This is a genomic window from Nocardia sp. CA-129566 (assembly GCF_050956075.1).
Taxonomy (GTDB): domain Bacteria; phylum Actinomycetota; class Actinomycetes; order Mycobacteriales; family Mycobacteriaceae; genus Nocardia.
Genome location: NZ_CP192085.1, coordinates 7,287,108 through 7,344,778, shown reverse-complemented (window position 1 = coordinate 7,344,778; position 57,671 = coordinate 7,287,108). Strand labels below are relative to the sequence as shown.

Here is a 57,671-nt window from a genome sequence, read left to right as displayed (position 1 = left end):
GGCTGGCCAACACCAGTTGGGTGCAGCTGAGCAGTCACGGCCCGAGCATTGATCAGCCCGGTTGGCGCCTGGATGTGTGGAACGCAGCGGCGAAGGTGGCCCCGGATGTCCTCTGAAGAACCGATCCGGCAGGTACCGGACGAATTGTTCCGTCGGGTTTCGGCGAAGCCCGAACGGGCGATTCCGGATGCGCTATTCGGACCTCCTCCGGTGAAGCAGGTCGAACCGGAAGTGTTGGCCGAGTCGGCGACGTCCGAATCCGAAGGTGATGAACCGGTTGCCGCCGAATCCGGTGAGGACAACGACGAGCCCGCCGCGCCTGCGGCCGAGTCCGGAAGCGGAGCCGAGCCGGCTGAACCAGCGGGCGAACCGCCCGAAGGTGTTGCGGCAGTATCCGATGCGACCGAGTCCGCGACTCTCACCGTCGATGCTGCCGCATCGACCGCCGAGTCCGTGGCCGATGCTGTGGCGACGACCCCGGCGGACGAGTTTGTTTCCGCCACAGCGGATGCCGCGGCGCCCGAAGCCGTCGGCGTCGGATCCGCGCTCGGTCCGGCCGATTCCGATGAATCGGTTGTCGATGACGAGGTTTCGGCCGCCGCGGTGGCCTCGACCGATGAGCCGCAGCCGACGGATCGGCCGGTGCTGCTGGTGATCGCGGATTCACTGTCCTACTTCGGTCCGAAGGGCGGCCTACCCGCGGACCATCCGAGGATCTGGCCCAATCTGGTTGGCGCCGAACTCGATTGGGATGTCGAGTTGATCGGCCGGATCGGCTGGACCTGTCGCGACGCGTACTGGGCCCTGATCGGTGATCCCCGGGTGTGGGCCGCGGTGCCGCGCGCCGGCGCGGTGGTTTTCGCGGTCGGCGGGATGGATACGTTGCCCTCGCCGCTGCCGACCGCGCTGCGCGAGCTGATCCGGTATGTGCGCCCGCCCGTGCTGCGCCGCGGAGTCCGCGCGACCTACAACTGGCTGCAGCCGAAACTGTCGAAACTCGGTCGCCCCGTGGCCCTGCCGCCGAAGGTGAGCGTGGACTACCTGGAGCAGTCGCGGGAGGCGCTGGCACAGCTGCGTCCCGATCTGCCCGTGGTCGCGGTGCTGCCGTCGGTGCACGACTGCGCCGCCTACGGACGTGTGCACAGCGGCCGCGATCGTGCGGTGCAGGCGCTGCGCGCCTGGTCGGCGCGGACCTCGGTGCCGCTGGTCGATCTCGCGGAAGCGGTGCGCGACAATATCTTCTCCGGCGAGGCGAATCCGGATGGCATCCACTGGGGCTGGGACGGGCATACCGCGGTCGCGAATTCGATGGTGAAGACCCTGCAGGAGGTTCGGTAGTCCCGTGGCCGTCGTGGTCGTCACCGATTCGTCCGCCAGCCTTCCCGCCGAACTCGTCGATGAGTTGGGCATTGCCGTTGTCCCGCTGCATGTTCTGGTCGGCGACCGCACCATTCGCGAAGGCGTCGACGCCATTGATATCGACTACGGCTCCGATACCGTGACGACCTCGGCGGCCTCGCCCGGTGAGCTGCGCGCGGTCTACGAGCAGGCACTCGCCCGCAGCAACGGGGATGGTGTTGTCGCGGTACATCTTTCGCGCCAGCTCTCCGGCACCTGGGAGGCCGGTCGCCAGGCGGTGCGCGATATGGATGCCGCCGATCGGGTCCGGCTGGTCGATTCGCTCGGCGCGGGCCTGGCCACCGGGCTGCCGGTGCTCGCGGCCGCCCGCCGGGCGCACAGCGGCGCGGCATTGGACGACGTTTACCGGACCGCTGTCGGCGCGGCGAGCCGATCGCGCACATTCATCCTGGTCAATCGCACCGAACAATTGCGCCGCGGCGGCCGATTGAGCAGCGCCGCCGCCTTTTTCGGCAGCGAACTGGTGAGCAAACCGCTGCTGCAGATCGTCGAGGGCCGCCTGGAACTGCGCGAGAAGGTCCGCACCCGGTCCAAGGCCTACGCCAAACTGGTCGCGGCGGCGGTGGATGCGGCGGGTAGTGACGGTGCCGCCGTCGCCGTCCAGCATCTCGGTGCCGAGGACGCTGCGCATACGGTTGCCGCTCAGCTGCGCGTGCTGGTTCCCGGCATCGGTGAAATGATCATCGCCGAATTCGGCCCCGCCCTCGGCGTGCACTTGGGTGTTGGTGCCGTCGGCGTGCTGGTCGTCCCCGGCGGCTGCGCCTGATTTTGCCCTTCGAGTAGATGCGGCTACGGTCCAGCATGCGTGCGTGTGTCGTATCTTCCGGTCGAGTGGCCTGGTAGGCGTAATAATTTCTGGCTGATCGCAACCCCTTTGGTCAGCAGCCGAGGTGACTAACGTCGCGGCATGACCCGTTCCGCAACTCCGATCAATCTTTCGCTGACCGTCGCATCGCTCGAATGGGAGCATCAGGACGCGGCGGTCCGGCGCTGAACCCATCGCCGATGCCACGAACCACGATGTGTGGCGGGGCCGCGCGGCGGCCGCGCTCGACCCGACCGCATCAGCGAGATATCACCAAGTGCCGCAGGGGCTCTCGGCGATGTCGAGTCAGGTGGTCGACCTTCGATATCGAGGCGGTGCGCGACTATGGTGACAGGGTGGGGAGCGATTGCCCGATCTGCGATAAGCATCGGGGGATCGGCGCGCTGGTCGGCCCGGTGATCTACGCGGACGACCTGGTACTGGTGACACACCGACCGCTCACCGAAGGGACGCCGGTACCCGGCTATCTCTTCGTGGAGACGCGGCGACACGCGCCGACATTGTCGACCCTGACCGATGCCGAGGCACGGGCGGTGGGCTGGGCCGCCCACCGCGCCGCGCACGCGTTACATGCCGAGCTGGCACCGGAATTCGTCTTCTCCGCGATTACCGGGCTCAGCGTCGCGCACTTCCATCAGCACGTCTTCGCGCGCCCGCACGGCACCCCGGAGTCGGTGCCGTGGACCAATGCCGATGCGTGGCCGGACGCACCAATCGATGCCAGCGCACTCGGCGAGCTCTGTGATCGGCTGGCGATCCACTTCGTCACCGAGCATTGACGACGCGGATCGACCGGACGCGATTCGGAACTCGGCCGGGCGGATGCGATCCGGCTGGCCTCACTCCGGACTCGACCACAGGTCGGTGCTGTGTGCGTCGATGAGTTCGGTTACGGAGGAAAGGAATTCGTCGACGGGTAGCGGTTCGAGGCGACGTCCGTCCCGAAGGCGCACCGCGACACGGTCATTGGCGAGCTCCTTCGGACCGATGACGACCTGGTACGGGACCAATCGGGCCTGGCGGATGCGCGCGCCGAGACTGCCGAGTTCGGGATCGGCGATCTCGGCGCGCAGCCCCAGCTCGAGACAGCGTCGGACCAGTGCCTCGGCGTGCGCGACCTCGGCCGCCGAGACCGGCAGCATTACCAGCTGGGTCGGGGCCAGCCAGGCCGGGAATGCACCGCCGTGCTCCTCGATCAGATGCGCGACGGCGCGCTCGATGCTGCCGATGATGCTGCGGTGCACCATGACCGGGCGGTGTTCGGCACCGTCGGCGCCGACGTAGTGCAGGTCGAACTGCTCCGGTTGGTGGAAGTCGACCTGCACGGTGGACAGGGTGAATTCGCGACCGGCATTGTCGGTGAACTGGATATCGATCTTGGGACCGTAGAACGCGGCTTCATCCTCGGCGGGATCGTAGGGCAGACCGGAGCGCTCGAGGACCTCGGTCAGCATGGCGCACGAACGCCGCCAAAGCTCCGGGGCCGCAACATATTTCCCACCCGGTCCGGGCAATGAGAGCCGGTAGCGGGTCGGCATTATGCCCAGCGCCGCATGGGCCCGCCGGATCAGCTCCAGTGCGCCCGCGACCTCGTCGGCGACCTGGTCCACGGTGCAGAAGATATGCGCGTCATTGAGCTGGATCGCGCGGACCCTGGTGAGTCCGCCGAGTACACCGGAGAGCTCGCAGCGGTACATGCCACCCAATTCGGCCATGCGCAAAGGTAATTCGCGGTAGCTGTGCGAGCGGGCGCGGAACATCACCGCATGGTGCGGGCACAGGCTCGGCCGCAGCACCACCTGCTCGCCGCCCAGCTCCATCGGCGGGAACATGTCATCGCGGTAATGCGACCAGTGCCCGGATATTTCGTAGAGCTCCCGCTTCCCGAGCAGCGGTGAGTACACGTGCCGGTATCCGGCCCGCCGTTCCGCGCCGCGGATGTATTCCTCCAGGGTGTGGCGCAGGGTGGCGCCGTCGGGCAGCCAATACGGCAGCCCGGATCCGATCAGTGGGTCGGTATCGAACAGGCCGAGCTCGCGGCCGAGTTTGCGATGGTCGTACATGGATCTCCTCGCGGACAGCGGGCGAGTGACCACAAGACGAAGCCCCGGGGCACTCGCCCCGGGGCTTCGATCAGACAACAGTCAGCGCGCCGGGACAATCTCCGGCGTCGTCGTCACAGCAGCGCGCTTCATGGTCGCCACCGTAGCAGATTCGCGGTGGCGTCGGCTCGCCGATTGTCCTGTGCGCTGCCGTGCCCGAGGTCGGCTAGCCGCAATGCCGCTCACATAGGCCGGTTGGGCTGTCGTCAACCGCTGTTGATCGTGATGTTGATCGTGATCTTGTAGCTGTTTCGGTCGATGTTGCCTTTGGCGCGGTGTTTGGAGATTGCGCGTTTGACGATGCGGGGGCATGTTCGCTGGCGGCGGGCGGGCAGGAGGTGGTCGAGCACAGCGTGGCCGATCGTGCCGATGAGGTCGATGGTGGTGCCTGCGATGATTCCGGCTGCGAGTATGAGCTGGTCGCGGGCGGTGTTGAGAGCGATGCTGAAGCTGGCTCGGTCGGCGGTGGTGCCGGTGGTGACGGTGGCATCGGTGATGGCGATGCGCAGGGCTTGGTAGGTGACGAGCAGGGCGTAGATCTCTTGGGCGATGCCGTCGGGAGTGCGGGCTCGCAGTACTCGTCCACCGAGGATGGTGGATTTCAGTTCCAGGTAGGAGGTTTCGATCTCCCATCGCTGGTGATACAAAGACACCAATTCGGGTGCGGGGTAACGCTTGTGGTCGGTCAACGTGGTGATCAGCAGGTAGCGTTCTGTGCGGGCAGGGCCGCCGGATTGGTGGACGAGGATGGTCGCCGCGATCACGCGGACGGTGGTGGTGCCGATCCGCGTGAGCCACGAGTTGTCGCCGCAGCGGCCGGTCACGGGGAGTTTCCGGTTGTTGCGGCAGCGGAACAGCAGATCGGCTCCGGTGCCCGCGACGGCGCCGATGAGGTCCGCGGCGGCGAAGTTGCGGTCGGCCAGTAGCAGCATGTCGTTGCCCAGGCAGCCCAGCAGGGGTGGTGCGTAGGTGATCTCGCCGACGCTGGGCGTCCCGAACACGGCGTCGATCACGGTGCGGGTGCCGCAGGCGACCACGGCCAGCAGCCGCAGCATCGGATACCCGGACGGGCCGTTGCCGCCGCCGGCGTGACCGTAGGCGGCCACGTTGGCCGGGCTGTCGGGGGTGAACATCGAGGTGCCGTCGATCGCGCACACCAGCAGGCCCCGCCACCGGGCCGCACCCGCTGCGGGGCCCTTGATCAGGTCGAACAACGCACGCAGCGGTGCGATGCCGATCCGGCGGCGGGCTTGGGACAACGCCGAGGACACTGGATCGGCGACCGGCACACCGGCCAGGCCCGCGGTCATCCGCGCCCACACCTGCTCGTAGCCGAGCTCGGCGAACAACACTGCGGCCAGCAGCAGATACACCACCACCCGCGACGGCAGTGCCCGGACCCTGGCCTGCACCGCCCGGGTCGACTCCAGCACCGCGTCGACCATCTCGAACGGGATGATCCGGGTCAGTTCTCCCAGGTGACCGGGTGCGAAAGCCCCTGTGGCTACCACTGATTCACGTTTGATGACACACTGAGCAGACAGCGGAACTCCAGCTTGAAGGATTGTCTTGGCCGACGAACCTTCTCTACTAGAGTTCCGCTGTTTTCATCTCACGACACCCAGCACCGCAACCGAATTCGCACCCCCTGCTCACTCACCACCACGACTTGACAGCCAGGTCACCGGCCTATGTGAGCGGCATTGCGGCTAGCCGACCTGCTGCGCGAGGAAGTTCTCCCAGGTGAGCTTGCCGACCGTCGCACCGTCGATGGTCAGATTCTCCTTGGCCCGGTACGCGCGTCCGACCTTGCCCGGCACCCGAACCGGCAGGAAAATCCGCCGCTTCCCCTCGGCCTGCAGATAGCCGCGGATCAGCTCGGCCATCGAGTACACCGTCGGCCCGACCAGATCGGGCACCCGCCCCGCCGGTGCGCCGCGCGTCAGTTCCACCAGCCGGGCCGCGACCTCCCGCGAATCGACCGGCTGCCAGTCGATGCCGCCGGGAGCCGGGACGATCGGGCTCTTCGCCATGGCCCGCGCGGTCTTCAGCGCGAGGTCGTGGAACTGGGCCGCGCGCAGGATGGTGAACGGTACGCCCGATTCGATAATGGCCTGTTCGGCGGCGAGTTTGGCCTTGAAATAGCCGATCGGCAGCTTGTCGGCGCCGATCACGCCGATGTAGACAAGGTGTCGCACCCCCGCCTTTGCCGCGGCGTCGACCAGGTGCTGGGTCGCCACATCATCGTCCTTGGGGCCGCCCGCCAGGTGCACGATGACCTCCACGCCGTCGACCGCCGCCTCGACGCCCGTGCCCTGCAGCAGGTCACCGGTCACGTATTCGATGCCGTCGGTCGATTCGTGGGCGGTGCGGCTGAGCAACCGAATCTTGAAACCGGCATCGACCAGCAGCGGGGTGACGTGGCGGCCCAGTGTGCCGGTACCGCCGGTCAACAGGATGGTCGTCATGGTTCCTCCAAGCTCGGTAGTGCGGACCCGTCGGTAGGTCTTCGTAGGTATGACGATGTCCAGGGGCATGGTGTGACAGAACCGGAGAACACGCAGGTACCAGCCGGTGTGCGTGCACGAATTGTCCGTGCTTACCTCTACGATTCCCCGGGTGACCGGATACGACGACCTCGATGCCTTCGAGCACCTCGACACTTCGACACTGCCGCCGCGCCAGCAGCGGATTCTCGCCACGATTCGGGACTGGGTGGTGCGCTACGGGTACGCGCCGAACACCCGGGAAATCGGCGACGCCGTCGGGCTGCGCTCCTCGTCATCGGTCTCCAAACATCTGAAGTCCCTGGAGGACAGGGGATTTCTGCGGCGCAGCGAGACCATGTCGCGGCCGATCGACGTGCGCATGTTCCTGCGGGCGTCCGCGCCGCGGGAGCAGCGCGAGGATTCGGTGCCGGTGCCGGTCGTCGGCGATATCGCGGCGGGCACACCCATCCTCGCCGAGGAGCACGCCGACGATATGATGACGCTGCCGCGCGAACTCGTCGGGCGCGGAACGGTTTTCGGCCTGCGCGTGCGCGGCGATTCGATGATCGACGCCGCGATCTGTGACGGCGATCTGGTGGTGATCCGCAAACAACACGAGGCGCATTCGGGTGACATCGTCGCCGCGATGATCGATGGTGAGGCGACGGTCAAGGTGTATCGCCGCCGCAACGGGCACGTGTATCTGGAGCCGCGCAATCCGGCCTACGACGTCATCGATGGTGATGCGGCCGTGGTCCTGGGAAAGGTGGTCTCGGTGATGCGCCGGGTGTGAGCTCGGCGACGCGGTGTGCGGTGGCGGTGGCTCGAAAATCCGTTGTCCGAGCTAACGACCAGCTGTAGCGTCGCTTCGGTTTGTCCACCGATCAACCGAAGGAGTCGATGCCCTATGAAAGCCGTCACCGAACGCGACATCAGGTCGTCGTTCGTCAACTGTTCCAAGACGACCGCCAAGAAGTTACCCATGCCCAGGGAGTTGGACGCACAACCATGGGATGACCTGGACTTCCTCGGCTGGAGCGATCCCTCGCTGCCCGGCCGTGGCTATCTCGCTGTGCCGCAGGACGATCGCCTCATCGGGGTCGCGCTGCGCTACGAGACGGGCGGATCCGGCCGGACCCAGATGTGCGCGATCTGCCTGACCACGCACACCGGCCACGGCGTCTCGCTGATGACCGCGCACAAGGCGGGCGAATCCGGGCGTCGAGGCAATTCGATCGGTACCTATATGTGCACCGATCTCGCCTGCTCGCTCTACGCGCGCGGTAAGCGAACGCCCGCACTCGGCAACCGGTACCGGGAAGATCTCATTACCGAGGAGACGAAGATCGAGCGGGTCCGCGACAATATGACCGCCTTCGTCACCAGGCTCTTCAGCTAGTCCGTTCGCATCCGGACGCCTCGAGAAACGGAGGTAGATGCCATGCGCCGACACTCGACAACCCGCGCACTATCGCACCCCGAGTTCCGCGACACCGCACCAGAACTCGGGGTGCTCAGGATTGCGCTCCGGTTGAGACGGCCCGGACACCGGCCGGGCCACCTCATCCGGAGCGGAATCCCCGCTGCGTAGCCGATCCCGCGCCGCCGAACCCGCCAGACCAGTCGGTATTATCTGGCTAACTGTCAGCAGCGTTCCAGTTCGCGAGGGGATCGGCGATGGCGACGAGGCGGGTGTGACACGGCTGCCGCATTACGCGGCGATGCTGGCGATGGCAGGCGCCCTCCCCGGCGACGATGACCGATGGGCCTATGAGGTCAAGTTCGACGGCATTCGCGCCATCGGTTATATCGACGACGACCTGCGGCTGGTCTCGCGCAACGATAAGGACATCACCGCGGCCTGGCCCGAACTCGTGGACCTCGCACCGGCAAGTCCGAGATTCGTCGTCGACGGCGAGATCGTCGCTTTCACCGCCGACGGCCGGACCTCCTTCGAGGCGCTACAGCCACGGATGCATCAGCGCAATCCCGCCGCGATCCGCGCACTGCGGCGCACGATCCCCGCGACGTATCTGATCTTCGACCTGCTCCACATCGGCGACCGCTCCCTGATCGACCTGCCCTACCAGCAGCGCCGCCAACTGCTCGAACAACTCGGCCTGCGCGGCCCGCACTGGCAGGTTCCGCCGCGCTTGGACGGCGCCGGCGCCGATATCCTCGCCGAATCGAAACGCCTCGGGCTCGAAGGCATTCTGTGCAAACGCAGCGACAGCCCCTACCTCCCCGGTCGGCGCAGCCCACTGTGGACCAAGGTCAAGAATGTCCGCGACCAGGAAGTCGTCATCGTCGGCTGGCGCCCCGGAACCGGCAGGCGCGCGGGCAGTATCGGCTCACTCCTGATGGCGGTCAACGACAACACCGGAAATCTCGTCTATATCGGTAATGTCGGCACCGGCTTCACCCAAGCGACCCTCACCGACCTACAGTCGAAACTTCAACCGCTACAACGCAATACCCCCACGGTCTCCGCCGACATCAAGGACGCGATCTGGGTCACCCCCGAACTCGTCGGCGAAGTGACTTTCACCGAATGGACCGGCGACGGCCGCCTCCGCCACCCCTCCTGGCGCGGGCTGCGCCCGGACAAATCGCCGAACGAAGTCAAGGCGCCATTCGATTAGCGGGACGCGACCGCGACGTCATCGGCTTGCCGACAGCGCCGAGCCGCACCCATCCCGGCAATAAGAGACGCCCAGCTGACAGCGTCCATCTCGCCAGCACCTCTGCGGCACCGCACATCCTCCTGGAATGTCACATTCCGCGCCCCGCTCCTCCGGCGCGATCGGAACGGTCCGCTGGAAGGGGCGTCCTGGACCGGGCTGCCGATCGAATCACTCGGCTACGCCCGGTTTCATGCCCCTGCCGGGAGCATTACGGAACTCCGGGAGGACGACTACTTCCGCAACCGTGAGGTCGTCAGTCTGGGGGATGTTCGTCATCTCGAGTGAGGAGCGCCGATTGCGGCCGAGTTGTCCACAGGTCGGGAGTTATCAACAGACTTTTTATTTCGCCTGTTCAGCGCTGATTCCCGGCGCTGACCCGGGACTAGCGTCGCCGCCATGTCAGGACAACATGAGCGCGAGCGGATTCGGCGGCGACTGGGCGCGTTGACCGAGCGAGTCGGTGCCAGCCGAACGATCGGGGTCGGGGGTGCGGTCGATTCCGGCGGCGCCGAGTGTGCGCAGCCGCCTGGATCGGGACAGCGGTTGAGAGCCGAAAATCGGGGTGTGAAACCGGTATCGGGTTCGCGGCGCTCGGCGAACGCGGGGCGGTGGGATGACGAGAAGTTGCCCTCGTATGACCCCGAAGATGCCCGGACCGGGGACGACGGGGATGTGGTGGATGACGACGACTGGGTAGACGGGGTCGGCGAGGTGCGTACCCCGGGCTGGCTGGACGAGCCGAAGGGGCGCTACGCGTGGCGCGATCGCCTTGTGCCGCAACGACTTCGCGGGACGCGGCTGGACCCGGGCTGGCGGGGATCGGTGACGCTGGCCATGGTCGGGCTGGCGGCGGTGGTCGTCGCGTCGGTTGTCGTATTGCGTGAGCGACCGGTGGCGCAGGCGGTGCCGCCACTGTCCGCAGCGCGAACCAGCACCGCCGCGGTATCGGCAGGACTGTCGGGCCCCAGCATGGCCGCCGCGCCTGGCGCCGTATCGCCGGCCGCATCGGTAACAGCCACTTCCGCAGCGGAATTGGTGGTCAGTGTGGTCGGCCTCGTACACCGGGGCGGTCTCGTGCGCTTACCTGCGGGTTCGCGAGTCGCCGACGCACTCACCGCCGCGGGCGGTGCGAAGGACGGCGCCGACCTGAACGGCCTCAACCTGGCCCAGCGCCTCCAGGACGGTGACCAGGTACTCGTCGGTCCGAGTGGACCGAACGCGGCCCCGCCGCCGCTCGGCAGCGCAACGATCGGCGCGGGCGGACGAGCGCCGAGTGGTTCGGCATCGAATTCCGTCGCACCACGCTCATCGGCCAAAGTCGACCTCAATACCGCGACCGAAGCCGAACTCGATGCCCTGCCCGGCATCGGCCCCGTCACCGCCCACGCAATCATCGCCTGGCGCACCGCAAATGGACGATTCACCGATATCGCCCAGCTCGGTGAGGTCGACGGGATCGGCCCGGCCCGGCTGGCCCGCCTCCGCGATCAGGTGACGATATGACCGCACCCCGAGGTAGAGGTGTATCGAATCAACGCAGTCGCATAGACCGACCGGCTGGACGGCATGGCGATCGGCGGGCGATGGCGCAGGTTGATCGGCGGTCGGGTGCGGAGGTCGGTTCCACGACAGACGAGGTGGTACCGGCGCTCGATGCGCGGTTGCTGCCCGCGGCGCTGTGTTGTTGGGGAGCAACGATCGTCGCGCTGACAGCGGGGTGGGTGGCCGGTTTGGTACTGGCGTCGGCGCTGATATTGCTGGCGATCGCGCTGTGGGTGGTGCTCTTGCGTGCGCTGGCCCATCCCAGTGCGCGGTGGCGGGTCGTCGCCATTGCCACGCTGGCCGCGATGCTGCTCGGTGCCGGGTTCGCCGCGGCGGGGGCATGGCGTGCGCACCGGGTGGCGACGCATCCATTGCGGCACACCGCGGCCTCGGTGCGGGTGGTCGCGGTACCGACCGATGATCCGAAACCGGTGCGGTCCAGTGCATTCGGTGGTGAGCGGCAGTGGACGGTGCGGGCGCGACTGCGGGAGTATCAGCAGGGCGGGTCGACGGTGCGGGCCGGTGGTGCCGTGGTGATCCTCGCCTCCGGCGCGGAGTGGGGCGAGCTGCTGCCCGGCCGGGCCGTGGAGTTCCGCGCCGGACCGGAACGGCCGTGGCACCGCGATCTCACCGTCGCCACCCTGCGAGCCCAGGGACGGCCGGTCGCGGTCGGCGCGCTGCCCTGGTGGCAGCGGCTGGCCGGAGCCGTACGCACCGACCTTGCATCGGCGGCGCGGGTATTGCCCGAGCATCAGGCCGGATTGCTGCCCGCGCTGGTCGTCGGGGACACCTCCGCGCTGTCCGATGAGGTCCGCGAGGATTTCGAAACCGCTGGGCTGGAACACCTTTGCGTGGTCAGCGGCGCCAATTTCACGATTCTGCTCGCGGCGGTGCTCGGCGCGATGCGGCTGCTCACCCTCGGCCCGCGCATCGGAGCCGTGGTCGCGGCGGCGGCACTGGTGATGTTCATTGTCATCGCGCGCCCGGATCCCAGCGTGCTGCGGGCGGGCGCGATGGGTGCGATCACTCTGCTCGCGTTGATAACCGGACGCCGCAAACAAGCGTTGCCCGCACTCTGCGCGGCCGTCATCGGTCTGCTCGCAGTGTGGCCGGAATTGGCGGTGCGAGCCGGATTCGGACTGTCGGCACTCGCGACGGCCGGACTGATCCTGTTGGCGCCGAGTTGGGCGGACTGGTTGCGCGCTCGCGGCTGGTGGCGGGTCCCTGCCGAAATCGTCGCGGTATCGGCCGCCGCCTTCGTGGTGACGACACCGCTCGTGGTCGCGCTCACCGGACGGCTGAGCCTGGTCGCGATTCTCGCGAATATCCTTGTCGAACCGGTGATCGCGCCCGTCACGGTGCTCGGCGCGATCGGCACCGCGCTCGCCGCGGTCTGGCCATCGCTGGCCGAACTGGTGTTGCGCTGCGCCGAGCCGCCGCTGTGGTGGTTGCTGTTCGTCGCCGACCATGCGGCGAGGGTGCCGGGCGCGGAGATTTCGGTACCCGATGGTTCGACCGGCGGGCTGCTGGCCTGCGCGGCGGTCGTCCTCGTGCTGCTGGTATTGCGGTCCGCGCTGCTTCGGCGCTTGGCCGCCGCCGTACTGCTCGGTGTCGCGGCGGTGCTGATTCCGGTCCGGTTCTGGCATCCGGGCTGGCCACCTGGGGGTTGGGTGCTGGCCGTCTGCGATGTCGGACAGGGCGACGGGCTCGCATTGTCCGTCGGTGACCACACCGCGGTGGTCATTGACGTCGGCCCCGATCCGCGAACCATCGGCAGCTGTCTGGATCGCCTGCGTGTCAATCGGATAGCGCTGCTCGTACTGACCCATCCACACGCCGACCACATCGGCGGTCTCGCCGGTGCCGTACAGGGACGCACGGTCGATGCCCTGGCCGTCGGTCCGGGCGAACTACCGGAAGCGACGATTTCCGGACGTACCGGATCCGAACTCGCGGACGCCGGAAACCTTCCGATATCGAATACGCCGGGATCCGAGCTGGATTCGAGCAAGGCGACCCGCGAACCACCTGCCGCACGGGAGCGGCGCACGGAGGTCGGCGGGCCGGATCGAGTCGCCAGCATCGTGGCACAGGCACACATCCCGGTGCTCGAGCTGACCTCTGGATACGTATTGCGTTTCGGCGCTGTCGAATTGGACGTACTCGCACCCGCCCCACGTGAGCGTCGCCCGACGGGCACTCCCAGCGCCGACGATGCCAACGACCGCTCGATCGTCATCGCCGCCGCTACCCCCGCGGGCCGGATCCTGCTCACCGGCGATATCGAGGCCCCGGCACAACAGCGGCTGTTGCGCTCCGGTGCCGCCGTCCAAGCCGACATCCTGAAGGTTCCGCACCACGGATCTCGAACCACCACTCGGGAATTCCTAGCTGCCGTCCGGCCTCGTCTCGCACTGGTGAGCGTCGGCGCCCACAACACCTTCGGCCACCCGAATCCCGCGGTACTGGCTGAACTCGCCGACATCGGCACCCGCGTCATCCGCACCGACCGATCCGGTGACGCGGTGATCATCGGCTCCGGTCCGAACCTTCGCACCTTGACCGCACGATCGACCAAATCTTGACAGCAGGACCCCATCGATCCCCTCGGCGCGCGGTCGGGCCGGACTCCCTACCGGACTGGAGTGCGCTATCGCGGATCAGGCGGAGCGGTTGGACACCGACATCATCGCGGATCACAACCTGAACAATGGCTCGGGCCCTGGTCACGACCACCATGCGGAACGACTGCCGTGCACCACGCCGTCGACTACCGGGCATATCGCCGATGTGGTCCGGAGTGCGGGCACGAGTTGGCTGGTACGGCGGGGCACGCTGTGCGGCCTGGTGGTTGTGTCGGTCCGGGTACGTAGGATGCTCCCGTGAGCGAACGGACTGCGGCAGTGCACCTGGTGCTCGGTGATGAAGAGTTGCTGGTCGAGCGGGCCATCGCGGGGATTACCGCGCAGGTGCGGGCGGGTGCGCCGGATCCCGACGCGGTGCCCGTCGATCGGCTGCGGGCGGGTGACGCCAGTACCGCGGAACTGGCGGAGCTATTGAGTCCTTCGCTGTTCGCCGAGGATCGGGTGATCGTGCTCGAGTCGGCGGCGGATGCGGGCAAGGATGCGGTCGCGGTGATCACCGCCGCCGCCGGGGATCCGCCCGAGGGCGTGGTGCTGGTGGTGCTGCACTCCGGGGGCGGTCGGGCCAAGGCATTGGCGCCAGCGCTGCAGAAGTCGGGTGCCCAGGTGCACGATTGCGCCAAGTTGATCAAGGCGTCCGAACGGGTGGAGTTCGTGCGCGGCGAATTCCGGAATGCCGGGGTGCGGGTCTCCAGCGAGGTCGTGCAGGTGATGTTGGAGGCGGTCGGCTCGGATCTGCGGGAATTGTCCGCGGCCTGTTCGCAATTGGCTTCCGATACCGGTGGCAAGGTCGATATCGCCGCGGTGCGCCGCTACTACTCCGGCAAGGCCGAGATCTCCGGCTTCGATGTCGCGGAACTCGCGGTGGCGGGCGATCGGCCCGGCGCCATGGAGGCATTGCGCTGGGCCAACGATCGCGGCGTGCCGCATGTACTACTCGCCGACGCGCTCGCCGACTCGGTCCATACCATCGCCCGTGTCGGTTCCGCGGGCCGCGGCGACCCGTTCAAACTGGCCCAACAGTTGGGCATGCCGCCATGGAAGGTCAAAAAGGCGCAGGCCCAAGCGCGGGGTTGGAACCAGGCCAGCATCGGCACGGCCCTGCAGGTCGTCGCCACGCTGAATGCCGATGTCAAAGGCGGTGCCGCCGACGCCAATTACGCCTTGGAACACGCACTCACCCAGATCCTGGACCTGCACTCCGCAAGCTGATGCGATTCCGATCCGCCAGCGGTTCGGGAACCGGCTCCTGCGACTCCCGAAGATCGGCAACCACATCGACCAGCTGATGCGGTGGGTGTGAGTCGGGCTCGCACCCACCGCATGATGTGAAACTCAGTCGCGGCCTTCGACTTTCAGGTCGCCGAAGGTCACTCCGCGGGTCATCGGACGGGCCAGCATGTCGTGCGGGAAGCCCAGCTCGATCGCGCTGGCCGCTTGCAGTTGTTCCAACTGCGCCGCATCGAATTCGACCTCGAGCGCACCGAGGTTGTCCTCCAACTGCGCGGAGGTGCGCGCGCCGATGATCGGTGCGGTCACCCCGGGATTGCGCAGGGTCCAGGCGAGTGCCACCTGCGAGGGCGTCTTACCCAGTTGTGCCGCAACATCTTTCACCACATCGGCAATGGCGAGCCCGCGTTCGGTGAGCGAGCCGTTGGCGGCGGCCACATTCTTGCGGGTGCCCTCGGGCGAGCCCGCGGCGTCATGATCGAGATCGGCGCGGCTGTACTTGCCGGTGAGCACGCCGCTGGCCAGCGGCGACCACGGCACCACGCCGAGTCCGAGTTCGCGTGCCATCGGAATGAGTTCGCGTTCAACGGTCCGCTCGATCAGGCTGTATTCGATCTGCAGTGCGATCAGCGGCGACCAGCCGCGCAGATCGGCAATGGTCTGCATGCGCGCGATCTGCCAGGCCGGTGCGTCGGAGATGCCGACGTAGAGCACCTTGCCCGCGCGGACCAGATCGTCCATGGCGCGGAGGATCTCCTCGACCGGGGTCAGGAAGTCCCAGGCGTGCAGATACAGCAGATCGATGTAGTCGGTGTTCAGCCTGCGCAGGCTGGCCTCCACTGAGCCGACCATGCTCTTGCGGTGGTTACCGCCGGAGTTGGGATCGCCGGGCCGCCGCAGCATCGTGTATTTCGTTGCCAGCACCAGACTTTCGCGATTATCGGCGCTGAACTCACCGAGCAGCTGCTCCGAGGTGCCGTTGGTGTATTGGCTCGCGGTATCGATGAAGTTGCCGCCGCGCTCGACGTAGGTGTCGAAGATCTTGCGGGCCTCGTCCTTATCGGCGCCCCAACCCCAATCGGCGCCGAATGTCATGGTCCCCAAGGACAGCGGAGACACCCGAAGACCCGAACGGCCGAGCAGCCGGTAGGTATCGAGGGTGCGTGCTCCGGACATGTCATGCTCCTGTCATTCGTACTTCGTTTCCGTTGCGATCAAGTCTGGAGCGATTCGAGACCATGGGTAAGGGAAGGTTCATCCTGGGAAAGTCAGTCCTACCCAGCCGTAAGATCGAGGCGATGACCAGCACCGTGAAGGCGACACAGCGGGGCGAGCACAGGCCTGACGGCGGTGGCTCGCGTGACCATGCCGGGTCGGGCAGCGCCGAGAATTGGGCTCAGGCCCTCGCGGACTTTCTGCGCGCCCGGCGCGAGCGACTGAATCCGGGCGATCTCGGTCTGCCCGCACGCAAACACGCGCGGCGCACCCCGGGTTTGCGTCGCGAGGAGGTCGCCGAACTGGCGGGGGTGAGCACCGACTACATCGTTCGGTTGGAACAGGGGCGGGGCCTGCGCCCGTCCGCTGACGTCCTGGAGGCGCTCACCCGCGCCCTGCGCCTGGACACCGACGAGCGCGCCTATCTGTTCGATCTGGCCCAGCAGCGGCAGCCGAATGCAGGGAAACCGAGCACCGTCCCCGCGCCCGCACTGGCGATGCTGGTGCGCGATCTGTCGCCGCTGCCCGCGATGCTGGTCAACCACCGCTACGACATCCTGGCGTGGAATCCGGAGATGGCCGGCCTGATCGTCGACTTCGGCGCCCTGCCACCGCGGCAGCGCAACACCATGTGGCTATGCCTGATGGATCCCGCGCTGCGCGACTTCTATGGTGAGCGCGATCGCGTCATTCGCGAGGGCATCGCCGACTTGCGCGCCGCGTGGGCGGCCCACCCCGACGATCAGGAACTGGCCGATCTGGTCGCCGAGTTCACCGCCCGCAGCGAGGAGTTCGCGCAGGCCTGGGCCAGGCACGACGTCAAGGTCCATGGCCGCGGGCAGAAGCCACTGCGGCACCCTCGGGTCGGCCCACTGGTCGTCAATTATGAAGTGCTCATGCCGCTGCAGGATCCGGACCAGCGCATCATCATCTATCGCGCGGCCGATGCGGACTCCCAGGACGCTCTGGATCGCCTGTGTGCCGACCTGGAGTGAGAGCACTACCCCCGTCAGATCATCCGCACCCGCTCGGTGCGGGTGCGGATGCGGATGCGCGGGGGATTACTCGACCGAGCTGAGAACTAGCTCGATATCCTCTTCCGGCTCCTCATAGCGGCCCTCCCATTCCTCGTAGACCGGAATCTCCTCGTCCCGGGTGACGATCCACTCCAGCGAGTAGCCGCCTTCCTCATCGGGGACCATGACGTTCTCGATCTTCAGTCCGATGCCTAGGACCTCGGCGGCGCGAATGACATCCGGGAGATCTTCGGAGCGAACCGGCGTCTGATTGGCGTACACGGTAACCATGCGCCGAATCGTAGCGGGAACCTCCGACATGTGGCTGCCCGATCCGAATCCGGCTCGAGGAGTGGGATGCGGCAATGGCCCGGCGCGGTCGCCGCCCCGCGTTTCTCTACCGATTTGCCAGGGCAGTCTCGATGACATGGCACCTATTGGGGTCGTTCCGCTCAACGCCCAGGGAACGGCCTTGCCGCCGCAGCTGAAGTTTGCTGAACGATTGCAGTAAACATGCGAATCGGTATGTTTCGCGCCGGACCCGCCGCGCCGGCAGCTCGAGAAAGTGATCCTCGCAATAGTCGATCGGGGACGACAAAAGCCGCCGTGGTCATCGAGGCCACGACGGCTGCGTCAACGTATGAGGTGGTACCGCAGCGGTACCGATGCGATCAGAGCTTGTTCAGCGCCAGCGCGAGGGCCGACTTCTTGTTGGCGGCCTGGTTGGCGTGGATGACGCCCTTCGAGGCGGCCTTGTCCAGCTTGCGGCTGGCGAAGACCAGCTGCTCGGCGGCCTTTTCCTTATCGCCGGCGGCAGCGGCCTCCCGGAAGCTGCGGATCGCGGTGCGCAGCCCGGACTTGACCGACTGGTTGCGCTTGCGCGCCGCCTCGTTGGTGCGGATCCGCTTCATCTGGGACTTGATGTTGGCCACGCCTGTTTCCTCGTGTTCCTGTCGCTGAGTGGACTGTGCTGAAAAGTTCGCGAGCGCGCGTTGATAACCGGAGTGATCGGGTAACGCAGCGCCGAAGATCGAGGGTACCAGCCGCCGCGTCGCACACGAAATCACGACAACTCGACATGCGAAATCGCCACCGCGCGAACGGTTCGATCGGCAACGTCACCGACCGTAGTAATTGGGCGGAAACCAGGAGTGATGCAAGAAATTTACCTGCGTCTCACACTGCATCGGTGCTGCGTGTAGCACGATTTTTGCATGACTCCCGCTTCACCGCCACGTTCGGCTCGATCTCTTGCGCCGACGCGTGCCCGGTCGAACGGGCATGCGAATGGCAACGGTCGAGCAACTACTTGGGGACTGTTCGACGGGTACGGCCCCGGTCGGTACGCGGATGCCTTCGACGAGATGTTCGACGGCCAGGGTCGGGTGCGCCAGCCCTACCGGGGCATCTTCTCGGCGCTGGCGCCCATCGATGTGGCCGATCTCGCGGCCCGCTCCGACGCGCTGGACCGCGCCTTCATCGATCAGGGCATCACCTTCTCGCTGTCCGGACAGGAGCGGCCCTTCCCACTCGATCTGGTGCCCCGGGTGATCGCGGCCGCCGAATGGGCCAAGCTGGAGCGCGGGATCAAGCAGCGGGTGACCGCGCTGGAACTGTTCCTCGCCGACGTCTACGGCGAGCAGAACATCCTGCGCGACGAGGTCATCCCGAAGCGGCTGGTGACCTCATGTCAGCACTTCCATCGCGAGGCCGCCGGACTGGTGCCGCCCAACGGGGTGCGCATCCACGTGGCGGGCATCGACCTGATCCGCGACGAACGCGGCGATTTTCGGGTGCTGGAGGACAATCTGCGCTCGCCGTCCGGGGTCTCCTATGTCATGGAGAACCGGCGCACCATGGCCCGGGTCTTCCCGGACCTTTTCTCCTCGCACCGGGTCCGCGCGGTCGGAGACTATCCGACCCATCTGTTGGCCGCGCTGCGCGCTTCGGCCGCACCGAACGAGGCCGATCCGACGGTCGTGGTGCTGACGCCGGGCGTCTACAACTCGGCCTACTTCGAACATTCGCTGCTGGCCAGGCAGATGGGGGTGGAATTGGTCGAGGGCCGCGACCTGTTCTGCCGCGACAATGTCGTCTATATGCGGACCACGGCGGGCGAGCGCCAGGTCGACGTGATCTACCGGCGCATCGACGACACCTTCCTGGACCCGATGCACTTCCGGCCCGATTCGGTGCTCGGCGTCGCCGGACTGGTGAATGCCGCGCGCGCGGGCAATGTGGTCATCTCCAGCGCGATCGGCAATGGCGTCGGCGATGACAAGCTGACCTACGCGTATGTGCCGACGATCATCGAGTACTACCTCGGCGAGAAGCCGGTGCTGCCCAATGTCGACACCTATCGGTGCTGGCTCGACGAAGAGCGCGAAGAGGTGCTCGATCGCCTCGATGAACTGGTGATCAAGCCCGTCGAGGGCTCCGGCGGCTACGGCATCGTCATCGGACCGGTGGCCACGCCACGGGAGTTGGAGGCGACCCGGCGCAAGATCAAGTCGGATCCGCGGGGCTGGATCGCGCAGCCGGTGGTGCAGCTGTCCACCGTGCCGACCAAGATCGGCAGCGCGCTGGTCCCGCGCCACGTCGACCTGCGGCCGTTCGCGGTCAACGACGGTGACGACATCTGGGTGCTGCCGGGCGGTCTGACCCGGGTGGCATTGCCGGAGGGTTCGCTGGTGGTCAATTCCAGTCAGGGCGGCGGCAGCAAGGACACCTGGGTGCTGACCGGGCGTACCTCACCCGCCGACCGTGAGCTCGCTGGCGAGGAGTTGGTCAGCGATCCGCCGCAGTCCGACCAGCGCGAGCTGGGCCGGGAATTGACCGCGGCGCAGGCGAATCAGCAACAGCAGCAGCAACAGCAGGAACAGCAGCAGCAACAGCAGGAACAGCGGCAGCAACAGCAGGAACAGCGGCTGGGATCGATGTGGCAGCGGCAAAGCGGATCGACCGGGCAGCAACAGGGCGCGGTGATGCGCTGATGCTGGCCCGCAATGCCGAATCCCTGTACTGGATCGGAAGATACGTCGAACGCGCCGACGACACCGCTCGCATCCTGGACGTCGCGGTGCACCAGCTGCTCGAGGACGCCACGGTGGATCCGGACCGCACTTCGCGAGTCCTGTTGCGGGTATTGGGGATCGAACCGCCCGATGTCGAACTCGATGTCTGGTCGGTGACCGACCTCGTCGCGTTCAGCCACGCCCACGGCAATTCCATCGTCGATTCGATTGCCAATGCCCGCGAAAACGCCAGGGGCGCACGCGAAGTCACCTCCAGCGAGATGTGGGAGTGCCTCAACGCCACTTTTATCGGACTCACCGCGACCGAGAAGGCCGCCCGCAGCCTCGGCCCGCACGAATTCTTCCACTACATCAAGGACCGGGCGGCAATGTTCGCCGGACTCTCCGATTCCACCCTCAGTCGCGACGACGGCTACCGTTTCCTCTTGCTCGGCCGCTCCATCGAACGCGTGGATATGACCGTACGCCTGCTGCTTTCGCGCGCGGGCGACCGCACCTCATCACCGGCCTGGGTGACCGTACTGCGCTCGGCGGGCGCGCACGACACCTATCTGCGCACCCATCGCGGCGCGCTCGACGCCAATCTGGTCGCCGAATTCATCCTGCTCGACCGGCTCTTCCCGCGTTCGGTCTTCCATTCGGTGCGGGTGGCCGAGACCTGCCTCGCCGAACTCGATCAACGCCCGAGCAGCCGGGTCGGCGCGCGCCACGAGGCGCAGCGGCTGCTCGGCCGGGCCCGCAGCGAACTCGAATTCCTCCCGCCCGGTGCGCTTCTGGAGGATCTGCAGAACCGCCTGCTCTCACTGCAGAAGACCTGCCGTGAGGTCAGCGAGGCGATCGCATTGCAGTACTTCCACGCCGCGCCGTGGGTGGCGTGGACCGATCTGCGCAGTAGTCACGATAACCATGCGCAGGTGGAGGGAGAGCTGTGAGCTGGCGGATCAGGGTGGTGCACACCACCGGTTATGTATACGACGCTTCGGTTACCAGGTCGTTCAATGAGGCGCGGCTGACCCCGCGTGCGGACAGCAGGCAGAACGTCATCCTGAACCGGGTCGAGACGGTGCCGTCCACCCGTTCCTACCGCTACACCGACTACTGGGGCACCGCGGTCACCTCCTTCGATCTGCATGCGCCGCATACCGAATTGGAGGTCACCGGGTCATCGGTGGTGGAGACCGAACCGTTCGCTGGTCCGGCCGAGGAGCTGTCCTGGGAGGAGTTGCGCTCCGAACACATCCGTGACCGGTTCGACGAAATGCTCTCGCCTACTGCCTATGTGCCGCAGGACAAGAAGCTGGCCGCGGTCGCGCGGCAACTCGCCCGCGGAGTGCCGCCCGCGAAGGCCGTTGTGCGCGCGGCCGAATGGGTGCACGCCGAAATGAACTACATCGCGGGGACCACTTCGGTGCACACCTCGGCCGTACAGGCCTTCGCCGATCGCCAGGGCGTTTGCCAGGATTACGCGCATTTGACGCTGGTGTTGTTGCGCAGCATGGGGATTCCGAGCCGCTATGTTTCTGGATATCTGCACCCCAATCCCGCCGCCGAGATCAATACGACGGTCGCCGGGCAGTCGCACGCCTGGATCGAGGCGTGGACCGGCGCGTGGTGGGGCTACGACCCGACCAACAATATCGCCATCAATGAACAGCACATATCCGTCGGCATCGGCCGCGACTACGCGGATGTGCCGCCGCTGAAGGGCATCTTCTCCGGCGGTGGCTCGACCGATCTCGAGGTCGTCGTGGAGATCACCCGTCTCGCCTAGCGTCGCTATCGCTGGCGCGTCGCTCGAATAGGTCGGCACCCGCGCGGGGCGTTGTAGTGCTCACCGGTCTCGCGTAACGTCCATTTCACATCAGCCGTGATTTTCGTAGCAGGTCCCAGGCAGATCCCCGTGACCGCGGGGATGACCCTCTCGGAAGGTGGCGCGTATGTCTCCCACTGCTCAGGAAGTCGTCGAGGAAGTCACCGAACTGGAGCCGACGCCGGAGCCCAAGAAGTGGGCGGCCGAGGCGTTGGGCACCTTCGTCCTGGTTATCGGCGGTGTCGGCACCGCTGTGCTGGCCGGTGAGCGCGTCGGCGCACTCGGGGTGGCATTCGCATTCGGACTGTCCCTGCTGTTCCTGATGTATGCGATCGGACCGGTCTCGGGCTGCCACGTGAATCCGGCCGTGACCGTCGGACAGCTGCTGATGGGCAGGCTCTCGGTGATCTCCGCGGTCGGCTATGTGATCGCACAGCTGATCGGCGGATTCCTGGCCGGGCTGGTGCTGTTCGCGATCGCCAAGAACCTGCCGTCCTACGACCGCGCGGTCAATGGGCTCGGCGCGAACGGCTGGGGTAAGCACAGCCCGTCCGCGGTGCGCGGTCCACTGGGGCAGGTGGTGATCCAGAACGGGTACGGCCTATCGGCCACGATCATTGTCGAGGTCATGCTGACCGCGCTGCTGGTCTTCGTGGTGCTGGCCTCGACCGACCAGATCTCCGATATCCCACAGGCCGGACTGTCGATCGGTCTCACGCTCACCGTCATCCACCTGATCTCGATCCCGGTGGACAACACCTCGGTGAACCCGGCCCGCAGCCTCGCCGTCGCCTTCTACCAGGACGGCGCTGGTCCCCAGGTCTGGGCATTCATCGTCTTCCCGCTGATCGGTGGCGTACTCGGCGCACTGGTCTACGGCGTGCTGTTCGGCCGCTCCCGCGAGATGGTCTCCTGATCCCGATCTGCCCGGCGAGCTGAATCCCTATGCCGCCGGGCGCTTTTCGGCTCCGGCATCGCAGGTCAGGGCGAGCAGTGCGGGCAGCGGGAACAGTAGTAGGAACAGGTTGGGCACCCACCAGAGTGGGCTGAAATCCGCACGCAACGTCCAGAATGCGATGGCTTGCAGTCCGGCCACGCTGGTCAAGGTCAGCGAGACGGTCATCAGCGTGCGCCAACCGGGTGCGCGACACAGGCTGGCGAGCCCGGTGCCGCTGGCCGCGAGATCGAGCAGCACGAACGAGTTGTTCCAATCGGTCAGTATCGGATCGGTGTAGTCCTTATAGGCCCATTCGGGCGGGATGACGTGCGCGAAGGCGATCGCCCAGTAGAGCAGGAAGCCGACATCGGTGATCAGCATGGCGATCTTCGTCGGCCTGAGAACCCGATTCATGATGGCACCCGATTCCCCATCAGTACCAGGCGTATTCGGCGCACAGACGATGCGCGACCGAGTCGAAGGTCTTGCGCGCCAGGATCGCGCCCTCGCGGCGGATGCCGTCCTCCGGCACGTCGAGGACCCGGTCCAGGCGGACCCAGCTCGGTCTGCCCTCGTGATCCCAACTGCCGCTGCCGATTCCGATCCAGTTCCGGTCGTACGCGCGCTCCGGATTCGATGACAGCATCAGGCCGAGCAGGGTCCTGCGATCGCGCCCGACGACGAGCACCGGGCGATCCTTGCCGTTATTCGGATCCTCCTCATAGGGCACCCAGGTCCACACGATCTCGCCGGGATCGGCGCGCCCGTCCAATTGCGGGCAGTAGACGATCTGCCTGGCCCGCTCGCCCGTCGGCACCGGGGTCGAGGCGGCCGGACGAATCGCCACCGCGGGCGCCTTGCGGGTCGCCAGCGAGCCGACGGCACGTTCGAGCAATGACGAACGCTGCAGCTTGTCGACCAGCTTCGGTCCCTGCTCCTTGACGATCTTGGGACTCTGCGCCTTCGCGATGAGGCCTAGCTGCTTGCCGATCGAGTTCCAACTTCGGGCCATCCTTGGATGGTAACGGCGCGGTCTCGTGTTCTCATCCGCACCGCTTACCGGTTGGTAGCGCTATCGGTGTGCGGTTCGCGGTCGCGGTCATGGTGACGTGCGCGCGGACGATTCGCGCATCATGCTCCGCTGTGTTGGTGTGTCCGTAGCGAAAACGGTTGCAGCACCGGATATCTGCTGACGGAGACGGTATCGAGGTCGCGATCGGCGCCGATCCGCGCGACCGAGTCCAGCATGCGTCGTACCCGATTCTGAAACTCGGCCGCGTCGCGCGTGTCGTACCAGACCATCGGATCGGTGAGCGCCGCCGCCGGAAACTGTTCCTCGACAATGGCATCGATGGCGGGCGCGTCCGGTGTGATCGCCCGGACCACCACGTTCTGGGTATAGCCGAAGGTCGACTGCGTCTCGATGGCCACTTCGGTGTGTTCGTGCTGCCAGCGTCGCAGCCATTCCTCGGGGGTGAGTTCGGCGGGGCGGCGCAGGAAGGCCAGATTGCCGAAGCCCTCGGTGCGTGCCGGGACCGCATCGTCGAGCCGCAGCGGCACGGACTCGGTCACCAGGTAGCCGTGTGTCGCCGTGGCGCCGGCACCGAGGATCTCCGCCGCGGTGGTGGCCGCGCGACCGTAGCTCTGTTCGACCCAGATGGTGACGACCGCGGCGATCGGCGGATCCAGCGTGACCATGCGCATCAGTGCGCCCTGGACCGCCGCATCGCGCACATAGACGGTGACACCCGCCGCCCCGAGGTCGACCAGGCGCGCGGCCACGGTGGTGCGCAGCGATTCGCACCATGAGTCGGTCGCGTCCGAATCGGACCGGCGCAGAACGAAGACCAATTTCTCCACACGCCGAACCTAAGGCCGCGAAACTGCCGGTGTGCGGGATTGGTCCGATTGCCGGGACGGATTCGGCGATGTCGCGCAACCCGGTTCGCCGCGCGCGCATTCTCCGCTAGAGTCTGCGAAATTCGTCGTGCGGAAGGTATCCAGCTGTGCAGCCGCAGGTCTTTCCGGGAACCTACGAGGACGGACACGGTATCGAGCGCATCGTGTGGCGGATCGGGCCATCGCGGCACTGGGGTCCGAACCGCTTCGATATCCGAACCGTGATCCGGGGCGTCCCCGTGGCGGGTCCGGATTTCGACGCACTCGGTCCCTATGACCGGGGTGCCGCGGTTCGGGTCGGGCTGCCCATCGATGAATGGGATGCCATCTCCGGCTGCGCCTTCTCCGGCGAGTTGCCCGCCACGGTGCAGGTGGGCGGCGAGCGGCGACCCGGTCCGATCCATTTCCGGCTGACACTTCCGCCCGGTGGGACCGGTGAGTCACTGCAGCTCGCCGTCGAGATCGATGGGCAGACCTATCAGGCCACGGACCGGTACTTCGAGGACGCGCTGTTTCGACTCGGACAGCAGTTTCCCGATGACGTCCGCTTGGTCTCCTGCATGACGTGCCTGTTCTCCGACTACTCGCCATACGGTCACGGCCTGACCGGCATGTGGTGTCATCGCGAGGCCAGGGACAAATACCTCGCGGTCCGCTCCAAGGACGACTATTTCGAGGTGCCGGTCACCGAGCAGGTACCCGAGACCTATCTGTGCGCAGACTACGAGCGCCGCATCCCCGGCACCGGCTATCGCGGCTGAAAGAGCGGTTCGGAACGCAGAACGGTGCACCGCTGACAAGGTCTTTACCGTGCGCATGGGACGATGGACGGCAGTTTGCCGATACCCATGAGGAGTGGAGTGCCCGCCAGCTTCGCCGACACGACGTTCACCGATCCCGCCCGGATCCGGAACTTCTGCATCATCGCGCACATCGACCATGGCAAGTCGACGCTGGCCGACCGCATGCTGCAACTGACCGGAGTGGTCGAGGAGCGGGCGATGCGCGCCCAGTACCTGGACCGAATGGATATCGAGCGCGAGCGCGGCATCACCATCAAGGCCCAGAACGTGCGACTGCCCTGGCAGGTCGACGGCACCGACTACGTACTGCACCTCATCGATACGCCCGGTCACGTCGACTTCACCTATGAGGTGTCGCGCGCGCTCGAGGCGTGTGAGGGCGCGGTGCTGCTGGTCGACGCGGCGCAGGGCATCGAGGCGCAGACGCTGGCGAATCTGTACCTGGCGCTGGACAAGGATCTGACGATCATCCCAGTGCTCAACAAGATCGATCTCCCGGCCGCGGATCCGGATCGCTACGCGGGCGAGATCGCGCACATCATCGGCTGCGAACCCGAGGATGTGCTGCGGGTCTCCGGTAAGACCGGTGTCGGTGTGCCGGAACTGCTGAACAAGGTCATCGAGGCGGTGCCAGCGCCGGTCGGTGATCCGGACGCACCGGCCCGCGCCATGATCTTCGACTCGGTCTACGACACCTACCGCGGCGTGGTCACCTATGTCCGGGTGGTGGACGGCAAGATCATTCCGCGCGAGAAGATCAAGATGATGTCCACCGGCGCGACGCACGAACTGCTCGAGGTCGGCATCGTCTCCCCGGAACCCAAACCCACCCAGGGTCTCGGCGTCGGTGAGGTCGGCTATCTGATCACCGGCGTGAAGGATGTGCGCCAGTCGAAGGTCGGCGATACCGTGACCTCCGCGCGCGCCGGTGCGACCGAACCGCTCACCGGCTACCGCGAGCCGCGCCCCATGGTGTACTCCGGTCTCTACCCGGTCGACGGCTCGGACTACCCGGACCTGCGCGACGCGCTGGACAAGCTCCAGCTCAACGACGCCGCACTGACCTACGAGCCGGAGACCTCGGTGGCCCTCGGCTTCGGCTTCCGGTGTGGATTCCTCGGTCTGCTGCATATGGAGATCACCCGCGAGCGGCTGCAGCGCGAATTCGATCTGGACCTGATCTCCACCGCGCCCAACGTGGTCTACAAGGTGGAGATGGAGGACGGCGCCGAACACGTCGTCACCAATCCCTCGTACTGGCCGGAGGGCAAGGTCCGGCATGTGTACGAGCCGGTGGTCAAGTGCACCATCATCTCGCCGAGCGAATTCATCGGTTCGATCATGGAACTGTGCCAGGCGCGTCGCGGTGAGCTCGGCGGTATGGACTACCTGTCCGAGACCCGCGTCGAACTGCGCTACACCATGCCGATGGCCGAGATCATCTTCGACTTCTTCGACTCGCTGAAATCGCGCACCCGCGGCTATGCCAGCCTCGATTACGAGGAGGCGGGTGTGCAGGAGTCGGCGCTGGTGAAGGTGGACATTCTGCTGCAGGGCGAGGCGGTGGACGCGTTCTCGGCGATCGTGCACCGCGATGCCGCCCAAGCCTACGGCCACAAGATGACCACCAAACTGCGCGAGCTCATCCCGCGCCAGCAGTTCGAGGTGCCCATCCAGGCCGCCATCGGCTCGAAAATCATTGCCCGCGAAAACATCCGCGCCATCCGCAAGGACGTCCTCGCCAAGTGCTACGGCGGTGACATCAGCCGCAAGCGCAAACTGCTCGAGAAGCAGAAGGAAGGCAAGAAGCGCATGAAGACGATCGGCCGCGTCGACGTTCCCCAGGAAGCCTTCGTAGCCGCGCTGTCCTCGGACGCCGCCGCCGACAAGCCCAAGGGCCAGAAATAGGCTCGCTACCGCGGCGCCGACCGGCAAACAGCGGGATAATGCCCCATAGGGAACGACTGTGAGGCAGGATCCGTTGTCTGGTGGGCAGAAACCGAGGAGGCGGGCTGTGACTGCGGTACACGGGGACCCGATACTCACGTCGGAGGAAGGCCCCATCCGCACAACCGAGTTCGAGTCGATCGCTCGTGCCGTCGATCGCGAGACCGAGGGCGTGCAGGTTGAACTCATCGGCGGACGACTGGGGGTCAAACGAGTGCCCGATGGCGACCATGGCCGGATACTCAACTGGCTGCTCCTGCTGCTGATGCCGTTGAATCCGGGGCTGTTTCTGCATGTCATCGGGCAGGGTTTGGCCGTTGGGTCCTACCGCAAGGGGCGAGCACGACCCGACGGCATTCTGGCGCCACCCGATGCGTTCGCTGGGGCCGGTGAGTGGGCATCGCCTGATGCCGTCGTGATGACAGTGGAAGTCACTTCTCATGATTCGGACACCAACCACCGCGATCGAGTCGAGAAGCCGATCGCCTACGCGCGAGCTGGGATTCCGATCTATCTGCTCATCGATCGCGAGGCTGGCAAGGTTGTCGTGCACAGCCAGCCTGATGAGGACGGCTATCAGGACTTGCACAGCTATGCGTTCGGGCGCGCGGTGAGTCTTCCAGAGCCGGTGGGCGTCACCTTCGATACCGAATCGCTCAAAGACATGGGTGACTGAGTCTCAACTGGGTTTCCGAGCGGCGATTCGCACGCGCAGACGGACGCCGCCCAATGGGCTGCGGTCGAGTTCGGCTGTGCCGGTATGGAGTTCGGCCTGTTGGCGGACGAGGGCGAGGCCCAGGCCGGAGCCGGGGGAGCCTGGGCCTTTGGTGAAGCGGTCGAAGGCGGTGGGGCGGAGGGCTTCGGGGATGCCGGTGCCGTCGTCATCGATGATGATCTCGACTTGGGCGGGTGCATCGGAGGCGTTGTGGGGGAAGGCATTCGGATCGGCGAAGCTTGCGTCACCTGGGCTTGTAGCGGCGGTGCTCGGACCGGTATCGCCTGACACAGCCGAGGTCGGCTCAGTAGGGCTGGCCTCGGCGGTGCTCGGATCGCAGCATCGGGCAGCGATGGTGATGGTGCGCGCGTGACCGTGCTGAACGGCGTTGGCGACGGCGTTCGTGACGATCAGCATGAGCCCGCCCGGTAGGCCGGTCAGCGTGGTCGGGGCGCATTCGGTGAGGTCGATATGTGCGTCGGGATGTCGGCGGCGCGCATCTTGTACCGCGCGGTCGAGGGTTTCGCAGAGTTCGAAGGGCTCGAAGGCGTCGGATTCGGTGAGTTCGCCGACCGCGAGTCGTTCCAGATCGGTCAGGGTGTTCTCGATGTGGCGCTCGGTGAGCAGCACGTCGGCGAGTACCGCGCGCTGCTGCTCGGCGGGTAATTCCTTGGTGGCCAGGACTTCCAGGTCGGTGCGCATCGCGGTCAGCGGTGTGCGCAGCTCATGGGCGCAGACCGCGGCGAAGTCCCGGGCGCTGGCCAGCGCGCGATTGGTGGCACCGTGCGCGGCCTCGAGCCGCGCCAGCATTCGGGTGATGGCGTCGGAGAGTTCCTCGGCCTCACGCGCGCCGCGGCCGGACAATGGCGGCAGTTTCTCCAGGGTGTCGATGCCGTGTGTGGCGGTGGCCAGTTTCCGCAGCGGTCGGGCGGCGTAACCGGCCAGGAACCAGCCGAGCGCGGCGGCCAGCAGTACGCCGCCGACCGCGACCGACAGGCCGGCCAGTTGACTGCGCCGGATCGCCGAGTCGACGGCGGCGCGGTTCGGGCGCAGCACCACGGCGAGCCCGGGCGCTCCGGCGACCGGGGCGACGGCGTTGTCGGCGAACTGGACCACATGCGGCGGAGCAGTCGGAAGTGGTATCGGCGCAATGTCTTCCGGTAAGGGCAGCGGGGGCAGTGCATCGAGCGGCAGACCGGGAGACGCCACGATATCCGCGGGCCGCGCGACCCGGACGTTCATCGTCGACACCGTCTGATCCAGCTGGCGTGAACTCGCGGTGGTGAGCAGCGCGAAGTACGCGACCCCGAGCACGACCGCCACCAGCGCGGCGACCACGCCCGACACCAGCGCCACCCGGGCGCGCAACGATAACGACACCTTCGGCGTCTTCACTTTTCGGCTCCAGGCGATCCGCCATCGCTCATGATTCCACCTCACTCGCGGTCGATTCCGCTGTGCGCGGGGGCGCATTCTGCTTTCGGGTTCGCTCGCGGAGGTTCATTCTTGGCTCCACGTCGTGGTGCGGGGCTTCGTTGTGCGTGGGGTGCGTTTTTCGGGTTCGCTCGCGGAGGTTCATTCTTGGCTCCACTTCGCGGTGCGGGGCTTCGTTGTGCGTGGGGTGCGTTTTTCGGGTTCGCTCGCGGAGGTTCATTCTTGGCTCCACTTCGCGGTGCGGGGCTTCGTTGTGCGTGGGGTGCGTTTTTCGGGTTCACTCGCGGAAGTTCACTCTCGACTCCACCTCACCGGACCGGGCTTCGCTGTGCGTGAGGTTTGCGTTGGGGCATTCGCCGATGTCGACTCACGCTTCCTCCCGCAGTACGAAACCCACTCCGCGCACGGTGTGGATGACCCGCGGGGCGCCGTGCGTCTCCAGCTTCCGCCGCAGATAGGAGACGAACACATCCACCACATTGGTGTCGGTGGTGAAGTCGTATCCCCAGACCGCGGACAGGATCTGCTCGCGGCTGAGCACGATGCCGGTGTTGTCGGCCAGCAGCGCGAGCACCTCGAATTCTCGTTTGGTCAGCTCCACCTGCTGTCCGCTGGCGAACACCCGATGTCCGGCCCGATCGATCCGCACCTGTCCGACCTGGCGGTGGCCGTCGCCGGAGGGCTGGACGGCCGCGGGCCGACGGCGCAGCAGTGCGTGCAGCCGGGCGACCAGCTCACCGAGGTCGAAGGGTTTGGTCAGGTAGTCGTCGGCGCCGCGCTCCAGGGCGGCGATGCGATCGCTGACCGCGGTACGGGCGCTGAGCACGCAGATCGGAATGTCGTTGCCCATTGCGCGCAATGCCGTAACCACGCCCGCACCATCGAGATTCGGCATATTCACATCGAGCACCATGGCGTCCGGTTCGGTGCGGTGGACCATGGCCAGCGCCTCGGCGCCGTCACCCGCGGTGACCACCTCGAAGTCGGACAGTTCGAGCCCGCGCCGCAGCGACGCGAGAACTCGAACCTCATCGTCGACGACCAAGATGCGCTGTCCACCCGTCATCCGGCCAACCCCCTCGTCGAATCGCTGCCGCCATGGGGCCACGATAGAGCCGCCGCGCGGTCAGCCGCCGCTGCTGCCGGTCTGCGCCGGTTGCGCGGGGTGGACCTGCACGGCGCCGGGCCCGCGTTCGATGATCACGTGCTGACCACCGGGCTGTGCGGGGCCGACGATGCCCGGTCCGGACGGATCGATATCCGGGCAGTCGGGCAGCGCGGCGCCGGGTGGCAGCGGTGCTGCCGGAACGACGACATGCGGCCCCGGCCCGCCCTGTATCACCACGTGCGGGTCGCCGGGAGCGATCAGCACACATGTCACGGTCGGGCCGCCGCCCGGCTGCGGTGGCTGGGCCGAGGCGGCGCCCGCGACCAGCGTGGCCGCGGTGGCGGCGAATGCCGTTCCGGTGACAATGGCGACAGTGCGGGCTCGGCCGCGGCCGAGGGGTGCGGTCATGATGCGATCTCCTTCGCGTCGGGTGCCGGGTCATCCCGGCGAGATCGACGCTAGGGAGCCGAACTTCACCGTCTCTTGAGCAATCATTAGAGATCTCTTGCAGCGCATCGAAAGGGCTATACGGGTCGCCACCGACGAGTTAGTGTCGTCGGCAAGCCGCACGGCGCGGTTCGGAGTGCACGATCGGGTCCAAATGACGACGCCTGCACCCGGTTTCGGATGCCCGCAGAATCAGGGCTTCCGTTCTGGTTTCCCCAATGGCAAGGTTGTGTTGCTTGTCACAGTCGCATTCTTTGCGGACCTGCAGAATGTGACAGTTGGGTTTTCCGGAATATCGTTAAGTGATCTTCACTCGGTCTGCCCGGCGTGGTGAGGATGCTGGAAACCTGAGAGTGGAGCTTGCATGACGAGTGACCTGCCCTTCGACAGCGATGACACCGATGCTGACGACCGTGCGGGAGATACCGCCTATCGCGTCGCCACCGGCGTCGCGCGGGTAGCGAGGGCGGGCGCGTACGTCACCGGTGGCGCCCTGGTCGCTGCCAACGGCGGCACCGCGCCCGCGCATCCCGGTGGGCAACGGCTCGACAGCTGGATCTCGGCCTACTCTCGTGATCCCGATGCGGACGCGCCGAGCCCGGTGGTGACCTTCCCGGATCCGGATCCGAATTCGGTACCGCCCGCGCCGATTCACGCGCAGACGCCGACACCGCGTGATATCGGCGTCAATGCTCCGTTCACCATCCCGAACGCGCCGAACTCCGGTCTGCACATCGGCCCGCCGCCGCAGCAGCACACGCCGCAGCCGTGGCAGGACGCCGCCCACGGCAACGGCCACCAGCCAGGACTCGGCCTCGGTACCGAGAGCGAGCGGTCCGGACTCGATCTGCGCGGCGAGACGCCGCAGTCCGGCCTCGATTTCGGGACCGACCACGCGGGCGGCGGCTTCGGCGGCGCGCCCGGACTCGACTTCGGCCAGGGCGGCTTCGGGCTGCCCGGACACGGTCTGGGGCAGGAGGGACACGGCTTCGGGTTGCCCGGCCCGAACGGCTTCGTCGCACCCGGCTCGAACCCCTTTGTCCTGCCCCGCGTTCCGGTGGCCGGGGCGGCCGGGGACACCGCGGCCGCGGAACCGGTCAGCGAGGCCGACGGCTCCGACGCCAGCAGCACCGCGGACACGGGCGGTGGCCTTCCGTACTTCGGTGGCAATATGTTTCACACCGGCGCGCCCGCGGGCAGCGGTGATCTGTTCCACGGCGCCGACGCGTTCCACGGTGCGGACGCGTTCCACGGTGCGGACGCGTTCCACGGCGCGGATATGTTCCATGGCATCGGAAATCCGGATGCCGTCGGCGTATTCCTCAACGCGGACGCCAGTTTCAGCGTGCACACCGAACTCGCAGTGGACTTCGGCGTCGGCCCGAACGGGATGTACCTGAACACGCACTCCAAGGTCGAGGTCAACGGCGCGCTGAAGGTCGAGACCGGTGCGGGTCGGGTCGGTGACAATATCGACCGGTTCTCCGACTGGCTCGGCCAGACCCCCGGCACGACCGGACGTTCGGGGCTGGACCAGACCGGCACCTCGGGACACAGCCCGAGCAGCGCGGCCACCACGCAGCCTGGCGGATCCGTCTCCCAGTACTCGGCCGCCGCACAGCCGGTCGCGGTACAGCCCACCCAGCCGTTCGTCGCACCGGTCGCCCCGATCGCACCGGCCGTCGTGCCGCCCGCACCGGTGGTCGCGCCCGCCGCGGTCGCGGCACCGGTGGCGGCCACTCCGCTGCAGACCACGATCCAGCCTGATGTGGCGAGCACCCCGGTCGCCAATGTGCTCGTGGCGCCGACGGGTCCGTCGCCGCTGACCGCGCCCGCCGCGGCGGTGCCCGCGCTGTTCGAGCCCAAGCCCGCACCGGCCAAGCCGGTCCTGGTCGACGATTCGCATGCGCCGCACACGCCGCTGACCAACACCCCGACCACCATCACCAAGACGGTGCCGGTTCCGGTCGTCCCCGGCGACAGCACCGGGCATCCGACCAAGGTGCCCGACCCTGGTAGCACCAAGCCCCCCGGTGCCACCCTCCCCGGCACCGACATCACCGGCACGACCAAGATCCCGGGTACCCAGGCGCCGACCACACACGCGCCGAGCACAAATGCGCCCAGCACCAACGCGCCGAGTCACACCGCACCCCCGACTGTGCCGGACAATGACGATGTGACGCTGCCCAGCACCGGCAACGGTGGCGCCACCACCCCGAGTACCGGCCATGGCGGGTCCACCCCCAGCACCGTCAACGGCGGCAACTCGGCACCGACCACGCACACCCCGCCGACGGTGGACATCCCGACCAACGAGCCGACCGTTTCGGTGCCGACGGTCACCCACGGAGCACCGACCGTGGACATCGACATCCCGACCGCGAATTCCCCCGCGCCGATCCCGACTCCGCAGACCCACGTGCCGGCCCCGACGATGCCGGCGCCGGTCACCCCGATGCAGCCGCCGATCGACGTCAAGCCGCATCCGATCGCCGCGGAACTCGGTAACCCGGCCGACTTCGCGTATCCGGTATACGAACCCGACCACTCGGCGCTGACCATGATCGCCGGTGGTCTGTCCGCCCCGCTGCTGCCCGATGCGGCCGTCGACGACGGCCACCACCTGGCATCGGGCTTGGACATCGCCCTGATCTAGGAAGCCGGATGGGGGTCGCGCGCACGCGTCGCGCTGGCGCATGTCATCGTCGAATGCGAAATCCGTACGACAGTTAGGAGGAGGGTTGTCTGCCGCAGCCGGGCTGGAGGCCGCCACGGTGAAACACCCGCAGGTCATGGCCCCGGTGATCGGAATTCTCGATCAACTGCAGGAGATGACCCGCTCCGCCGGCAGGGACGACCTCAGCGGCCGACTGAATATGGTGCGGGCCAGGGTCGGTGACCCTCGGCTGCGCCTTGTGGTCGTCGGTGCGTCCAAGAACGGTATGAGCACCCTGGTCAACGGTCTGATCGGGGCCAGGGTCAGCGCCACCGAGAGCGCGCTGAGCGTGCCGGTGATCGCCGAGTACGGACCGGAGCCGACCGCGGTGCTGGTGAAATCGCTCGGCGCTGGCCGCATCGAACGTCAGTCGGTCGATCCGCTCGATCCCGGTCCGGCGCTGGCCGCCGACGGGGTGATCCGCGCCGAATTCACCGAGCCGAGTCCGCTGCTGGCCGATGGCGTGGTCCTGATGGACGCACCCGGCGGCAATGGCGAGGACCACACCACCTGGTCGATGATCGCCGCTGCCGATGCCGTGCTCTACGTCGGTGACGCCGGAACCGAGTTCACCGCGGAGCAGATCGCCTATCTCGACCGCATCCAGCAGATCTGCCCCATGGTGGTCTGCGTGCTGAACAAGATCGACCTGCACCCGCACTGGCAGCACACCCAGCAGCGCAATCGCGAGCTGCTGGACGCGGCCGGACTCGGCTTCGCGGTGGCCCCGGTTTCGGCGCTGCTGCACCAGCAGGCGGGCAACTACCAGCGCGATATCGAATCGGGCGTACCTCAGCTCGTCGACCATCTGCGCGACTACGTGGTGGCCAGGGCCGACACCCTGGTCCTGACGGCCGCGGCCAATGACATCCGACTGGTCGCCGACCATCTCGCGGTAACCCTGCGGACCGAGGCCGAGGCGCTGCGCGATCCGCGCCGCCGGGTGGAGATCACCGAACAACTGGTGGCCGCCCGCGACCAGGCCGATCAGCTACGGCAGCGCTCGGCCAATTGGCAGGTCACCCTCGGCGATGGCAGTACCGAGTTGATGGCCGATATCGAACACGATCTGCGGCACCGGTTGCGCAGTCTGGTCCGCGACGCCGAGGCCGAGATCGTCCAGACCGATCCGGCTCGGCGCTGGAAGGATTTCGGCGCCGATCTGGACGCGCGCATCTGCGAGGCCGTCGAAGAGAATTTCGTGATGGCGCACTACCGGGCGGTGGAACTGTCCGAACAGGTGGCCGCCAAATTCCCGGCCGATCACCGCACTCCGCCACTACCGGACCTACGCCTGCACAATCCCGGTGAAGTACTCGGACCCGTCGCGCCGCTGGATCCCCTGACCAGTGCGAAAGCCGGTGTGCTTGCGCAATTCCTGACCGTTATGCGCGGCTCCTACGGTGGTCTGCTGATGGTGGGCGTGCTGACCAGTCTGCTGAAAATGCCCCTGGTGAACTGGTATTCGGCCGCCGCCGCGCTGCTGCTCGGCGCGAATGCGCTCTGGGACGATCGCAAGGCGCGCAAGCAGCGCCGCCAGGCCGAGGCGAAGGTCTCGGTGGCCAGGCTGATGGACGATGTGGTCTTCCAGGTCGGCAAGGAATCGCGAAATCGGTTGCGCGCACTGCAGCGCACGCTGCGCGATCACTTCACCGATATCGCCACCGATGTGCTGCGCACCGCCGATGAGCGGTTGCGTGTAGCGGAGGTGGCCTATGGGAAGTACGGCGATCAGCGCGAGGAGCGGATCGCCGACATCGATGTCCAGCTAGGCAAGCTGGGCGGACTGCGCGCCGATGCCGATGGCATCAGCGCGGCCGCGTAAATATTTGTCAGGCCGGGTGAATCGCCGGTGTGTGCGCCGGTTGGAACGTGCCGCTGGTGTGTGACTGCTCGGCCCTGATCACATGCGTCACCGCGTTGATCAGTGCCAGATGGGTGAAGGCCTGCGGGAAGTTGCCGAGGTGGCGTCCACTGCGCGAATCGATTTCCTCGGCATAGAGCCGCAGCGGGCTGGCATAGCCGAGCAGGCGCTCGCACAGGTGCCGGGCCCGTTGCACTTCGCCGATTTCCACCAGCGCGGAGACCAACCAGAACGAGCAGATGGTGAAGGTGCCCTCGGATCCGGACAAGCCGTCGTCGGTGGTCTCGGTCCGATACCGCAGCACCAGACCGTTTTCGGTGAGCCGGTCGGCGATCGAGAGCACGGTGGCGCGCACCCGGTGGTCGGTGGGCGGCAGGAAACGGTTCAGCACCACCAACAGCAGTGACGCGTCGAGTGTGTCGCCGCCGTAGGTCTGGGTGAAGACGCCGTTGTCGTTCACGCCATTGGTGAGGACATCGGCCTTGATCTGGTCGGCAATGGCATACCACTCGGTGGCGCGCTCGTATTCGCCGTGCAGTTCGGCCAGTTTCGCGCCGCGGTCCAGCGCCACCCAGCACATCACCTTCGAGGAGGTGAAATGCTGTGGCTCGCCGCGGACTTCCCAGATGCCGCGATCGGGCTCGCGCCAGCGTTTGATGGTCGCCTCGACCTGGCGCTCCAACAGCGGCCACAGCGATTCCGGCACCTGCTGGCGCGATTTCACGTGCAAATACACCGCGTCCAGCATGGTGCCCCAGATATCGTGCTGGTCCTGGTTGTAGGCGCCATTGCCGATACGCACCGGTTTGGCGCCGTCGTAGCCGGTCAGATTGTCGAGCGTGATTTCGGTGAGCTCACGTTCGCCGCCGATACCGTAGAGCACCTGCAGCGGAACGGGTTCGCCATCATCGCCGGTGGTGGCGTCTCTCAGGAAGGCGAAGAAGTCGTTGGCCTCGCGGTCCAGTCCCAGGGTGTACAGGCCCCACAGCGCGAAGCTGGAATCGCGCACCCACGTATAGCGGTAGTCCCAGTTGCGTTCGCCGCCAGGAGTTTCCGGCAGGGAGGTGGTGGCGGCGGCCATCAGCGCACCGGTCGGCGCGTAGGTGAGTCCCTTGAGCGTCAGTGCGCTGCGCTGCAAGTAGTTGCGCCACGGATGATCCGGGAAATCGCCGAGGGTGATCCACTGCCGCCAGCATTCGGTGGTCTGCCACATCATCTGGGCCGCGTCCTCGAAGGTGCGCGGTGCGGGCAGCTCCGACCAGGTCAGCGCGACGAACACCTCGTCGCCCTCCTTCATTCTGGTCCTGGCGCGCGCCTCCCGCCCCTCCAGACCCAGCCGCAGATCGGTGGTCAGCACCAGGGTCGGGCCCGCGGTCGGATCGAGGGTGCGCACCGCCGTCGCCTCCTCGTAGACCTTGCCGGTGTACTCCCAGCGGGCCGGGGCGCGGTGGTAGTCGAAGGCGGGTTCGCAGCTCATCTCCAGCTCGACCGTGCCGTTCACGCATTTCACCGTGCGCAGCAGGATGTGCTCGGCGTCCCAGTCCACCGGCGTGCGGCGATGGGTCTTGCTGCGCTGATCGTTGTTGTGCCATGGGCCAAGCACCAGGGCGTCGCGCACGATCAGCCAGCCCGTCTCGGACTGCCAGGTGGTTTCCAGAATCATGCCGCCCGGTAGATACCGGCGCGCGGCGGGCACATTGACCCCGTACGGGCCGATCCGGAAGTGTCCGGCGCTGCGGTCGAGCATCGCGCCGAAGATGCTCGGCGAATCGGGCCGGGGCACACACATCCACTCGACCGAGCCATTGCTGGCGATCAGACAGCTCGTTTCGCAGTCGGACAGGAACGCGTAATCGTCGATCGGCGGATAGGTGGCGTGGCGACCCACCTTCAGCTGACTGAGCGCGGGCAGGTCGTCAGGCTCGTCGACGGTCAGATCATCGGTAGACGCCATACCTCATCTTCGGTCCGTCGAAGCATCTCGTCCACCGACAGCGCCGAGTTCGACCCGACGATCGGTCGACGGCATGGCCCGAGGCGTGACGATGACGACCTACATGACCAATACGGAACGAGTCTTACGAGCGAACACGCCGCGCCGAAGGCGCGGCCATCGGACAGAGCTAGGCTGGTGGCGTGCACAGTATCGCAGGATGGTGGGACGGCTTCGAGCTGTGGATCGCGGGATTGCCGTTCATCCCGCAATTCATCGTGGTGCTGGTCGGTATGGTCCCGGTCAGCTTCGCCATCGCCTACGTGCTCGACCGCGTACTGCGGATCTCCCTGCAACTACTCGGCCGCAATAGCGACCCTGTGACGGCCCTGACACCTGCTGTGACGGCCCTGACAGCTGAGGATGTCGTGATCGCGGAACCCACCCTGATTCCCGAACTCGTCGGGCCGCCGGTCCCGGTGCGCGAGATCGCGCAGAGCGGAGCGCTTTGATGCCGCGTTCACGGGTTCAGCTCGCTCTCGTCGCTCTGCTGGTTCTCATCGTCATCGCGTGGTTGTTCACGCGCTGACGTCCTGCTCGGGGCGAGGTATCCCGACAACGATTGTCCGAACGAGAACGTCACCACATCGTCCGAGCGCGCTATCGGTATTCGGTCTGTTCGCAGGGCAGCCTGTCGAGAATTTCCCGTAGCAGGCTGCCGTGCTCGGCCAGCGTTGTCTGCGCTTCCGCGAACTCGTCGCGCACTTCCCGCCGTAAATCGTTGACGTCTGCCGGAGTGAGGTGTCTGTTCATTCGGTAGGTTCGGTCGCTTTCGGTTCGAATACGTCGATGGTGGTCGGTTGGATGTCGGTTACCAACCCGGCCTCGACCAGCGCCGTGAGTAATGTCCCGATGTCCTCGCCCTTGAACGCGATCATGTGGGCGTAGGAGAACGGGGTGCCGATCCGCCCGTCCGGGTAGACGGGACTCCAGGTGCCGTCGTCGTATTGCAGCCACGCGCTGGGTTCTTCGACGGGTTCCGGGGTCCGTTCGGGCAGGTTCCGCAGACCGTCGGCCAAGCGGGCGAGCTCGATTTCGTTGAGATGCCCCTCGTTCATATCGTGCCTTGCGAATGCTCTTGGGGTGCGAGGCATTCCGCCCAGTACTCGTGTCGTACCGCGTCCCACAACCGGGACAGTTGCGGGAACTGCTCGCGCATCTGCGCCAGGTCCGGTGCGGCGGCCACCGTGGTGACCGACATCAGTGGTTGCGATTCGGATGCGTTGCGCACCAGCATCATTCGAATGTGCTGGCGATCGAGCCGCCAGATCGCCTGCCAGCCGTCTACCTCCGTGCGATGCTCGCTCATCCCGGACTCCGGCGCTACCCGTGGCCGCCGACGTTCGTACCCGCACTGGGGACTGGTAATCCCAGCTCCGAGAGCCGGTCCAGCACCTCGCACAGGGTTCGATACGTCGGCCCGCCAGCTACGAATGGCTCGCTGCCCAAGGGCGGGAACCGGATACCCCGCGCGGCGGCTCGTTCGCGTGCAGTCAGCGACTGCGGCGCGAGTCGGCCCGCATCGACCAGCGTGTAATACGCCGCCGCCTTCCACACACACCGCCCGAGGCGGCAGGCGCGGTGGGCGCGCATCTGCTCGTGCGCCAACTCGATATCGGCGTACCCGCACACCCCCGGCGGTGTCACGATCGTGTTCTCGTCGGACATCACGCCGCCCCCGCCTCGATGGTGACCGGTCGCGCGGTCCGCGCCCAAGTCGTTGCGGGGCATACGGTTTCGAGGTCGAAGTCCTCGCAGACCCGCGCCGGTTGGTTGTCGACGTGGGCCAAGTCGAAGACCACGATCGCCGCCACATCCAGCCCTGCCGCGATACCGAGCGCGTAGCCGATCGGATCGGGAGCATCCTGTGGGGGACGCACGGTGTAAACGTAGTGATAGCCCAGCAATTGGGCATGTTGGGTCACGGCGCTCGCGTGCCGGGGTGCCGCGACTCCGGACACGTCACCGCGTACGAATCCGATAGCCTTCGGCCGACCGGATCGCTCTGTATCTCGTTCTGCCACTTGCCTGTTCGTCATGGCTGCGGAACCTTCGGGTCGCTGGGGTTTGCCGTTTCGGGTGGCGGAGGTTCCTGCGCTCGACCGCCATCCACAGCACACCATCAGTCACCAATCGTGATCGGCAGAAACGAGAACTCACTTCCGATTGCTCTGAAACCCCAGCAGAGGGCTCGGTTCTGCGGTACAACCGGCTCAGTTCCTGATCTGTCGTGACCCGATTTCCAGGAGACCCCCGTGACCAGCCCCGAAGAGGATGGCCCCTCATCGACCCTGCCTCGCCGTCAGCTCGGCCGTTTTCTCCGCGACCGCCGCGAAGCGGCCGGATTCATCATCGCCCAAGCCGCGAAATCGGTCGACCTGTCGAGGGCCGTGCTCCAGCGAATCGAGACCGGACAGATTCAGAAGGTCCGCAAACAGGACGTGCAAGCGCTATGCGAGTTGTACGACGTTGGACCCGAAGACACCAGGGCGGCAGTCGATCTCGCAGTCCAGGCACGGGCCAAGAGTTGGTATCACGTATACGGTGGCCTGTACGGCAATGCCTTCACGATGTACGTCGGACTGGAAGCGGCAGCCCATCGACTGACCACCTACCATGAGCAGACCATCCCGGGTCTGCTGCAGACCGACGACTACGCGCGGGCGATCATCGGCGCGTTCCCCGGATTCACCAGCCCTGATGACGTCGACCGACGTGTTGAACACCGGATGAAACGGCAAGCCCTCGTCACCCGTCGAACGAATCCCGTCCAGATGGATGTTCTGCTGCATGTGTCGGTGCTCTACCGCGTGATCGGCAGCCCAACCACTATCGCCGCGCAGCTGAGGCACCTTGCCGAGATGTCCAAGCAGCCCAACATTACGTTGCGGATACAACCGAATAGTGCAGGTCTGACGTGGGGAATGCCTCGTGGCTCGTTCATCATCATGGACTTCGGTCGAACCGCCAAAGCAGGATCTGTCGAGCCCCCAGTGGTATTCATCGAGGGCGGCGCGGCTCAGGACGTATATCTCGAGAAGCCCGAGGAGGTTCGGCTCTATAGTGAGCTTGCTACGGCCATCCAGGAGACCTGTCTGGGTGAGGTAGAAAGCAGGAACCTGCTGCGGCGGGTGGCGAAGGAGCACGAGCTTGGTGAACGGTGACCTATCCGGGGTGAAATGGTTCAAGAGCAGCCACAGCGAAAGCGCCGCCCAATGCGTCGAAGTGGCATGGCTCGACGGGGGCAAGGTCGGCGTTCGTGACTCGAAGAATCCGACCGGCCCGGCGCTGGTGTTCACCCCCAGCGAGTGGGATGCCTTCACAGCAGGCGCGAAGGACGGTGAGTTCACCCGGCCCACCGCGTAACGCTTTCCCGGCCTACTACGGGCAACGGCCCCGGTCCAAACACGTAATGGATTGGGGCCGTCACCATTTCAGTCCGGGCGGGCATGTCGAGCCCGGCGAACCGATCGAAGCCGCGCTCGCTCGCGAACTTGCCGAAGAACTCGGCACTACCAGTCGGATCGTTGACTTCGCCGGAGTTGTCGAGCATGGGTATACCGACGACGGGACCGCCCACCACGAGATCAACTTGATTTTCAACGCAGAGCTGGACGGCACGCCACAGAGTCAGGAAGAACATCTCGAATTCATCTGGCTACCAACGCATCAGCGCCACGCAACCGACCTGCGCCCTCGCGCACTGAAAGATGTCATCGCCAGCGGCGCTCGATCCGTCTGTGGAACGGCTAACGAGCGAACCCGTTCAAGCCGCCCTCCCGCGCAACCCATCGATTCAGCGACCTCACAGCGCAGCCAACCAACCGCCTGGCTCCTTGAGAATGCGCTGGTGCAGGTGCACCTCGACGTTCCCCTGCATGAGCGCATGGTGATCACTCGGGGAGCTGCGTCACGCTGCGTATCTGCTTGCCCGTCATCGGAGCGGCGGGCTTGCGGCAGAGATCGAAACGGTGAGAAAGCCTCGATCTAGGCCGAGGCGTCTTTGTCGCCGCCGAAGCCGAAGCGTTTGCCGATCTTGGAAACAGTTTCGCCGACTTCGTGACCTACGGCGCTCACCGCCGAGCCCACATCGCGCCCCAGGTTGCGCACGGTGCGGATCAGCGGGTCCTCGGACTGGTCGAAGTTCTGCCGGTAGGTGCGCGCGGCCTCCTTGATCTCATCGCTGATCTTGGTGGTCTTATCGTGTTCGCGGCGCGGGTAGTCGCCGCCGAGCATGCGGTTGTAGTCGCCGGACTGGATCCAGCGGCGCAGTTCCGCGGCCCGCAGCACCGAGAACGGATGGCTCTGCAGTTCCAGATTGAGCAGCTTGAGCACGCCGTCGCGCAGATCGCCGGAGCGCTCGTAGTCATCGGCCTGCTGCAGGAACGCGCCGTGGTTCATCTCCTTGATCCAGGTGCCGCCCGCGGTCTTCATATGCACCCGCACCGACGCCTCCACATCCTGGCCGCACAGCAGCCCGGCGCGGTCGCCGGAGAGTTCGGACTTGCGGCTCCACTCCATCAGCGCGGCCACGATCGCACGCAAGGCCCAGCCGCCCACCGGCATCCAGCCCAGATTGGCCGAGATGCGCAGCAGATGCATGAGCATGGTGCGGTACACCGCGTGCCCGGACAGCGCGTGCCCGAGTTCGTGGCCGACGATGAAGCGCAGCTCCTCGGTGTCCATCAGATCGATCAGTCCGGTGGTCAGCACGATGAACGGCTGGTCCATGCCGATGGTGAAGGCGTTCACTTGCGGGCTCTGCAGCACGAACATCTCGGGTGTGGTGCGCGCGTCCAGGATCTCCATACAGTCCTGACGCAACTGATGCAGCGAGCGGAACTGGCGCTCGTCCACGCGCACCGCGGTGGCGAGGTAGAGCAGCCGATGCTGGCGCTCCTGAAGCAAACCGGACAGGGTACGCAGAATGGTGTCGAACCCGGCGAGTGAGCGCAGCGTCACCAGCGCGGTGCGGTCGGCGGGATGTTCCCACGCGCGAGTGCTGATATCCGGGAACCTGGTGCGCACGCGGTCCGGGCTGGTAGTCATGGGATGAAACCCCCCTCTTCCTGGAACTTTGTCGGTTTTTGCGGCCTGCAAGCGGAGAGCTAGCGTTGATTCGAACTGGTGACCTTTCCTCTGCTACAGTCTGCCCGTGTCTTCGAGTGCCGTCCCGCAGGTCCGCCATGAATTGGCGTTGATCGCTGTCGGCAATCTCGCGGTCGCGGACATTCTCTGTCGCTGATCGGCGCCGGGCACTGCTGTGCACCCATCTTCTCTCTAAACTGGCGCGCAAACTTTTCGCAGCAGTGTCCGAACCCCAACGACCTCTCGGTCGGTAGTCGTGCCGCAGTTCGACTGTCGCGACCCCTAGTCCACGTCGCGGCGGAGCACTTAGGAAAGGTTCCACCCATGTCACCCAGGTCCTTGTTCTTCGGATCTTCCCGATCGCACCGTCGCCCGGTGGTCGCCGCGCTCACCGCGGTCGCTGCCGTCGTGCTCACCGCGTGCGGTGGCGGAGCCAGTGACACCGTGGGCGGTGGTGGGGCCGACGGCAGCGGTGGCACCCTCAACCTCTACGCCTACGCCGTCCCCAAGCCGGGCTTCGACAAGGTCGTCCCCGAATTCAACAAGACCGATAAGGGCAAGAACGTCCAGATCAACGGCTCCTACGGCGCGTCGGGCGATCAGTCCCGCAAGGTCAAGGACGGTGCCGAGGCCGATATCGTCAACTTCTCGGTCGAACCCGATATCACCCGCCTGGTCGACGCCGGTCTGGTCGATCCGAGCTGGAATGCCGACGCCACCAAGGGAATTCCGTTCGGCTCGGTGGTCGCGATCGTCGTGCGCAAGGGCAATCCGAAGGGCATCAAGGACTGGGACGACCTGCTCGAGCCGGGTATCCAGGTGGTCACCCCGAATCCGTTCAGCTCGGGCTCGGCCAAGTGGAATCTGCTCGCCCCGTACGCGGCCAAGAGCGATGGCGGCAAGAACCCGCAGGCGGGTCTGGACTACCTGAGCCAGCTCATCTCCAAGGAGCATGTGCAGGTGCAGCCGAAGTCGGGCCGCGAAGCGACCGAGACCTTCCTGCAGGGCACCGGTGACGTGCTGCTGAGCTACGAGAACGAGGCGATCTTCTCCGAGCGCAATGGCGATGCGATCGAGCACATCGTGCCGCCGACCACCTTCAAGATCGAGAACCCGGTCGCGGTGCTGAAGAACAGCAAGCATCTGGAGCTGGCGAGCGCCTTCCGCGACTTCCTGTTCACCACGGCGGGGCAGAAGGCCTGGGCCTCGGCCGGATTCCGCCCGGTCGACCCGAAGGTGGCCGCCGACTACGCCAAGGACTTCCCGACTCCGCAGAAGCTGTGGACGATCGCCGACCTCGGTGGCTGGAAGACCGTCGACAAGGAGCTGTTCACCCCGAACACCGGAACCGTCGCGGTCATCTACGACAAGGCCACCAAGTAACTCGGTGCGCCGAAATACCCCGCGGCGTGCGCGATCGGCCCTGGAAGAGGCAGCTTGTGAACCACAAAGGGCCTCGCGCGCGCCGCACATCTACACGGGATACTGGACGACTGTGACAGAAAGCAGCAGCACCGGGATCGGGCACGCGCCCGATCCCGGTGGCTTCGAAGACGCGGGGGAATCCGCGCCCAAACCCACGCGCCGAACCTGGTCGTGGCTGCGGGTGACCGGTTCGGTGGGTCCGCTCGGCATCGCCACCGCGGTGCTGTGGCTCAGCATTATCGTGCTGCTACCGCTGGCCGCGCTCACCGTCACCTCCTTCGACAACGGCTGGTCCGGGTTCTGGGATGCCATCACCGCGCCCGCCGCCATCGATTCGCTGCGCATCACCGTTGTCGTCTCGGTGGTGGTCGCGGTCATCAATGTGCTGATGGGCACGCTCATCGCCTGGGTCCTGGTGCGCGACGAGTTCCCGGGCAAGAGCATCGTCAACGCGCTCATCGACCTGCCGTTCGCGCTGCCGACCATCGTCGCCAGCATCGTGCTGCTGTCGCTGTACGGGCCGCAGAGTCCGATCGATATCCACCTCAACGCCACCCAGCCCGGCCTCGTCGTGGCATTGGCGTTCGTCACACTGCCGTTCGTGGTCCGTTCGGTGCAGCCGGTGCTCATCGAGGCCGACCGCGAGGTGGAGCAGGCCGCGCTGTCCCTCGGCGCGGACAACTGGACCACCTTCCGCCGCATCGTCCTGCCGACCCTCGCGCCCGCCATCATCAGCGGCGGCGGTCTCGCCTTCGCCCGCGCCATCGGCGAATACGGTTCGGTGGTGCTGATCGGCGGCGCCATCCCGCGCAAGACCGAGATGGCCTCGCAGTACATCCAGAAGCAGATCGAGATCGACCGGCCGGTGAACGCGGCCGCGGTTTCGGTCGCGCTGCTGGCCATCTCGTTCGCGACCCTGCTGGTGCTGCGGCTGTGGGCCGAGCGCACCGCACGCAAGGAGCAGGAGGCGCGATGAATCTGTCCTGGCCGACCCGTATTTCGCTGCGCACCGTGGCGCTGGGTTACCTGTTCGTGCTGCTGGTGCTGCCGTTGATCATCATTCTGTGGCGCACCTTCGAAAAGGGGATCGGTGCGTTCATCGACTCGATCTCCACACCGGCGGCGATCTCGGCATTCCAGCTGTCGATCCTCATCGTGGCGATCGTGGTCCCGGTGAACGTCATCTTCGGCATCGTCACCGCGATCGCGCTGGTGCGCGGCAAGTTCCCGGGCCGCACGCTGGTGCAGGGCATCGTGGATCTGCCCTTCGCCGTCTCGCCGGTGGTGGTCGGTGTCGCGCTGATCCTGCTGTGGGGTGCGGACGGCTGGTTCGGCGGACTGGAAGACCTCGGCTTCAAGGTGATCTTCAACCTGCCCGGCATGGTGATCGCCACGATCTTCGTCACCTTGCCATTCGTGGTGCGCGAGGTCGAGCCGGTGCTGCACGAGATCGGCGACGATCAGGAGCAGGCCGCGGCCACCCTCGGCGCCTCCCGCTGGCAGACGTTCTGGCGGATCACCCTGCCCGCCATCCGCTGGGGCCTGACCTACGGCGTGGTGCTGACCGTCGCACGTGCGCTCGGCGAATTCGGCGCGGTGATCATGGTGTCCTCGGCGCTGCCGGGCAAATCGCAGACGCTGACCCTGCTCGTACACGGTCGATACATCAACGACCACAACACCTTCGGCGCCTACTCCGCCGCCACCCTGCTGATGGGCCTGGCCCTCGTAGTCCTTCTGTTGATGACCCTCCTCGAACGTAAGCGGGGCACCAAGTGATCACCGTGACCAATGCGAAGAAGAACTACGGTTCCTTCGCCGCCCTGAACGATGTCAGCATCGAGATCCCGTCCGGGGAGCTGACCGCACTGCTCGGCCCGTCGGGTTCGGGCAAATCGACCCTGCTGCGCTCGATCGCGGGCCTGGAATCGCTGGACTCCGGCGTCGTCGCCATCGCGGGCAACGATGTCACGCATGTGCCGCCGCAGAAGCGCGATATCGGCTTCGTATTCCAGCATTACGCCGCGTTCAAGCACATGACCGTGCGCGATAACGTCGCCTTCGGACTCAAGATCCGCAAGCGCCCCAAAAACGAGATCGCCAAGCGCGTCGACGAACTGCTCGGCATCGTCGGCCTCGACGGCTTCCAGCATCGCTATCCGGCCCAGCTCTCCGGCGGCCAGCGCCAGCGCATGGCACTGGCGCGCGCGCTCGCCGTCGACCCGCAGGTGCTGCTGCTCGACGAACCCTTCGGCGCCCTCGACGCCAAGGTGCGCGCCGATCTGCGCACCTGGCTGCGCCGCCTGCACGAGGAGGTCCACGTGACCACCGTGCTGGTCACCCACGACCAGGAGGAGGCGCTCGACGTCGCCGACCGGATCGCGGTGATGAACAAGGGCCGCATCGAACAGGTCGGCAGCCCGGAGGATGTCTACGACCGTCCCGCCAACGAATTCGTCATGTCCTTCCTCGGCGATGTGGCGCGGCTCAACGGACATCTGGTGCGCCCGCACGATATCCGCGTCGGCCGCGATTCGAGCATGGCGCTGGCCAAGGACGAGGGCACGGCGGAATCGGCGGGTGTCACCCGCGCCACCGTGGAACGCGTTGTGCACCTGGGTTTCGAGGTGCGCGTGGAACTGCGCAATGCCGCCACCGGCGATCTGTTCGCCGCCCAGGTGACCCGTGGTGATGCCGAGGCATTGCAGCTCAACGACGGGGAAACCGTCTACGCGCGGGCCACTCGCATTCCGGAACTGCCTGCCGGATAGAGGCGAATTAGGCTCCGTTTTATCGGCCGGATTTCCAAGTGGGCGAAATCCGCGTCCATTTATGGCGTGTCGAAACCGAACTCTGGTTTCAACTTCTCATATCGTGCTGAATGCGAAACACGCGCTAGTGGGTTCCGGTGGGTTATCGGAACGTAATCCGAAGTGAGCCATTCGCAGTGGTCGTCGAACGCGGCCCGGATAAGCGCTATCCGGCCGCCCGATCGCAGCCTGCTCGACCTGCTGTCGGTGGGTCAGGGCTCGCGGCGCAGGTCGTGTGCAGGCGGCGAGGAGTTGATCGATCGCCATGTCAATTCGAAGACAGTTGTTTCCCGCGCTGGCCGCGGCCAGCGCCGCGGTGATCATCCAATCCGGTTGGGCCATAGCCGCACCACCACCCGGAACACCCGCGGTGCGCGCACCGGATGGGCCGCTGATCATCGAGATCCCCATGGACTCGCCCGAAGTGGCCGTGCAGAGCCCGGAATCGGTGGGGAAGCCGATCCCGAACTCCGCTACCGGCCATACCCTCGAGCAGTCGCTGCGATACGGAATCGTGGGTGATCAACTGCATTTCACGCCGAATCCGGAGCAGTGGGATAACGCGCGAATGATTGTCGGGGTGGTCCAGCGCCGCGGCATGCCCGCCTATGCGGCGGTCGTCGCACTGGCCACCGCGCTACAGGAATCGATGCTGCGCAACCTGACCGAGGCCGTCGACCGCGACTCGGTCGGGCTGTTCCAGCAGCGTCCCTCCGCCGGTTGGGGTGGGCCCGAACAGCTCACCGATGCGCGCTACGCGACCGCGCGATTCCTGGACGCATTGCTGGTCAACGCGCCGGATTACCTGGTGATGCCGCTGTGGCAGGCGGCACAGGCCACCCAGCGTTCCGGCGTTCCGATGGCGTACGCGCGGTGGCAGGAACAGGCCGCGCAGATGGTGCTGCGGTTGCTCGGGCCGGAGCAGGGGCCGGTGCGGCGTGCGGCGTCCGCGGCGAGTGCTCAGGCTGTGCTGCGGTGTTGCTGATCAGTCGCCAATGGCCGCAATGGTTTTGACTTCCCGCACCGGAATCGGACATGAATTCCGGTGCGGGGAGTCGGAACTCGTGCGAGTGTGAGATCCGATCGCCGCGCCTCGGACTGCATGGACTGGTCGGTATCGACAAGGCTCACCAACGGTCTGTTGCTGCTGTTCGGCAACCATCGGTCATGGACATGCTGGAGAAGTGTTAGTGCATGTAGAAACGTGTACCGATGGCCGAAATGGCAGAGTTGACATTGGCTGGCAAACACTGGGCGAGCATCGTTGAATTACGGCGCGCCGTAATGGGATCCGATCATGATCGCTTAGCGCACGGCAGCGTTGCGGGTGAGCCGGGTTCGGCGCTTCGCTGTGCAACCTGTGTCAGTACCGGCGGCATGCGGACAATCGGGTGTCCGGTGGTTGGCAGGCGGGTCGCGGAGTGGTTGCCTGAATAGGTTCGAAGCAAATCGGCTCGGCGATCAGAGGATTGCGATGGCGATTGGTCTCGGTTTGAGCATCGGCACGGTGAACACGGTTTCCGCGCTGGCAGAGGAGGGTTCGGCCAAGGCTCCGCCGGGGCGCCGCTCCGCCGCCGAACGCTCACCCGCCATCACCCGTCGCACCACCCTCGCCTTCGACAGCACCGGTATGGCTCGGGTCGGCATGATGCCGAGGCACGGGCGCGCGATCGCCGAATTCGCCGACCTCGGTCAGCCCAAGACCATGCGGGCCAGGGTCGGGCACCGGGCACTGACCGCCGCCGATCTGATCGCGGTCGTCGCGGAGTGTCTGATCACCGAGGCGCGCCGCGATCGCCGGGCGGTCGATGCCGAGGTCACGCTGACGCATCCGGCGGGCTACTCCGCGGGACAGGTGGGGGAGTTGCGCGCGGCATTGGACGCGATCGGCCTGCGACAGGTCGCGCTGGTTGCCGAACCCATCGCGGCGGCGACCTGGCTCGAGGCAGAACGCGGTCCGCTGATGCCGGGCCTGGCCCTGGTCTATGACCTGGGTGGCGCCAACCTCGATATCACCCTGGTGCGCGTCGGCCCGGGTTGTCCGCGCAATCCGATCGTCGGGGTGCCGATCCGTTCCTCGGAATTCGGCGGCCGTGCCTTCGGCGCGCTGGTCGCCGCGCGGGCCGGGAGTGGCGCCGCCGTGGCCTCGGTCTCCAGTGCGGTCACCGGCAGCACCGCCGATGAGTTGCGCACCATCCACATCCGATCCTCGCTGAAGTTGGTGTACCGGTGCCTGCGGATGGCCGATGTGACCATGGCCGATGTGGACTGTGTCCTGGTGGTCGGCGGCGCGGCCCGCCCGGTCGAGGTATCCCAGGTGCTCGCCTGTGAGCTTGCGCGCCCGGTGATCACGGCGCCGGATCCCGAGCGCACCATCGCCGACGGCGCTGCCATCATGGCCCGCCGCGTCGCCGTCGCGGCGGAGGAGGAGGCCGGACATCATCACCGGCGCCGCCATCATGGCGCGCACCGCAGAGCGACGGCACGGGCCCTCCTACTTTCCCGGCGCACCCGGCGCCGCTTGACCCGGGTGGCGATCGCGGCGGGGATGTCGGCCGCTGGGGTGGCGCTCGCGCTGGCGCTCCCCGCCGACACGGTGGTCGCGGGGTTGTCGCAGCTCGGGCTGCGATAGCGGCATCCCCGGCGGCGAGCCGCAGCGTCGCCGGGGATGCCGATCATATGCCAGGTTGACGTAACTTCTCGTAAGTGTAACTATGGGATACAGTAAATAGGTCCCACGAGAAGAGGCAGTGACGACGATGTCCACAGCCGTGACGCCCGCAGTCGATCCCGATCTGGCGAAGGCGCAGGAGTATGCCGCCAAGCTGCTGCTGCTCTCCGAAGGTTCGGTGAACAAGCATTTCGACCCGTTCGAGGACATCGACTGGGACAACCCCGACTTTGCCGCCGATGCCGGAGAAGAGCGCTGGGTCCTGCCGGTCTCCGGTGATGCGCTCGGTCGCCACCCCTGGTACCGGGCGCTGCCGCTCGACCGCAAGATCGCCATCGGCAAGTACCGCCAGGCCAATGTCGCCAAGGTCGGTCTGCAGTTCGAATCCATCCTGATCAGCGGCATGGTGACGCACAGCTTCGGCCTGCCCAATGGCTCGCCCGAATTCCGCTACTGCTCCCACGAGATGATCGAGGAGCACAACCACACCCTGATGTTCCAGGAGATGGTCAACCGGATCGGGATCGATGTCCCCGGTATGGGCCCGCTGGTGCGCAAGTTCAAATACATCGGCGCGCCGGTGGCCGCGCTGTTCCCGAATCTGTTCTTCATGGCCGTACTCGCGGGCGAGGAGCCGATCGACCACATTCAGAAGGCGATTCTGCGTTCGGGCGAGGACGTGCATCCGATCATGCGTGGCGTCATGGCCATCCATGTCGCCGAGGAGGCGCGCCACATCTCCTTCGCGCACGAATTCCTCAAGCAGCACGTGCCCGATGCGAATGCGTTCAACAAGCTGGTGCTCTCGGTCGTCATGCCGATCGTCATGTGGATCCTCGGCCGCTCCATCTACACCCCGCCCCGGTCGTTCTTCCGGGAGTTCGATATCCCGGATAGCGTTCGCAAGGAGCTCTTTTACGGTTCGAAGCAGGCCAAGCAGGAGTTCAGCGACTTCTTCGGCGATGTGCGCACGCTGGCGAACGACATCGGCCTGATGAACCCCGTCGGCAAGGCGGTGTGGAAGCTGCTGAAGATCGACGGCCACACCACTCGCTACCGCTCGGAGCCGTTGCGCACGGCGAAGGCTGGCTGACGTGCCCTACGTCGTCACGCAGTCCTGTTGTAGCGACGCGTCCTGCGTCTACGCCTGCCCGGTCAACTGCATCCATCCCACGCCGGATGAACCGGACTTCCTGACGGCGCAGATGCTGTACGTCGACCCGCAGGCGTGTGTGGACTGCGGTGCCTGCGCCACGGCGTGCCCGGTGGACGCCATCACGTCATCGAAGAAGCTGACCGCTGAACAGCAGCCGTTCATCGAGATCAATGCCGATTTCTATCGCCAGGCGCGCCCGCGCCCGCTGCTCGCGAAGCCGGTGCCCGCGGCCGAGATCCACACCGAGCGCCAGCCGCTGCGGGTGGCGATCATCGGATCGGGGCCATCGGCCATGTACGCGGCCGATGAATTGCTGACCCAGCCCGATGTCACTGTGACGGTCTTCGATCGGCTTCCGGTACCCCATGGGCTGGCCAGGTACGGCGTCGCGCCGGACCATGCCAAGACCAGGCAGGTCAATAAGCTGTTCGACATCATCTCGGCGCAGCCCGGTTTCGGGTCGTACCTGAATGTCGAAGTGGGCAAGCATATTTCGCATACGGAGCTGCTCGCGCACTTCCACGCGGTGATCTACGCGGTCGGTGCGTCCGCGGATCGCAAGCTCGACATTCCCGGCGAGGGGTTGGCGGGCAATGTATCCGCCACCGACTTCGTCGCCTGGTACAACGGACATCCCGATCACGCGGGGCGCACCTTCGATCTGTCACAGCGCCGAGCCGTCATCGTCGGCAATGGCAATGTGGCCCTCGATGTGGCGCGTATCCTGGCCAGTGATCCGGAAGCGTTGGCGGGCACCGATATCGCACCCCATGCGCTGAAGGCCTTGCGGGAGAGCAAGATCGAGGAAGTGATCATCCTCGGCCGCCGTGGTCCGGCCGAATCCGCCTTCACCGTCCCGGAATTCGTCGGTCTGCTCGGTGCCGATGTCGATATCGCCATCGAAGGTGAGCTGCCGGAGCCGACGGAGGGGCTGCCGTACCAGGTCGAGCAGAAGCTGCGGCTGCTGCGCTCCGTAGCGACTGCTTGCAGGTCGCTCGAAAGGGTCAGCGTTTCCGAACGGCCGTTCGGTGCGCGCAAGCGGATCGTCTTCCGGTATCTGGCCGCGCCCACCGAGATTCTCGGCACCGATGCGGTGACCGGTATCGAGGTGAGCCGCAATGCCCTCGTCACCGATCCGGACGGTCGCGTGCGTGCCATCGCGACGGGGGAGACCGAGCGGCTGGCTGCCGGGTTGGTGCTCAGCTCGGTCGGCTATCGCGGTATTGCGTTGCCCGGCTTGCCCTTTGACGAACAGGCCGCCGTTATCCCGAACCTGAACGGCCGCGTGCTCGAGCAGTCCGGCGGTGCGGTGCTGCCGGGTACGTATGTCACGGGCTGGATCAAGCGCGGCCCCACCGGGTTCATCGGTACCAATAAGTCCTGTGCGCAGGAGACGGTTCGGCAGCTGGCCGACGATTTCAACGCCGGGCTGTTGCGCGAACCCGTCGGCGGCGCGACGGACTTCGACCACCTGCTGCGCGGCCGTCGGCCCGCGGTGCTAGCCAGTGGTGCCGTGGTGCGGACCGGCAGGATGCGCCACCTGCTCACCCGCGTCTGAGCGGTCGCGGCGCATTCGCGCCGATGACGCATTGGTGATGCGTAACAGTTCTTGCCCCCCGCCGACATGACATGTGCGAGGTAGGGTCCGAGGGATGATCGGCACCTCGGCTTTCGGCCATGCGATGAGGGCGTGCGCCGCGCCGAGGTGCCGGTTGGCGAATTATCTGGCGGTGAACCCGCCATCGATCGCGAGCGCCGCACCGGTGATGAAGCTGGCCTCATCGCTGAGCAGGTAGGCGCAGAAGGATGCGATCTCCTCCGGCTTGCTGATCCGGCCGAGTGGATGCAGTGCGGCGATGGCGGCCTCGCCCTCGGGTGTCGCACCCATCGAATTGCGGAATGCCGGAGTGTCGACCGCGCCGGAGACCAGCGCGTTCACCCGCACGCCCTGGTCGGCGGCCTCCAGCGCAACCGCACGGGTCAGCCCGACAACACCGTGCTTGGCCGCCACATACGGCGCCACCGAACCCATGCCGACCACGCCCAGGTTCGAGGCGTTGTTGAGAATCGCGCCGCCGCCCGAGGCGACAATGGCCGGAACCTGGTGCCGCAGACCGTAGAACACGCTGGTCAGGTTGAGTTCGAGATCGGCGCGCCAACCCGCCTCGTCGATCTGTGCGATCGAGCCGAAGGCATTGACGGCACCCGCGTTGTTGAAGGCCGCGTCCAACCGCCCGTATTCGGTGAGCGCCGCCTGCGTCAGCCGGGCCACGTCATCCTCGACGGTGACGTCGGTCGGCACGAAGACCGCCCGGCCTCCCGTCGCGCGGATATCGGCCGCGAGCTGTTCACCCGCGTCCTTACCGCGAGCGCCGAGCACCACCGCCGCGCCCTCGCCCGCCGCCCGCAGTGCGACCGCCTTACCGACCCCCGAACTCGCTCCGGTGATCAGCACGACCTTCTCCGCGAAACGTGTAGACATCGTCTTCGTTTTCCCTTCTCGTCCTTGCGATTTCATGCTCGATGAAGTGGCGGGAGTCTCGGCTCGGCCGAGCGCTTCCTCATCGCTCGACCCAGTCAAGTCGTTGGCGGATCGCACTGCTAGCGGAAAATAGTCATTGCCTTTGACGTGTCATGACTGGTGAAGCGGGGGTGGTTGCGCAATGAAATGCATAGAGCTGGCAACAATATGGTTACCGACCAGTTGGTGTGTGTTGTCGCTTCTGCGCGGTTCCGTGGTCGCCCGTTGTGTGAGGCTTTCGTCCGGGTTACTGGGTGGTAGCGGAACCTGGCTTGTTGCAGTGGAATCGGACATTCGGTTGCGAAACGCTGATCGTCGAGGGGGCTGAATTGCGTTTATTCGAGCTATCTAGCTGGGAATTTGAATCGCTGTCAACGGAAGTCGAACGTTTCATATCAATTACGCATCCCATTCGATCCGATAACAGCTAACCTGTGGGAGCTGTTTGGGAAGCGACCGCGGCCACATGGATCTCCTATGTGATGGACGTGGTCTCGGTGCGTTGACGGGATAGCGAATGACTACAGGTCTGGGTTTCAGCATCGGTTCAGTGAACACCGTATCCGCCATGATGACCGGTGAGCGACCATGGTCATCGGTGCGGACCCGCCGCACGGCGGTGACCTTCGATAGCGCGGGCGGCATCCGAATCGGTGGGATCCCCCAATTCACCATGGCGGTAACGGATTTCGCCGATCTGGCGCGTGATCCGGAGTCGATGATCGTGGGCGGTCGGCTCTGGTCGCCCGCGAATCTGGTCGCCGCGGTGGTGAACGGCCTGCTCGAATCGTTCCCGCCGACCGCGGGCGCGGTAGCGGCCTATCCCGCATGTTATTCCGATAAGCAGCTGTCACTGCTGCGACAGGCGCTGAACCTGGCGGGGGCCGCGGATGTGATGCTGATACCCGAACCCGTCGCGGCCGCGGAGTGGCTCGAACACGAGCGCGGGCCGCTGGAGTCGGGTTTCGTGCTGGTCTACGATCTCGGCGGGACCAGCCTCGACGTCTCGATGGTCCGGGTCGGACCGGACTGGGACGACCATCCGATCGTCGGAAAGTCCGTGCGCTCCTACGATTTCGGCGGCCGTCCGCTCGGTTCGATGATCGCGCGATACGCGCAGGTCGCCGCGCCCGGCGATAACGGGTCGATGCTGCAGATGACCTCGATCGTCGATATCGGGGGCCTACGCACCCAGCACATCCGGGATTCCTTCGACGTGATCGGCGAGTGTGTGGATTCGACAGGACGCAGCCTGTCCGATGTCGACTGCATCCTGTTGGTCGGCGGCGCGACCCGTCCCGTCGAGGTCGCGCGCACCATCGCCGAACTCGGGCGTCCCGTGGTGATGTCGACCGATCCGGGCCAGACCGTGGCCGTCGGCGCCGCCGGCTATGCCGCCCGCAGCTTCGCCCCCCTGGTGACGGGCGGCCGGCATCGAGCCCCGAAGGTCGCCGTATTCTCCAGTGCCGCAGTGGCATCCGCGGTGGCGGTATCGGCTGTCACGGTATTCGGCGGACCGACCGTCACGGAGATGCCGTCCCTGATCGACGCCTCCCCGAAGGGCCGGCACCCGATGGACAACCTGCTGTTCGAACCCCATATCGAGGCGCTGACCGATGCCGGCTCCGCGGTGTCCAGGGCCGTCGACTGGGCGAGCAATGCCGTGGGCTTCGGCTACTCGGGTCGGCCGGCCTACGGGATCGCGCCGGTGGGCCTCGTGACAACGATCGGTCCGTCGGTGGCCGAGGCACACGGGGGCAGCCACCAGAATCCGCGAAGTGGGTCGATGCAATCCGGTGGCGGCACCTACGCCAACCCGGCCCAGTTCCTGAACCCGATACCCTTCGTCCAGCCCGTCCCCACGCAGCCCGGCCTGCCCGCGGCTCCCATGCCCATCCCGCGCGTCAGCATTCCGGGATCTGTTCCCGCCCCGAACAATTCGATTCCCGCCGCCCCCGCCTCGCCGCCCACCGGTGGATCGGCGACCCCCGGCACCGCAATCCCAGGCACGCACGTCGGCGACACCCCGATCTCCGGCAGTCCCGCGCCAGGCCTCCCGCCGGGCGAAACCCCTTCCGGAACAGGGACTTCAGGTGGAACCTCCGCGGAGGGCAGCTGGTCCGGCACCGCATCGGGCGATACATCCGGAAGTACCTGGGGCGGTACGTCGTCAGGCGGTACGACATCGGGTACATCCACGAACGGTTCGACCAGTGGTACCTCCGGCTCGACCAGCAGCGATACGTCAGGTGATTCGACGAGTGGAAGCACATCGGATAGCTCCACAAGCGGCACCGGTGGTGGGATCGGGGGCAGTACCTCGGGCTCGAATGGCGGTCATTCCTCGGGCGGTTCGGACAGCGGTGGTACGTCGGGCTCGAATGGCGGTCATTCCTCGGGCGGTTCGGACAGCGGTGGTACGTCGGGCTCGAATGGCGGTCATTCCTCGGGCGGTTCGGACAGCGGTGGTACGTCGGGCTCGAATGGCGGTCATTCCTCGGGCGGTTCGGACAGCGGTGGTACGTCGGGCTCGAATGGCGGTCATTCCTCGGGCGGTTCGGACAGCGGTGGTACGTCGGGCTCGAATGGCGGTCATTCCTCGGGCGGCTCGAACAGCGGCGATACTTTCGGCGGTTCGGACGGCGGTCATTCCGTGGGCGGTTCGAATAGCGGCGGTACTTTTGGCGGTTCGGACGGCGGTCATTCCTTGGACGGCTCGAACAGCGGCGGCACCCCAGGCGGTTCAACCAGTGGCGGCGGCATGCCAGGCGGCTCAACCGGGGGTAGGTCTCCCGGTAACAGCTCATCCGGCGGCAGGAACCCTGGTGGCAGCTTGTCGGGCGGTTCCGCCTCGGGCGGCTTCGGCGGCGGCGGAGCCCACATCGGCGGCGGCGGTGCTCACATCGGCGGCGGAGCCCACAGGTAATTCGTCGCCGTCACCTCCCGCCCGACCGAAGCGCTCCCCGCGGCGACGTAGTCATCTCAACTCCGGCAGTTCCGGATTACGGTCCGCGGCCCACCGGCCACCCGCGACGCGCGCTGTGCGAATGCGCCCGCAACGGTGCTGGACATGTTGCGTGCGCACGTCGACGCGCGGCCCGATGCCGCGAAGGCCGCCGGATGACCAGCCCAGTCATCGAAATCGAGCGTTCGCGCAATCCTTTTCAGCAATCGGCTGTGACCAGAGACGCGAGCGGTAGTGGGGCAGCGGAGTCCACAGCGGTGGATCCCGCGGAGCCCATACGTAGTCGCATCAATTCCGGCGGCTCCGGGCAGTGCGGCGGTGGAGCCCGCATCGGCGGAAGCGGCAGAGCCCAAAGCCAATTCGCCGCCCTCACCTCCGGACCCCGCGACCCTTGTGCCCCGCACACTCGACTTGGTCACCCCGCCTCCATCGCCTGCCACCCCAACATGGACATGCGATCACCATGCGCTGATGCAGTAAACGTCGGGAGCGCACCTGCATCAAGCATTCTCGGTGGTTCGGGGGTTTTGGTTTGTGTGACAGGGGGTGTTATGGGGATGCACAATGGGTTGGTGGTTGATGGGGGTCCTCGGCTCATTGCGTTGGATATTGATGGGACGTTGCTGGTGCCGGGGGCGGCGGTCAGTGCGCGGGTGGTTGATGCTGTGCGGGCTGCGGTGGTGGCGGGGGTGCATGTGGTTGTGACTACGGGGCGGACGTTGATGACGACACGTCCGGTGCTGGAAGAGTTGGGGTTGGTCGACGGACATGCGTTGTGCTCCAACGGTGCGGTGCATATCGATGTGGCGAAGGGGGAGCCGGTGGCCGTGCAGGCCTTCGATCCGGGGCCTGCCGTTGCCGCCTTGCGTGCGCTGTTTCCGGAGATGATCTTCGCGGTGGAGAAGGTCGGTGTCGGCACCTGGGCCACCGGGGTCAGTCCTGGCGAATTCTCCATCGGTGAATACGTTCTCGTCGATGACGGTGCGCTGAGCAGTGAGCCGACCCCGCGACTCAACGGCTGGTGGCCCGAGGGCTCCCTCGAGGAGATGCAGCGCCTGCTCGCCCAACTGCACGTACCCGGCGCGAGCTGGGTACACGGCGAATTCGGCCCATGGCTCACCGTTTCGCGGCGCGGTGTCTCCAAGGGATGGGCACTGGA

At 66.3% G+C, this 57,671-nt stretch carries 55 protein-coding genes (2 of these 55 cut by a window edge); 35 read left to right on the top strand and 20 right to left on the bottom strand.

The window, feature by feature from the left end; translation table 11 throughout:
- The 4 genes from ACQP0C_RS32515 to ACQP0C_RS32500 form a co-directional block, all read left to right on the top strand.
- A protein-coding gene (locus ACQP0C_RS32515; RefSeq protein ID WP_433726215.1) for a histidine phosphatase family protein crosses the window boundary here: on the top strand, positions 1–116 show its 3' end. Its footprint begins 544 nt before the window's first position; only the last 116 of its 660 coding nucleotides appear in the window; its start codon lies off the left edge, out of view; the stop codon is at positions 114–116.
- Between the two features lie 487 nt (positions 117–603).
- Complete coding sequence (octT, locus tag ACQP0C_RS32510) at positions 604–1,338, top strand: diglucosylglycerate octanoyltransferase (protein ID WP_433734719.1); 735 nt, start codon at positions 604–606, stop codon at positions 1,336–1,338.
- A 4-nt stretch (positions 1,339–1,342) separates the two neighbouring features.
- Positions 1,343–2,185 (top strand): DegV family protein, encoded by an 843-nt coding sequence (locus ACQP0C_RS32505; RefSeq protein WP_433726213.1) that lies wholly within the window; start codon positions 1,343–1,345, stop codon positions 2,183–2,185.
- A 395-nt stretch (positions 2,186–2,580) separates the two neighbouring features.
- Positions 2,581–3,024 (top strand): HIT family protein, encoded by a 444-nt coding sequence (locus tag ACQP0C_RS32500; protein WP_433726211.1) that lies wholly within the window; start codon positions 2,581–2,583, stop codon positions 3,022–3,024.
- A 60-nt stretch (positions 3,025–3,084) separates the two neighbouring features.
- Here ACQP0C_RS32500 and thrS read toward each other — a convergent pair whose 3' ends face one another.
- From thrS to ACQP0C_RS32485, 3 genes are all read right to left on the bottom strand, one after another.
- On the bottom strand, positions 3,085–4,308 hold the full coding sequence (thrS, locus tag ACQP0C_RS32495; RefSeq protein ID WP_433726209.1) for a threonine--tRNA ligase: 1,224 nt from the start codon (positions 4,306–4,308) through the stop codon (positions 3,085–3,087).
- Between the two features lie 245 nt (positions 4,309–4,553).
- The gene (locus ACQP0C_RS32490) at positions 4,554–5,858 is read right to left on the bottom strand and encodes an IS4 family transposase (RefSeq protein WP_433726207.1); all 1,305 of its coding nucleotides are present in this window, start codon (positions 5,856–5,858) and stop codon (positions 4,554–4,556) included.
- 198 nt (positions 5,859–6,056) lie between these two features.
- Positions 6,057–6,815: an SDR family oxidoreductase gene (locus tag ACQP0C_RS32485; protein ID WP_433726205.1), complete on the bottom strand. Its 759-nt coding sequence runs from the start codon at positions 6,813–6,815 to the stop codon at positions 6,057–6,059.
- Between the two features lie 151 nt (positions 6,816–6,966).
- Between ACQP0C_RS32485 and lexA the strand changes: the two genes are divergently transcribed.
- The 6 genes from lexA (at position 6,967) to holA (ending at position 14,916) form a co-directional block, all read left to right on the top strand.
- A complete protein-coding gene (gene lexA, locus ACQP0C_RS32480; RefSeq protein WP_433726203.1) occupies positions 6,967–7,629 on the top strand; it encodes a transcriptional repressor LexA in 663 nt (220 codons plus the stop codon).
- Between the two features lie 114 nt (positions 7,630–7,743).
- Positions 7,744–8,235, top strand: coding sequence for an FBP domain-containing protein (locus tag ACQP0C_RS32475; RefSeq protein ID WP_433726201.1), 492 nt, complete (start codon positions 7,744–7,746; stop codon positions 8,233–8,235).
- Between the two features lie 295 nt (positions 8,236–8,530).
- A complete protein-coding gene (ligD, locus tag ACQP0C_RS32470) occupies positions 8,531–9,478 on the top strand; it encodes a non-homologous end-joining DNA ligase (protein ID WP_433726200.1) in 948 nt (315 codons plus the stop codon).
- Positions 9,479–10,084: 606 nt separating this feature from the next.
- On the top strand, positions 10,085–11,023 hold the full coding sequence (locus ACQP0C_RS32465; RefSeq protein WP_433726198.1) for a helix-hairpin-helix domain-containing protein: 939 nt from the start codon (positions 10,085–10,087) through the stop codon (positions 11,021–11,023).
- Between the two features lie 80 nt (positions 11,024–11,103).
- The gene (locus ACQP0C_RS32460) at positions 11,104–13,647 is read left to right on the top strand and encodes a ComEC/Rec2 family competence protein (RefSeq protein WP_433726196.1); all 2,544 of its coding nucleotides are present in this window, start codon (positions 11,104–11,106) and stop codon (positions 13,645–13,647) included.
- A 297-nt stretch (positions 13,648–13,944) separates the two neighbouring features.
- The gene (gene holA / locus ACQP0C_RS32455; RefSeq protein ID WP_433726194.1) at positions 13,945–14,916 is read left to right on the top strand and encodes a DNA polymerase III subunit delta; all 972 of its coding nucleotides are present in this window, start codon (positions 13,945–13,947) and stop codon (positions 14,914–14,916) included.
- A gap of 123 nt (positions 14,917–15,039) precedes the next feature.
- On the opposite strand, the gene ACQP0C_RS32450 is transcribed toward holA, so the two are convergent.
- Positions 15,040–16,110: an aldo/keto reductase gene (locus ACQP0C_RS32450; RefSeq protein ID WP_433726192.1), complete on the bottom strand. Its 1,071-nt coding sequence runs from the start codon at positions 16,108–16,110 to the stop codon at positions 15,040–15,042.
- Between the two features lie 122 nt (positions 16,111–16,232).
- Between ACQP0C_RS32450 and ACQP0C_RS32445 the strand changes: the two genes are divergently transcribed.
- Positions 16,233–17,144, top strand: a complete 912-nt coding sequence (locus ACQP0C_RS32445) for a helix-turn-helix domain-containing protein (protein WP_433726190.1) — start codon at positions 16,233–16,235, stop codon at positions 17,142–17,144.
- Between the two features lie 66 nt (positions 17,145–17,210).
- On the opposite strand, the gene ACQP0C_RS32440 is transcribed toward ACQP0C_RS32445, so the two are convergent.
- Both ACQP0C_RS32440 and rpsT read right to left on the bottom strand, forming a co-directional pair.
- Positions 17,211–17,456, bottom strand: coding sequence for a hypothetical protein (locus tag ACQP0C_RS32440; protein WP_355184066.1), 246 nt, complete (start codon positions 17,454–17,456; stop codon positions 17,211–17,213).
- 380 nt (positions 17,457–17,836) lie between these two features.
- The gene (gene rpsT / locus ACQP0C_RS32435; RefSeq protein WP_433726187.1) at positions 17,837–18,097 is read right to left on the bottom strand and encodes a 30S ribosomal protein S20; all 261 of its coding nucleotides are present in this window, start codon (positions 18,095–18,097) and stop codon (positions 17,837–17,839) included.
- Between the two features lie 282 nt (positions 18,098–18,379).
- On the opposite strand from rpsT, the gene ACQP0C_RS32430 reads away from it, so the two are divergent.
- From ACQP0C_RS32430 to ACQP0C_RS32415, 4 genes are all read left to right on the top strand, one after another.
- Positions 18,380–20,158, top strand: coding sequence for a circularly permuted type 2 ATP-grasp protein (locus ACQP0C_RS32430; RefSeq protein WP_433726185.1), 1,779 nt, complete (start codon positions 18,380–18,382; stop codon positions 20,156–20,158).
- Positions 20,158–21,132: an alpha-E domain-containing protein gene (locus ACQP0C_RS32425; protein WP_433734718.1), complete on the top strand. Its 975-nt coding sequence runs from the start codon at positions 20,158–20,160 to the stop codon at positions 21,130–21,132. The genes ACQP0C_RS32430 and ACQP0C_RS32425 overlap by 1 nt, the downstream gene beginning before the upstream one ends.
- Positions 21,129–21,971 carry a transglutaminase family protein gene (locus ACQP0C_RS32420; RefSeq protein ID WP_433726183.1) on the top strand — a complete coding sequence of 281 codons (843 nt, stop codon included), beginning with the start codon at positions 21,129–21,131 and terminating at the stop codon, positions 21,969–21,971. The genes ACQP0C_RS32425 and ACQP0C_RS32420 overlap by 4 nt, the downstream gene beginning before the upstream one ends.
- A 166-nt stretch (positions 21,972–22,137) precedes the next feature.
- Complete coding sequence (locus ACQP0C_RS32415; protein ID WP_433726181.1) at positions 22,138–22,926, top strand: aquaporin; 789 nt, start codon at positions 22,138–22,140, stop codon at positions 22,924–22,926.
- A gap of 27 nt (positions 22,927–22,953) precedes the next feature.
- Here ACQP0C_RS32415 and ACQP0C_RS32410 read toward each other — a convergent pair whose 3' ends face one another.
- The 3 genes from ACQP0C_RS32410 to ACQP0C_RS32400 form a co-directional block, all read right to left on the bottom strand.
- The gene (locus ACQP0C_RS32410) at positions 22,954–23,361 is read right to left on the bottom strand and encodes a DUF5360 family protein (protein WP_433726179.1); all 408 of its coding nucleotides are present in this window, start codon (positions 23,359–23,361) and stop codon (positions 22,954–22,956) included.
- 19 nt (positions 23,362–23,380) lie between these two features.
- Positions 23,381–23,959, bottom strand: a complete 579-nt coding sequence (locus tag ACQP0C_RS32405) for a type II toxin-antitoxin system PemK/MazF family toxin (RefSeq protein WP_433726177.1) — start codon at positions 23,957–23,959, stop codon at positions 23,381–23,383.
- Between the two features lie 119 nt (positions 23,960–24,078).
- Complete coding sequence (locus tag ACQP0C_RS32400; protein WP_433726175.1) at positions 24,079–24,807, bottom strand: EthD domain-containing protein; 729 nt, start codon at positions 24,805–24,807, stop codon at positions 24,079–24,081.
- A 146-nt stretch (positions 24,808–24,953) separates the two neighbouring features.
- On the opposite strand from ACQP0C_RS32400, the gene ACQP0C_RS32395 reads away from it, so the two are divergent.
- The 3 genes from ACQP0C_RS32395 to ACQP0C_RS32385 all read left to right on the top strand — a co-directional run bounded on the left by ACQP0C_RS32395 (position 24,954) and on the right by ACQP0C_RS32385 (position 28,272).
- Complete coding sequence (locus ACQP0C_RS32395) at positions 24,954–25,607, top strand: DUF6304 family protein (RefSeq protein ID WP_433726173.1); 654 nt, start codon at positions 24,954–24,956, stop codon at positions 25,605–25,607.
- Positions 25,608–25,670: 63 nt separating this feature from the next.
- Positions 25,671–27,557 (top strand): translation elongation factor 4, encoded by a 1,887-nt coding sequence (gene lepA / locus ACQP0C_RS32390; RefSeq protein WP_433726171.1) that lies wholly within the window; start codon positions 25,671–25,673, stop codon positions 27,555–27,557.
- A 106-nt stretch (positions 27,558–27,663) separates the two neighbouring features.
- On the top strand, positions 27,664–28,272 hold the full coding sequence (locus ACQP0C_RS32385) for a Uma2 family endonuclease (protein WP_433726169.1): 609 nt from the start codon (positions 27,664–27,666) through the stop codon (positions 28,270–28,272).
- A gap of 3 nt (positions 28,273–28,275) precedes the next feature.
- Here ACQP0C_RS32385 and ACQP0C_RS32380 read toward each other — a convergent pair whose 3' ends face one another.
- From ACQP0C_RS32380 to ACQP0C_RS32370, 3 genes are all read right to left on the bottom strand, one after another.
- Complete coding sequence (locus ACQP0C_RS32380; RefSeq protein ID WP_433726167.1) at positions 28,276–29,706, bottom strand: HAMP domain-containing sensor histidine kinase; 1,431 nt, start codon at positions 29,704–29,706, stop codon at positions 28,276–28,278.
- Positions 29,707–30,112: 406 nt separating this feature from the next.
- A complete protein-coding gene (locus ACQP0C_RS32375; protein ID WP_433726164.1) occupies positions 30,113–30,811 on the bottom strand; it encodes a response regulator transcription factor in 699 nt (232 codons plus the stop codon).
- 60 nt (positions 30,812–30,871) lie between these two features.
- On the bottom strand, positions 30,872–31,261 hold the full coding sequence (locus tag ACQP0C_RS32370) for a hypothetical protein (RefSeq protein WP_433726162.1): 390 nt from the start codon (positions 31,259–31,261) through the stop codon (positions 30,872–30,874).
- Between the two features lie 403 nt (positions 31,262–31,664).
- On the opposite strand from ACQP0C_RS32370, the gene ACQP0C_RS32365 reads away from it, so the two are divergent.
- Complete coding sequence (locus tag ACQP0C_RS32365) at positions 31,665–33,959, top strand: hypothetical protein (protein ID WP_433726161.1); 2,295 nt, start codon at positions 31,665–31,667, stop codon at positions 33,957–33,959.
- 85 nt (positions 33,960–34,044) lie between these two features.
- Positions 34,045–35,844, top strand: coding sequence for a hypothetical protein (locus ACQP0C_RS32360; RefSeq protein ID WP_433726159.1), 1,800 nt, complete (start codon positions 34,045–34,047; stop codon positions 35,842–35,844).
- A 7-nt stretch (positions 35,845–35,851) separates the two neighbouring features.
- On the opposite strand, the gene ACQP0C_RS32355 is transcribed toward ACQP0C_RS32360, so the two are convergent.
- Positions 35,852–37,837: a glycoside hydrolase family 15 protein gene (locus ACQP0C_RS32355; RefSeq protein ID WP_433726157.1), complete on the bottom strand. Its 1,986-nt coding sequence runs from the start codon at positions 37,835–37,837 to the stop codon at positions 35,852–35,854.
- Between the two features lie 182 nt (positions 37,838–38,019).
- Here ACQP0C_RS32355 and ACQP0C_RS32350 point away from each other — a divergent pair, with 182 nt between their 5' ends.
- Positions 38,020–38,328 carry a hypothetical protein gene (locus tag ACQP0C_RS32350; RefSeq protein ID WP_433726155.1) on the top strand — a complete coding sequence of 103 codons (309 nt, stop codon included), beginning with the start codon at positions 38,020–38,022 and terminating at the stop codon, positions 38,326–38,328.
- 148 nt (positions 38,329–38,476) lie between these two features.
- On the opposite strand, the gene ACQP0C_RS32345 is transcribed toward ACQP0C_RS32350, so the two are convergent.
- The 5 genes from ACQP0C_RS32345 to ACQP0C_RS32325 are packed head-to-tail and all read right to left on the bottom strand — an operon-like array spanning position 38,477 to position 39,915.
- Positions 38,477–38,629, bottom strand: coding sequence for a hypothetical protein (locus tag ACQP0C_RS32345; RefSeq protein WP_433726153.1), 153 nt, complete (start codon positions 38,627–38,629; stop codon positions 38,477–38,479).
- On the bottom strand, positions 38,626–38,934 hold the full coding sequence (locus ACQP0C_RS32340; RefSeq protein ID WP_433726151.1) for a hypothetical protein: 309 nt from the start codon (positions 38,932–38,934) through the stop codon (positions 38,626–38,628). The genes ACQP0C_RS32345 and ACQP0C_RS32340 overlap by 4 nt, the downstream gene beginning before the upstream one ends.
- Entirely contained in the window at positions 38,931–39,185 is a 255-nt protein-coding gene (locus tag ACQP0C_RS32335) for a hypothetical protein (protein ID WP_433726149.1), read from the bottom strand. Before ACQP0C_RS32335 ends, ACQP0C_RS32340 begins: the two co-directional genes overlap by 4 nt.
- A gap of 14 nt (positions 39,186–39,199) precedes the next feature.
- Positions 39,200–39,544 (bottom strand): hypothetical protein, encoded by a 345-nt coding sequence (locus tag ACQP0C_RS32330; protein WP_433726147.1) that lies wholly within the window; start codon positions 39,542–39,544, stop codon positions 39,200–39,202.
- Positions 39,544–39,915: a hypothetical protein gene (locus tag ACQP0C_RS32325; protein WP_433726145.1), complete on the bottom strand. Its 372-nt coding sequence runs from the start codon at positions 39,913–39,915 to the stop codon at positions 39,544–39,546. The genes ACQP0C_RS32330 and ACQP0C_RS32325 overlap by 1 nt, the downstream gene beginning before the upstream one ends.
- 216 nt (positions 39,916–40,131) lie before the next feature.
- On the opposite strand from ACQP0C_RS32325, the gene ACQP0C_RS32320 reads away from it, so the two are divergent.
- From ACQP0C_RS32320 to ACQP0C_RS32310, 3 genes are read left to right on the top strand one after another with little or no spacing between them, the layout of a single operon-like run.
- Positions 40,132–41,040, top strand: coding sequence for a helix-turn-helix domain-containing protein (locus ACQP0C_RS32320; RefSeq protein ID WP_433726143.1), 909 nt, complete (start codon positions 40,132–40,134; stop codon positions 41,038–41,040).
- Positions 41,030–41,242 carry a DUF397 domain-containing protein gene (locus ACQP0C_RS32315; protein WP_433726141.1) on the top strand — a complete coding sequence of 71 codons (213 nt, stop codon included), beginning with the start codon at positions 41,030–41,032 and terminating at the stop codon, positions 41,240–41,242. Before ACQP0C_RS32320 ends, ACQP0C_RS32315 begins: the two co-directional genes overlap by 11 nt.
- A gap of 46 nt (positions 41,243–41,288) precedes the next feature.
- The gene (locus tag ACQP0C_RS32310; protein WP_433726139.1) at positions 41,289–41,867 is read left to right on the top strand and encodes an NUDIX domain-containing protein; all 579 of its coding nucleotides are present in this window, start codon (positions 41,289–41,291) and stop codon (positions 41,865–41,867) included.
- On the opposite strand, the gene ACQP0C_RS32305 is transcribed toward ACQP0C_RS32310, so the two are convergent.
- Positions 41,864–42,925, bottom strand: coding sequence for a M48 family metallopeptidase (locus ACQP0C_RS32305; RefSeq protein ID WP_433726137.1), 1,062 nt, complete (start codon positions 42,923–42,925; stop codon positions 41,864–41,866). The two genes, ACQP0C_RS32310 and ACQP0C_RS32305, sit on opposite strands and share 4 nt — an antisense overlap.
- Before the next feature lie 106 nt (positions 42,926–43,031).
- Here ACQP0C_RS32305 and ACQP0C_RS32300 point away from each other — a divergent pair, with 106 nt between their 5' ends.
- From ACQP0C_RS32300 to ACQP0C_RS32260, 9 genes are all read left to right on the top strand, one after another.
- Positions 43,032–43,121, top strand: coding sequence for an Ms4533A family Cys-rich leader peptide (locus ACQP0C_RS32300; protein ID WP_309546086.1), 90 nt, complete (start codon positions 43,032–43,034; stop codon positions 43,119–43,121).
- Between the two features lie 167 nt (positions 43,122–43,288).
- Entirely contained in the window at positions 43,289–44,347 is a 1,059-nt protein-coding gene (locus tag ACQP0C_RS32295; protein WP_433726135.1) for a sulfate ABC transporter substrate-binding protein, read from the top strand.
- A gap of 217 nt (positions 44,348–44,564) precedes the next feature.
- Positions 44,565–45,365, top strand: coding sequence for a sulfate ABC transporter permease subunit CysT (cysT, locus tag ACQP0C_RS32290; protein WP_433685848.1), 801 nt, complete (start codon positions 44,565–44,567; stop codon positions 45,363–45,365).
- A complete protein-coding gene (gene cysW / locus ACQP0C_RS32285; protein ID WP_433726133.1) occupies positions 45,362–46,168 on the top strand; it encodes a sulfate ABC transporter permease subunit CysW in 807 nt (268 codons plus the stop codon). Before cysT ends, cysW begins: the two co-directional genes overlap by 4 nt.
- A complete protein-coding gene (locus ACQP0C_RS32280; RefSeq protein ID WP_433726131.1) occupies positions 46,165–47,160 on the top strand; it encodes a sulfate/molybdate ABC transporter ATP-binding protein in 996 nt (331 codons plus the stop codon). The genes cysW and ACQP0C_RS32280 overlap by 4 nt, the downstream gene beginning before the upstream one ends.
- A gap of 304 nt (positions 47,161–47,464) precedes the next feature.
- Complete coding sequence (locus ACQP0C_RS32275) at positions 47,465–48,184, top strand: hypothetical protein (RefSeq protein WP_433726129.1); 720 nt, start codon at positions 47,465–47,467, stop codon at positions 48,182–48,184.
- A gap of 489 nt (positions 48,185–48,673) precedes the next feature.
- Positions 48,674–49,831 carry an Hsp70 family protein gene (locus tag ACQP0C_RS32270; protein WP_433726127.1) on the top strand — a complete coding sequence of 386 codons (1,158 nt, stop codon included), beginning with the start codon at positions 48,674–48,676 and terminating at the stop codon, positions 49,829–49,831.
- A 127-nt stretch (positions 49,832–49,958) separates the two neighbouring features.
- Entirely contained in the window at positions 49,959–50,963 is a 1,005-nt protein-coding gene (locus ACQP0C_RS32265) for an AurF N-oxygenase family protein (RefSeq protein ID WP_433726125.1), read from the top strand.
- A 1-nt stretch (position 50,964) separates the two neighbouring features.
- Positions 50,965–52,584, top strand: coding sequence for an FAD-dependent oxidoreductase (locus tag ACQP0C_RS32260; protein WP_433726123.1), 1,620 nt, complete (start codon positions 50,965–50,967; stop codon positions 52,582–52,584).
- A gap of 162 nt (positions 52,585–52,746) precedes the next feature.
- On the opposite strand, the gene ACQP0C_RS32255 is transcribed toward ACQP0C_RS32260, so the two are convergent.
- A complete protein-coding gene (locus ACQP0C_RS32255) occupies positions 52,747–53,508 on the bottom strand; it encodes an SDR family NAD(P)-dependent oxidoreductase (protein ID WP_433726121.1) in 762 nt (253 codons plus the stop codon).
- A 589-nt stretch (positions 53,509–54,097) separates the two neighbouring features.
- On the opposite strand from ACQP0C_RS32255, the gene ACQP0C_RS32250 reads away from it, so the two are divergent.
- Positions 54,098–56,473, top strand: a complete 2,376-nt coding sequence (locus tag ACQP0C_RS32250; protein ID WP_433726119.1) for an Hsp70 family protein — start codon at positions 54,098–54,100, stop codon at positions 56,471–56,473.
- A 590-nt stretch (positions 56,474–57,063) separates the two neighbouring features.
- Positions 57,064–57,671, top strand: partial view of an HAD family hydrolase gene (locus ACQP0C_RS32245; protein ID WP_433726117.1) — the 5' portion only. It continues 208 nt past the right edge of the window; 608 of the gene's 816 nt are visible here — the first part of the coding sequence; it begins with the start codon at positions 57,064–57,066; its stop codon lies off the right edge, out of view.

Coding starts and splice junctions, on each gene's coding strand:
- ACQP0C_RS32365 (WP_433726161.1), top strand. CDS start 31,665: ATGACGAGTGACCTGCCCTTCGACAGCGATGACACCGATGCTGACGAC.
- ACQP0C_RS32445 (WP_433726190.1), top strand. CDS start 16,233: ATGACCAGCACCGTGAAGGCGACACAGCGGGGCGAGCACAGGCCTGAC.
- ACQP0C_RS32430 (WP_433726185.1), top strand. CDS start 18,380: ATGACTCCCGCTTCACCGCCACGTTCGGCTCGATCTCTTGCGCCGACG.
- ACQP0C_RS32295 (WP_433726135.1), top strand. CDS start 43,289: ATGTCACCCAGGTCCTTGTTCTTCGGATCTTCCCGATCGCACCGTCGC.
- ACQP0C_RS32305 (WP_433726137.1), bottom strand. CDS start 42,925: ATGACTACCAGCCCGGACCGCGTGCGCACCAGGTTCCCGGATATCAGC.
- ACQP0C_RS32325 (WP_433726145.1), bottom strand. CDS start 39,915: ATGACGAACAGGCAAGTGGCAGAACGAGATACAGAGCGATCCGGTCGG.
- ACQP0C_RS32340 (WP_433726151.1), bottom strand. CDS start 38,934: ATGAACGAGGGGCATCTCAACGAAATCGAGCTCGCCCGCTTGGCCGAC.
- ACQP0C_RS32345 (WP_433726153.1), bottom strand. CDS start 38,629: ATGAACAGACACCTCACTCCGGCAGACGTCAACGATTTACGGCGGGAA.
- ACQP0C_RS32335 (WP_433726149.1), bottom strand. CDS start 39,185: ATGAGCGAGCATCGCACGGAGGTAGACGGCTGGCAGGCGATCTGGCGG.
- ACQP0C_RS32255 (WP_433726121.1), bottom strand. CDS start 53,508: ATGTCTACACGTTTCGCGGAGAAGGTCGTGCTGATCACCGGAGCGAGT.
- ACQP0C_RS32275 (WP_433726129.1), top strand. CDS start 47,465: ATGTCAATTCGAAGACAGTTGTTTCCCGCGCTGGCCGCGGCCAGCGCC.
- ACQP0C_RS32425 (WP_433734718.1), top strand. CDS start 20,158: ATGCTGGCCCGCAATGCCGAATCCCTGTACTGGATCGGAAGATACGTC.
- ACQP0C_RS32330 (WP_433726147.1), bottom strand. CDS start 39,544: ATGTCCGACGAGAACACGATCGTGACACCGCCGGGGGTGTGCGGGTAC.
- ACQP0C_RS32310 (WP_433726139.1), top strand. CDS start 41,289: ATGGATTGGGGCCGTCACCATTTCAGTCCGGGCGGGCATGTCGAGCCC.
- lepA (WP_433726171.1), top strand. CDS start 25,671: ATGGACGGCAGTTTGCCGATACCCATGAGGAGTGGAGTGCCCGCCAGC.
- ACQP0C_RS32415 (WP_433726181.1), top strand. CDS start 22,138: ATGTCTCCCACTGCTCAGGAAGTCGTCGAGGAAGTCACCGAACTGGAG.
- ACQP0C_RS32265 (WP_433726125.1), top strand. CDS start 49,959: ATGTCCACAGCCGTGACGCCCGCAGTCGATCCCGATCTGGCGAAGGCG.
- ACQP0C_RS32405 (WP_433726177.1), bottom strand. CDS start 23,959: ATGGCCCGAAGTTGGAACTCGATCGGCAAGCAGCTAGGCCTCATCGCG.
- ACQP0C_RS32475 (WP_433726201.1), top strand. CDS start 7,744: ATGAAAGCCGTCACCGAACGCGACATCAGGTCGTCGTTCGTCAACTGT.
- cysW (WP_433726133.1), top strand. CDS start 45,362: ATGAATCTGTCCTGGCCGACCCGTATTTCGCTGCGCACCGTGGCGCTG.
- ACQP0C_RS32460 (WP_433726196.1), top strand. CDS start 11,104: ATGGCGCAGGTTGATCGGCGGTCGGGTGCGGAGGTCGGTTCCACGACA.
- ACQP0C_RS32355 (WP_433726157.1), bottom strand. CDS start 37,837: ATGGCGTCTACCGATGATCTGACCGTCGACGAGCCTGACGACCTGCCC.
- ACQP0C_RS32270 (WP_433726127.1), top strand. CDS start 48,674: ATGGCGATTGGTCTCGGTTTGAGCATCGGCACGGTGAACACGGTTTCC.
- ACQP0C_RS32450 (WP_433726192.1), bottom strand. CDS start 16,110: ATGTCCGGAGCACGCACCCTCGATACCTACCGGCTGCTCGGCCGTTCG.
- thrS (WP_433726209.1), bottom strand. CDS start 4,308: ATGTACGACCATCGCAAACTCGGCCGCGAGCTCGGCCTGTTCGATACC.
- ACQP0C_RS32440 (WP_355184066.1), bottom strand. CDS start 17,456: ATGGTTACCGTGTACGCCAATCAGACGCCGGTTCGCTCCGAAGATCTC.
- ACQP0C_RS32410 (WP_433726179.1), bottom strand. CDS start 23,361: ATGAATCGGGTTCTCAGGCCGACGAAGATCGCCATGCTGATCACCGAT.
- ACQP0C_RS32375 (WP_433726164.1), bottom strand. CDS start 30,811: ATGACGGGTGGACAGCGCATCTTGGTCGTCGACGATGAGGTTCGAGTT.
- ACQP0C_RS32485 (WP_433726205.1), bottom strand. CDS start 6,815: ATGACGACCATCCTGTTGACCGGCGGTACCGGCACACTGGGCCGCCAC.
- ACQP0C_RS32370 (WP_433726162.1), bottom strand. CDS start 31,261: ATGACCGCACCCCTCGGCCGCGGCCGAGCCCGCACTGTCGCCATTGTC.